Origin of the sequence: Streptomyces sp. NPDC059649, from assembly GCF_042734445.1 — a bacterium.
GTDB lineage: Bacteria > Actinomycetota > Actinomycetes > Streptomycetales > Streptomycetaceae > Streptomyces.
Map to the genome: position 1 here is coordinate 57,672 of NZ_JBHWDV010000025.1, position 57,170 is coordinate 114,841.

Consider the following 57,170-nt stretch of genomic DNA (forward strand, 5'->3'; position numbering starts at 1 on the left):
CGGACCGGGTTTTTGCCGGTCGTTCGCGGCGCTTCTTCCTGGCCGCGGATCGCGGTGATGCCCAGTGCGGAGAGGAGGTAGCTGAGTGCGTCGGCCACCACGGTGGTGACCGGCCCGAACAGGCCGATCGCCGCCCCGCCCAAGGGAGGGCCGATCGCGATGGAGCTCCAGTTCGTGGACTCGAACCGCGCGTTGGCCACGAGCAGGTCATCCGGCCGGACGAGACCTTTGAGGTAGGCGCCGCTGGCTGCGTTGAAGGCGATCTTGGCTGCGGCGACCACGGCCGAGATCACGAGCAGTTGGACGAAACTGAGCCATCCGAAGGCGTAGGCGACCGGGATCGTCGCCATGGCCGCGAACCGGGCCAGGTCCATCGTGATCATGACCGGTCGCTTGTGGCGGAACTCCACCCACGGCGCGAGGGGCACCGCGATCAGCGCGCCCACCGCGGGCCCCACCGCGGACAGCGCGGACACCTCGGCAGGGCCGGCATGCAAGACCAGTACGGCGACCAGCGGCAAGGCCCCGAACCCCAGCCCGGACCCGTACGCGCTCACCGCGTACGCCGCCCACAGCCAGCCGAACTGCCGGCCCAACGATCTCCTGCCCACCATGCTCACAGCCCCCTTGGTGCCCCACCCGAACAAACCGACGTTGACCAGTGAGAGCTAAGCGACAGACACAACGGCAGGTCAAACAACTGCCCTACCATCGATCCACAACCATTCGTTGTTCACTAAGGTGGACCGGCGTGGATCTCGAAGCAGTACGTACCTTCGTCGCCGTCGCGGAAGCGGGCCAGTTCCAGAAGGCCGCTACCGATCTGTCGATCACCCAGCAGGCTGTCTCCAAGCGCATCGCCGCGCTGGAGCGCAACCTCGGCGTGCGGTTGTTCACCCGAGCCCCCCGCGGCGCCGAGCTCACCATCGACGGGCAGGCGTTCCTGCCCCACGCGCGCGAGCTGCTGCGTGTCACCGAGCGCGCGGTCGCGTCCGTGCGCACCGGCCACCGTCCACTGCGCGTCGACATCATCGCCTCGCGCGTCGCGCCCTCGGGCCTGATGCGCGGCTTCCACCAGGCGCACCCCGAGATCGACCTCGACGTGGTGATGCTGTTCGACATCGAGACCGCCGTCGCCGCCATCCGGTCCGGTGCGATCGACGCGTCCTTCCGCGCCGTCGCCGCGCCCGGCCGGCCCCTGCCCGAGGACATCGCCTCCGTCCGGGTGCTCGACGAGCCGCACCAGCTCCTCACCGGCCCCGCCCACGCGCTGGCGGGAGCCCGGTCGGTCACCGTCGCCCACCTCGCCGGGCACCGGATCTGGATGCCCGGCCTCGTTCCCGGCACCGAGTGGGCCGCCTACTACGACGACCTCGCCGCCGAGTTCGGCCTCACCATCGAGGCGACCGGCCCCAACTTCGGCTCCGACGCGCTTCTCGACACCGTCGCCGACACCCCGGCCCTGGCCACCTTCACGACCGAGCAGACCCGCCTCGTCTGGCCCGCCGGCCACGGCCTGCGCCGCATCCCGGTGACCGACCCGACGCCCGTCTACCCGCACTCGCTCCTGTGGCACCGCGACAACCCGCACCCGGCGCTGGCCACCCTCCGCGCCCACCTCGCCGCCACAGCGGCCGGCCACGACGCCGCCGGTACCTGGGCACCGGGCTGGGTGATTCCGCACTGAACGAGCTTCGCTGAGCGGCCGACCCTGCCGGGCTGAGATCGTCTCCGGCGACGGTCCGGCGGCCGCACAGCGACTCCTACCGAGATGCCTGGAGGCCGTGCGCGCAACCAGAAATGTGTGGGTCGGCATGAGCGCGCAGCAGGAGTGCCACCCAGCTGCGGTAGGGCTTCCACCGCTCCGCGAGCCGTACGAGCCCCGGCCCACCGGCCGCCTGGTCGTCGAGGCCGTAGGCGGCGGTCATGGCGGTGTGCAGGCGGGGTTCGTGGCGGGGGAAGAGGTCGGGGTGCCCGGCACCGCGGATGAGGATGAGCTCGGCGGAGAACGGGCCGATGCCGGGAAGCTCCCGCAGGGCGGCGAGCGCCTCCTGGGCGGGCATGGCGCGCAGAGCGGCGGCGTCGAGACGGCCGACGGCTGCCGCGTCGGCGATCGCGTGCAGCCGCTGGACCTTGACCTCGGTCAGGCCGGGAAAGCTCGTGAGGGTGCGCAGGACGTGCGGGGCGGGGAAGGCGCACAGCTCGTGCCCGGCGACCCGGACACGCTGCCCGTGCCGCTGTGCGAGCAGCGTCTTGACGGCGGCGGCGTGGCTCCTGCGGACCCGGTGGCCGATGACGGCCCATGTCGCGGCCTCGTAGGGCGAGTTGAAGCACACCGGCCGCAGCCCCGGGAACTCCTCCATGAGTCCCGCCACGACGGGGTCCGCCGACGCGAGGACCGGAAAGCCGGAGCCGTCGACGTCCAGGGAGAGATTGCGGGCGACGCCGGCCGTGGCTGACTCCCAGTCGTCGCCGTCGGCGGATGCCTCGGTGCCGGGGCCGGTGGCCGGGTGGAAGGCGAGGTCGGCATGCACCGCGCCCGTGCCGGAGCCGGGCCCCTCCCGCGGTGGTTCCTGCCGCACGGCGGCGGTGACCGTGCCATGGCCGTCGTCCGAGGGAAACGCCAGGCGCAGCACCCCGTCGGCGCCCTGCCGGTAGGGGGCGGGGGTGAAGCCTTCCAGGAAGCGCAGACTCGCCGCGAGGGAGAACGGGCCTCGGGGGCTGAGGACGACGGCCTTCACGGTCAGCCTCCGTGGACGGTGAGCCGGTAGCCCTCGGGCCCGGTGAAGGAGAACGTCGGCCCGAAGGGGCTGTCCGTGAGCGGGGTGACGTCTTCCGTGCCCGCCGCCAGCAGCTGCTCGCGCAGCGCCGGGGCGTCGGTGGTGCGCAGCCACAGCGCCACACCCAGGCCAGGACGGTCGACGGTGTCGAGGTCGACGCCGGGAAGCAACTCGCGGACCGCGAACGGGATGGGGGTGGTGGCGAAGACGACCGCGTGGGCCGGTCCACCGGGGGCTCGTCGCAGTCCGAGCTTCTCCTCGAAGAACGCGGCCGCGGCCGGCACGTTCCTCACCTGCAGAGCGATGAAATCGGGGCCTTCGACGGTGGCGGTCATGGGAACTCCAAGGGGGGTCGGGTTGGTCTTCCAGAAGCTTTCAATGTCAGGACTTTGACATAGCCGAAGATAGGCACCGACCGTCAGGCATGTCAAAATGCTGACATGGAGAACCGTGCGCCCGTGCCCCCGCCCCATCCAGCCAACGACGTCACCGAGCACGTGGGATACCGGCTCAAGAGGGCCTCGGCCGCCTTGCGCGGCGCCATGGACAAGGCCCTGCGCGAACACGACCTCACCGTCCCGCAGTACTCCTGCCTGGAGCTCCTCGACGAACAGCCCGGCCTGTCCAACGCCGACCTCGCCCGGGGCACCTTCGTCACCCGGCAGTCCGCCAACGTCGTGCTGCGCGGCCTGAAGGAGGCGGGCCTGATCACCCAGGCGACCAGCACCGATCACGGCCGCGCCCTGCCCATCCACCTCACCGCGGCCGGACAGCAGCGCCTGCACGCGGCCCGCGGCGCCGTCTACGCCATCGAGGAACGCATGATCAAAAACATCCCTGCCCGACGACTGACCGCCCTCCTGGCCGACCTCGACGCCATGACCGAGGCCCTCGACACCTGACCGCTGCCCGCTCCGGTTTCTTCGCCGTAGGTGGTGCCGGGCGGTCCGTGCCGACAGACGCGTGTCGATGCCGGGCGCTGGCCAGTGGGGCACCGCTCTCGGCACAATGCCGCCGTGGAGTTACTGACTACCGCGCTTCCCGTGGGCGCCACGGTGTTCGTCGCCCTCGTGGGTTACCTCCAGTGGAGACGCAGTGAGCGGCGCCAAGCCGAGAACGAGACGGCGCGCCAGGAACTGGAGCAGGCGGAGCGACGTCGCGTCGCCCGCGGACCGTATGACCAACAGCGGCTGGAAGCCCTCCAGGAACTGCTCGGCAAACTCCGCGACCTTGAAATCCAGTCGCGGTGGAACGCGGGCGGTCAGGATCTGCGGGCCGAGGTCCCGAAGATCAACACCTTCCTGATCAAGCATGGCGAGGTGCTGGAGGACGAAGAGCGGCGGCTGGCCCAGCAGTTCCTCGAAGGGCTGACATGGATCGACCATCGCGAGGCTGAAGAGCGGCACAGGTGGGAGGAACAGCGGGAACAGGAGCTTTCCGCGCACGGCAGCGACATCGGCTCATACGAGAGCTCCTGGGAGCGGACGGGACCTTTGCCACCTCCCGATCGGGTTCATGAAGCCCAACAAGCCGTGCAGAGATGGACGTCGGCGCGGGATGCCCTGGAGGAACGGCTGCGTAAGGCCCTGCAAGGCATGTGAGCGAGCAACGTCGCATCACGAGGCCAGGTTCATGTTCGCTGGGCGGCGTTCGGCACGACGAACGACCCGGTGCCTCTCACGCGGCGCCCTCACAGTACGGCGGGGCTTGCCGCGGCACCCCTGGCAGCGGCTCTCAGCCGCCGCGGCGTACCCGGGCCGCCTTGCGGGCCTCGGCGAGCTTACGGGCCTCGATGGCCTTGCGGGACTTGCCGCCGGTGCCGCGGGAGGCGTCCTTGCTGGTGCCCAGGCCGCGGAAGGGGGCGTTGGCGTTCTTGGCCCGGGGCGCGACGGGCCCTCCGTCGAGCGGGGTCCCGGAGGGGGCCTTGGCCCCGGTGATCCGGCTCAGCTCCGCCTCGCCCGAGCGCACCTTGGTGACCGTCGGCTCTATGCCGGCCTCGGCCAGCAGCCGGCTCATCTCGCGGCGCTGGCCGGACAGCACCAGCGTCACGACGCTGCCGGACTCACCGGCCCGGGCGGTGCGGCCCGCACGGTGCAGATAGTCCTTGGGGTCGGCGGGCGGGTCGACGTTGACCACGAGGTCGAGATCGTCGACGTGCAGACCACGGGCCGCGACATTGGTCGCCACCAGGACGGTGATCTGGCCGTTCTTGAACTGCGCGAGGGTCCGTGTGCGCTGCGGTTGGGACTTGCCGCTGTGCAGGGCCGCGGCGTGCACTCCGCTGGCCCGCAGATGCCGGGTGAGCTGGTCGACCGCGTGCTTGGTGTCCAGGAACAGCAGTACGCGGCCGTCGCGGGCGGCGATCTCCGTGGTGACGGCGTACCGGTCGGGGCCGTGGACGACCAGCACGTGGTGGTCCATCGTCGTGACCGCGCCCGCGGACGGGTCGACCGAGTGGACGACGGGGTCGTGGAGGTAGCGGCGGACCAGGTGGTCGACGTCGCGGTCCAGGGTGGCCGAGAACAGCATCCGCTGGCCGTCGCGGTGCACCTGGTCGAGCACCTCGGTGACTTGCGGCAGGAAGCCCATGTCACACATCTGGTCGGCCTCGTCGAGGACGGTGATCCGCACCCGTCCCAGGCGACAGGCCCCGCGCTCGACGAGGTCGTGCAGGCGGCCAGGGGTGGCGACGACGACCTCGGCCCCGTCGCGCAGCGCAGCGGTCTGCCGGCCGATCGACATACCGCCGACGACCGTGGCCATCCGCAGCCGGAGCGCGTCGGCATACGGCGCGAGCGCCTCGGTGACCTGCTGGGCCAGCTCCCGGGTAGGCACCAGGATCAGAGCGAGGGGCTGCTTCGGCTCCGCGCGCCGCCCGGCCGTCCGTACGAGCAGCGGCAGACCGAAGGCGAGGGTCTTCCCCGATCCGGTGCGTCCTCGCCCCAGGACATCGCGTCCCGCGAGGGCGTTGGGCAGCGTGGCTGCCTGGATCGGGAAGGGCTCGCGCAGGCCGAGCTCGGTGAGCGTTCGCAGCACCTCGGCCGGCAGTTCCAGGTCGGCGAAGGAGGCGACCGGGGACATCGTCGGGGTGAGCGTCGCTGGCCGGGCGAGGTCGCCGTGCGAGGTACCGGGGCGGTCCGGGTGATTCATGAAGAGCCTTCCGCAAGGGGAACGTACCGAGGAAGGCCCGGCAGGAATGAGCAACCGACGAACAAGGGAAACCGGACGGGCAGAATCGCCAGCCGCCACGTCCGTGCAAACGTCTGAGGCTAACACACGGTGACAGTTCGACCCGGCGTTGTGGTGCTGATCGCTCCGCCTCCGTCGGTGATGCGACACAGACTGAGAGCCATTTCCGACGTGTCTGGACGATTTCCCTGGCAAGGCGTCTTCAGCAGGGAAGAGCGGTCAAGTCCCCCGGCAGTGAACCTCACGACGCACAGCTGGGTTGTGGGAGCTGGACGACGCCGGCCCGGCCGACGTGACGCGTGGGGTGCTGGACTCCGCTCATGTGCGGGCTGAAGGGGGGCGAACTCTGCTGCTACAAGCGCCTGATCCGCCGGCCCCCCACATAGGACACGACCCACGGGGAACATTCGTCCAATCCACCGGTGCGTACCGGCGGAGACAGTGGGCGCATGACTGTTTCTGACAGCGATCCCTACGTGAACGGCGGCCAGGCGACCGAGAGTTGGTCCCTGTTGCTGGACGACGGCGACATCTACGTGTGCCAGGACGGCCCCCGCGAGGCCCCCGCGCTCCTGCTCATCCACGGGTCCGCGTCCTCGACCCGCTCGTGGGACCGTTTTGTTCCGCTGCTGAGCGGATCTCACCGTGTCATCCGGCTCGATCTGCTCGGACACGGCCGGTCGGGCAAACCGGCCGACCGCAGCTACGCGATACCGGACCAGGCACGTCGGGCCGGCGTGGTACTGGACCGGCTCGGCGTCGAACACGCCGTGGTCGTCGGTCATTCCAGCGGTGGCGCGGTCGCCACCGCTCTCGCCGAAGAGCGGCCCGACCTGGTGACCGCGCTCGTGCTCATCAACACCGGGCCCAGCCTGGACGCCTTCATCGCACCGGACTCCGCCGCAGCCGGCCCCACGCAGTGGCCGCCGACCGACGAGCAGCTCCGGCGGCTCGCGAGCACGGGTTTCAGCCGCGCGGGCTACCAGGCACCGGAAGAGCTGCTGGACGAGGTGCGCGCCATGACCCACCACACGTGCACCACGACGATGCGGGCCACCCGCTCCTACCTGGAGCAGCGGGCGCTGCCGGATCGACTGCGGGTCCTGGGCAAGCCGCTATTGGTGATCTTCGGCGAGGACGACCGCAGATGGCGCTCGTCGTCCGCCTACGACTACCGCGCCGTTCCGGGCGCGCAGGTCGAGTTGCTGCCCGGCCTTGGGCACTCGCCCGTGCTCGAGGATCCGCCCCGGACCGCCGGCCCCCTGCTGGCCTTCACCGCGATCCACGCCGTACGGGTGGACTGAAGGAAAGGAGGAGTGCCGTGCGGATTCTCGTCTCCGGCGCCAGCATCGCCGGTCCCGTTCTGGCCTACTGGCTCACCAGGTACGGGTACTCCGTCACCGTCGTCGAGCGCGCGCCGGCCCTGCGCAAGACCGGCGGCCACGCGGTTGACCTGTTTCGGCCCGCGGTGGACATCTCGGAGAAAATGGGCGTGCTCCCGCGTATCGAGGAGCGGGCCACCGGCACGCACCGGATGACCGTCTACCGGGAGGGCTCACGGCGTCCCGTCCGGGCGGATCTCTCCAAGATCTTCAGCGGCGCCTCCGAGCGCCACGTGGAGATCCTGCGCGACGACCTGAGCGAGATCTACTACGACGCCGCACGCGACGACGTCGAGTACGTCTTCGGCGACTCGATCACCGCGATCTCGCCCGACGGCGAGGTGCGGTTCGAAAACGCCGCACCGCGCCGCTTCGACCTCGTCGTCGGCGCGTACGTCCTCGCCGGCGAGCTGGCCCGGGCGGGCGGTGACCACGCGCGCGCCTTCCGCGCCTACGAGCGCGTGATGGCCGAGCACGTGCGCGGCAGTCGCGAGGTCGCGCTGAGCGCGGCGAAGACCCTGATCCCCACGTCCCGCCTCGGCGTGTGGGGACTGGCCCAGGGCGCCCGCCTGATCTCCGCCCTGCCCGCGGGCCCCAGCCGCGCCCTCGTTCGCCTCACCACCAAGAGTGCGCGCCTCTACCACTCCGTGGCCCTCGACGACTATCCGCCGTCATCCGCCGCATCAGCCGTGACGCTCGAAGAGCGCTCTTGATCACGCCACGGCGTCCGGTCAGCGGGCGGCGAGGAGTTCGAGCGTGTCGATCACGCGGTTCGAGAAGCCCCACTCGTTGTCGTACCAGGCGACCACCTTGACGTGGCGGCCGTCGACGCGGGTGAGGGCCGAGTCGAAGATCGACGAGGCGGGATCGCCCGTGATGTCGGACGACACGAGCGGGTCCTCGGAGTACTCCAGGATGCCGGCGAGCGGCCCCTCGGCTGCCGCGCGGTAGGCCGCCAGCACCTCGTCACGCGTCACGTCGCGGGCGACGGTCGTGTTGAGTTCGACGATCGAGCCCACCGGCACCGGGACGCGGATCGAGTCGCCCGACAGCTTGCCGTCGAGGTTCGGCAGCACCAGGCCGATCGCCTTGGCGGCGCCGGTCGTGGTCGGCACGATATTGACCCCGGCGGCCCGGGCCCGGCGCGGGTCGCGGTGCGGACCGTCCTGCAGGTTCTGCTCCTGCGTGTAGGCGTGCACCGTCGTCATGAACCCGTGCTCGATACCGGCGAGATCGTCGAGCACCTTGGCCAGCGGCGCGAGCGCGTTGGTGGTGCAGGAGGCGTTCGAGACGATCGTGTGCACGGCCGGGTCGTAGGCGTCGGTGTTGACCCCGAACGCGAGCGTGACGTCGGCGCCGTCCGACGGGGCGCTGACGAGCACCTTGCGCGCGCCCGCGTCGAGGTGGGCGCGGGCGGCCTTGGCCGAGGTGAAGCGGCCGGTGGCTTCCAGGACGATGTCGACGCCGAGTTCGGCCCACGGCAGCTGCGCCGGTTCGCGCTCGGCCAGCACCGCGATCCGGCGGCCGTCGACGACGAGGACGTCCCCGTCAGCGGTCACCGGACGCCCGAGCCGGCCGGCCGTGCTGTCGTAGGCGAGCAGCCGGGCGAGAGTGGCGGGCTCCGTGAGGTCGTTGACGGCGACGATCTCCAGGGTGCTCTCGCGCTCCAGCAGTGCGCGCAGCACATTGCGTCCGATGCGGCCGAATCCGTTGATGGCGATGCGAGTCATGAATGATGTCCCTTCCCTTCGCCACCAGGTTCGTCCGCGGCCGGCGCCGCCGACAGTGGCGGTATCGCCATGGTTCAAAAGGATCCCGCCACACAAGGATCCCGCCACCCGGGGCCCGGCGGCGGGGTTATTCGCCCCGGGTGAAGGTGCGCCGGTACTCGCTCGGTGTGGTGCCGAGGATGCGCTGGAAGTGCAGGCGCAGGTTCGCGCCGGTGCCGAGCCCGACGTCCGATGCGATCTGTTCCACGCTGCGCTCGGAGCGTTCGAGCAGTTCGCGGGCCAGGTCGATGCGGGCGCGCATCACCCACTGCATCGGCGTGTAGCCGGTCTCCTCCACGAAGCGTCGGGAGAACGTACGCGGCGAGACCCCGGCCTGCCGCGCCAGTATGTCGAGGGTGAGGGGCTCGGCGAGCCGGTGCAGCGCCCATTCGCGCGTGGTGCCGAAGCGCTCGCCGTGCGGCTCGGGGACGCTGCGCGGCACGTACTGGGCCTGGCCGCCGCTGCGGTAGGGGGCCGCGACCAGGCGGCGGGCCGCATGGTTGGACGCGGCCACTCCGAGGTCGCCGCGCAGGATGTGCAGGCACAGGTCGATGCCGGAGGCGGCACCGGCCGACGTGAGCACGCTGCCCTCGTCGACGAACAGGACGTTCTCGTCGACCCGGATGCGCGGGTGCCTGGCCACGAGTGCCCGTGTGTAGTGCCAGTGCGTCGTGGCGCGCCTGCCGTCGAGCAGGCCCGTGGCGGCGAGCGCGAAGGCGCCCGTCGAGATGGCGGCGAGCCGCGCGCCCCGGTCGTGGGCGGCGATCAGTGCGTCGACGACGGCCTGCGGCGGGTCGTCGCGGTCCGGGAACCGGTAGCCGGGCACGAAGACGATGTCGGCCCACGCAAGCGCCTCCAGGCCGTGGGCGACGTCGTACGACAGGCCGTCGCCGCCGGTCACGGGACCGGGTGTCGCGCCGCACACCCGCACCTCGTACGGCATGCTCGCGCGGGTCGTGAAGACCTGCGCGGGAATTCCGACATCGAGTGGCTTCGCACCCTCGAGCACAAGGACGGCGACGCGATGCAAGGAGGAGGCTGGCACGGAGATGAGGCTACTTGGCTCCTGGGAAGGTAGGGCGGGGACCACTCCACCGGCTGGACCGGCTCAATGGGCTCGACCGGCACCACCGGTACGGTCCCCGCCGTCGGTCCTCAGTCGGGACACTTCTCCTTGATCTTGTATGTCATGGCCTTGGGGTAGTCGTGGCGGGCGAGCCTGATCTGGGCCAGGGTCGGTCCGGTGTTGATGGTGTCCTCCGGGTTGGCGATGCGGTCCAGCAGGGCGGCCAGCTGCCCGTGATTCTGGATCTGCTCGCCGGTCATCGGGGTCTTCTCGGATCCGAACACCTCGGCCAGGCGGTCGTAGTTCCAGGGGTGGAGGACGTTGTAGAAGTCGGCGCCGTCGGACGTCCGGCCCTTGTAATAGCAGGGGTTGACCAGCATCTGCTCGATGCCGTAGAAGCCCTCGTTGTCCAGCACGAAGATCACCGGGTTGAGCAACTGGCGGACGTGGGTGGAGAGTTCCTGGCAGGTCTCCTGGAACGATCCGTCGCCGACGAACACCAGCGGGCGCTTGTTCCGCCGCTTCCTGGCGAGGGCGATCCCGGTGGTGGCACCGACCGAGTAGCCGATGGACAGCCAGCTGTTCTGTGCGATGTACGAGGCACGCTCGGGCATCCGCAGGTTCATCGAGCCGATCAGGGCGAACGCGGCGTCCGAGATCACGGTGTAGGGGGTGGTGGCGCCGGTGCCCGAGCCCGTGGTCTGCTCCTGGAGGAACGCGCTGATGTGCTCGAAGAAGCTGTCGTAGGTCACCGGCAGGTCCCCCGGCTGGTCCGAGGAGCTGAGGCCGGACAGGTAGGCGTCCGTGCTCGCCGGTACGTCCAGGCCCTGGTCATGGGCGAGCGCGAAGGCGTCGGCGGCCAGACCGCGGTGGCCGTAGCGTTCCCGTAGGGCCTTCTCCAACTCCTCGATGAAGTGGGCCAGTTGGACGCTGGGGAAGTACCGGGCGCCGACGCTGACGCCGTCGCGCACGGCGACCGCCCAGTCGTCGCCGAGCGCCTGCTCGCCGCCGAGGTTCTTCGACGTCGACCAGGTGCCCAGGCCGATCCGGCAGCCGTGTGCCTTGAAGGTCTCGCGCACCTTGGGATCGCTGGCCTTGCCGTTGTAGACGCCGGAGAAGCCCGGGGTGTTCTCGGAGACGACGGACTTGGCACCGATGGTGGTGCAGAACGGGATCCCGGTGTTCTCCACCAGTGCGGTGAACTTTTCCTCCAGCCGCTGGCGTTCGATCTCCTCACCGGCCCACAGGATGGGGTTGCGGTGCCGGTCGATCAGTTCCACGGTGGCCTTGACCGCCGCCTGGCACATCTCGTCGTTGCGGGCGGTGTACGGGCGCACCCGGCGTTCGATCGTGCCCTTCGGTTCGGGGCAGGGCGCCTTCCAGACATCGTCCATGATCTCCAGGTAGACCGGCCGGCGCTCGGACAGGCACGCGGTGAGCGCGGTGTCGATCTGGACGGGAGCCAGCGCGGCGTTGGAGATCACCTGGGCGTCGACGGTGACCTGGCGGTAGACGTCCAGATTGCTCTCGCGGCGCTGGCTCATGTGGGAGGTGAGCAGGCCGATCGCCTGGTAGTTGAGCCACTGCTCGTAGGACGGGGCCGCGTTGATGGCGACCAGCGGTACGTTTTCGACGTAGGCGCCGCCGATGGGGTTGAGGAGGTTGAAGGAGCCGACGCTGTAGGTGACGGCGACTGCGCCGATGCCCACCTCGCCCTGGTCCGGGTCGGCGTCGGCGGCCTTGGCCCGGGCGTAGGCGTCGGCGGCGTAGCCGGCTCCCACTTCGGTGGGGGTGCCGACCCACCGCACGTCGGTGGTCTCCTGCATGATCGACAGGAAGGGGCCGAGATGGTCGCCCGGCACCCCGAACAGGTGGGTGACGCCGAGCTGTTGGAGGCGGGTGGCGAGGTAGCGGCCCACGTTCCATGAGCCGGTCTTGGTGGTCGTCATGACGTCAGAACCTCCTGCTGACGGTCGGCTGCGGCCGGTTCCATGGCGGCGAGGTCGGCCGGCCGCGGCGTCTCGTGGACCGCGATGGCGGCGGCCACGGCGGTCTCCACCGCGCCCTCGATCCAGGCGTGCTTGAGGGAGATGTGTTCGCCGGCGAAGTGGATCGGGCCCTCCGGCAGCATCGCGTCCAGATGGAAGCTGGTCATCTGGTGCGGGGTGTAGACGGCGGCCTCGCCGAAGGCGTACGGATCGCGCAGCCAGCTCTGGGTCCGGCCGTGGAAGGTGTAGAACGCCTCGATGCGGCGGCCGTGGAGGGTCTGGAGGTTGCGCAGGGCGTAGATGTAACGCTCGTCGTCGTCCATGGAGTCCCAGCGCGCCGCGTCGTCCGACCAGCTGTAACTGGCCAGGACCACGCCGCCCTCGCTGCCGGGGACGGGATGGGAGGGGTAGTACATGAAGCGGTTGGGGTTGTCGGTGGTGGAGCCGCCGCCGTAGACATGACTGGCTTCCCGGACCGGCGCCTGCTGTAGCGACCAGTTGCGGTAGTGCTTCAGCTGTGCCTCGCTGATCTGGGTGTCCGCCACCCCGCTGAGGAGGCCGAGCGGCCCGTGCGGGGCGTTGCGCAGGTGCTCCGGCATGGCCCGTGCGGCCTCGGCCTCGTCCTCGCCCTGCTGCTGGTACCACCGGTACAGGTCTTCGCCGAGCTCCCGTTTCCAGTCCTCCTCGGTGAACTCCCACCAACGGCGGGAGAATTCGAGCAGTACCTTGGTGGCCTGGTCGTAGTGGGTCTCGATGATGGCGCGGCGCTTCTTGTACGAGAACGGTGGGTTCACGCGGGTGAACCGGAGGCTGGAGAAGGGGACGGTGACGATGGCCACGTCGCCTTCCCACGTCTGCGGCGGGGCCTGGGGGTCCTGCTCGCTCACCGTGTCGATCTGCACCCGGTGCCCGGACGACCGGGTGACCCGGCTGTTGGCGCCGTCGCTCCAGGGGTCCAGATATTCCAGGCGGGTCATCCGCTGACCCATCTGGATGTTGTCCTTCAGGCCGTCCGCGAGCCGGTAGGGGAGTTTCCAACTGCCACCGTCGATCTCCCAGTAGGTGGCGTTGGGGTTGATGTCGCTGCGTCCCAGGAAGGTGTGGAAGAAGGCCAGGTGGAGGCGGGAGGTCATGTTCTCGATGGTGCCGATGGCCTCGATCGCCTCGTCGCTGAAGCCCGCGTACTCCCGGAGAAAGCGGCCCATCGAGTAGCCGTCGAAGTCCCGGATGACCCGGGCCCAGCCCTCCAGCCACTCCTCGAACGGTTTGTTCTCGCGCTCGCCGTTGGCCTTGAGCACGGAGTAGTAGTCCCGGACCGGTTCCAGGGCCTGGTGGACCAGTTGGGACACCTGGGTGCACGCCTCGCTGCCGGAGAGGTTGAAGCCCTCGTTGACGGGGCGTGGATTGAGCGCGTAGTCCCTCCTGCGGACCTGGACGCGGTTGGTGCGGATCCAGGTGCGGTTGGCCTTGTTCGGAGCCTTGAATGCGGGGCTCTCGTTCCCGTACTGCCACTTCTCGTTGTTCTTGAAGGAGTTGTAGACGACCGGGGGGACGGGCACGTTCTCGCAGCCGGTGCCCGGTTCGATGTCGACGTTGTAGAACAGCCTTCGGGACAGGCCGAGTTTGTCGATGAGGGCCAGGGTGAGCGGGTGGAAGTCCGGAATCCGCATCGCCCCGGCCTCGGCGTACTGCTTCTCGTCCCAGAACGCGGGATGCTTCGGGTCCTCGGTACGGAAGGTCTTCAGCCGGCCTCCCACCCGGTTGGCGTTGGCCTCCAGGATGGTCACCTCGTGGCCGGCGTTCTTCAGCAGGTGACCGGCGACCAGGCCGGCGATGCCGGCGCCGACGATCAGGACGCGCTTGCGCTCGGCGGCGCTGGTCGGGGGCAGACCGTTGTCGATCAGTGTCTTGAGATAGCGCAGTTTGAGGTCTTCGTCGTTCGGGCCGATCAGCAGCAGGGCACGGGCGAGCTGCCGATGGAGTTCCGAGGGAGGTTCGGGTTGGGGGCCGTGGCCGTTGCTGGACGGGGGAACGGTGGGGACGGTGAGGGGGCTGTTGTCCATGCGTCGCTTCCTACGTCAGAGGTGGGGGGTGCCGGATGAACCGGAGGGAGGGGCCCGTCAGCTTCTGGGCAGTGGATCGCCCGCGGCGGGGTGGCGGAGCGTGGTGACAGGCCGGCGTCCCGCCCTCGGCGCACTGCACGGAGCGGGACGCCGGGTGGTCCTTGTCGGACGCGGCCAGGACGTCTCCCTGGGTCTCCCGGGACATACGCAGCGGGGGGACGACGGGGAGTTGCATGACGGGCGGCTGCTCAGGGCGCACCCGGGTTGTGGTCATGCGGGAACTCCTCGTGGACGGGACACCGGGGAATCACAGTGGTAGGGCCTGGCGCGACAAACGTAGCCACGAGAAGGCATGCATACCTTTTATGAATATTCCGGACATAACGGAAAAGCTCAAACGGCATGCGCCAGTCGAGGGTCCACGCCCAGGCGGGCGTGGGCGAAGCGGAGGGGCATACCCCGACCAGCGGGATCGGCAGTCGCCCGCGGGCGTGAGGCGTTCACGCCGCCGCGAGGAGGAAGAAGGGGCCGCCGCAGCGTGCCTGGCGGGCAGCGTGCCTGGCGCGCAGCGTGCGTGGCGGGCAGGGTACTTTCTACTGAGTTCTGAGGGTGAGCCGCTTTTCGAACCAGTGGTGGGCATAGGGCTCGTCGTTGAAGGCGGGAACCTCGGTGTACCCGCTGTTGCGGTAGAGACGGGTGGCCGCTTCCAGGGCTTTGTTGGTGTCGAGCCGCACCAGATCGCTGCCGTGTCGTGCGGCGCGGTTTTCGAGTTCGGAGAGGAGCCGCCGGGCCAGGCCGAGCCCTCGGACGCGGGGGCAGACCCACAGCCGTTTGATCTCGGCGGGTGCTCCGGCGGGCAGTTTGAGGCCGGCGCAGGCCACCGGCTCACCGTGCAGCCGGGCGACGAGGAACAGACCGTGCGGCGCGCGCAGTTCACCCGGGTCGGGCAGCAGACTGTGTGCGGGGTCGAAGCCGCCCTCGAAGAGCTCCCGCAGCTCGGCGGCGTAGGACCGCAGGCAGTGCGCGGCGTCCGGGTGCTCGGGGTCGATCACTTCCAAGGACACCACCGAGGCGGTCAGCAATCGCTCGACCTCGGCCATGGCCGAGGTCAGCTGGTCCCGCTGCCGGGCATCGAGCGGGGCGAGAAGCGATGCGGCGAGCGCATCGCTGCGGTCGTCGAGAAGAGCGCGCTCCTGCCGCCCCGCCTCGGTCAGCCGCACGGTGCGTACCCGCCGGTCGCCGGGGTGGGGCTCGACGACGACGAGGCCATCGCGCTCGAGCGCCCGCAGCAGCCGGCTCACATAGCCGGAGTCGAGGCCGAGTCGAGCCCGTACGCTGCGGACGTCGTGCGTCCCCTCGTCGCCGATCTGCCAGAGCAGCCGGGCCTGCCCGTAGGGGCGTGCGCCGCCCAGATAGTGGTCGTGCAGCACTCCCACACGCTCGGCGACCGCCCGATTGAAGCGTCGTACCTGCTCTACCTGCTCTACCTGCTCTACCTGCTCCATCGTCATTCTCTGACCTTAGTCAGAGAAAGGTGACGGGCAAAGAGGTCGAGGCGAGGAGTCCCGTGCCGCGCACCCAGCTCGCATGGGCCAGCGCCCGCTCTTCGGCGAGGTGCCCGGCCGCCCCGCCGGGAGGTCGTACGCCGGGCCGCCGCCGCGCACCGTCGTTCTGTCCGGGGAATGGTCAATCATTAGGCCAATCCAAGCCGTGTGCTATTAAATCCATGTCATTGCATGGCGCGCGGGGGTCTGTATGGTTTCTTTCGAAGGTCGTCTGCGGGGTCGGGCGGCCGAGCTGGCGGAGCTGTCCCGGTTGGCGGAGTCCACACTCGCCGGCGTGGGACAGGCCGCCTTCGTGGTGGGAGAGGCCGGTCTCGGGAAGACCGCGGTACTTGAACAGGCCGCGGCGGACGCCGGACGCAGAGGCATACAGGTGCTTTCCGCGAGCGCCCCGAACCTGTCCCAACCTTGCCCGTTCGCCGTCATCTCCACCTGCTTGAGGCTGGAGGAGTCCCCCTCGGACGAACGGCGGGCGCAGGCCGCCCAGGTCCTGCGCGGCGATGCCCGCTACGGTGTGGCGGGCGCCAGGAGCGAGGCCGCGGGGGCGGATGCGGCGACGATCGGGGCGATGGTCGGGCTGGTCGAGGACCTGTGCGCGCAGCGGCCGTTGGCCCTGTTCCTCGACGATCTGCAGTGGGCCGATCCGGCGAGCCTGGCCGTGCTGCACAAGCTGGTGCGCTCGGTGCATCAATTGCCGCTTCTCGTGGTCGGCGCCCATCGGCCCGTGCCAGGAGCGGAGGGTGTCGCCCATCTGTCGCGGAGCACGATCGCCGGCAACCGCACCCTGTTGGAACTGGCCCCCCTGGACACCCCTGCGGTGGCGGCCCTGCTCGCAGACCGCTGCGGCCGGGAGGCCGGTCCCCGACTGCGGCGGATGGCCGAGGGAGCTGCCGGAAACCCGCTGTACCTCACGGAGTTGGTCGCCGCGCTGCGGCGCGAGCACGCCATCGAGGCCGGCACAACCACGGCGGAGGTCGCCGCCACCTGTGCGCTGCCGACTCTGACCGCGCTGGTCACGCACCGGCTCCGCGATCTGCGCGAGGACGTGCTGCAGATGCTGCGCATCGTCTCCGTACTGGGCGCCGGCTGCACCACCGCCGAACTCGCCGCGGTCATGGACATCCCGCTGCGCGACCTGCTGACCACCATGGCGGAGGCCGAGGCGTCCGGAATCCTCAACGACACCGGCCAGTGCCTGCGCTTCCGCCATGAGCTCATCCGGAACGCGCTGTACGACGCCGTGCCGGGTTCGGTCCGGGCCATGCTGCACACCAAAGCGGCGCAGCGGCTCGCCGAGGCCGGCGCGGCTCCGGAACGCGTTGCCGAGCACCTGCTCAACGGGGTGCCGAGCCCGAAATTCTTGATCACCTGGCTGGAAGGATCCGCCGCCCGGCTCACCACCCGGGCCCCCGCCATGGCGCTGCGGCTCCTCACCACGGCGTTGGAGATCGGCGACCCCGCGGACGCCGGCTACGGCAACCTCCGATTGCACCACGCCGTCGCGCAGCTCTCCTGCGGCCATCTCGCGGAGGCGGAGGAGAGCGCCCGTTCCGCCCTGGCCAAGACACCTGACTCCGGGCTGGAATCCGTACTGCGCTGGATCATCATCCAAGCCGCGTTCGCCCGCGGCCGACCCGACCTGGCGCTGGCGGAGGCGCGGGCCGGATACCGGAGCGCCGGTGTCCAGGCGATCGAGCGGGTCCAGTTCCAGGCGTTCAGCGCGGTGTGCCTGTTCGCGCTGGGCGACCTCGCCGAAGCCGGCGCCACGGCCTCACGCGCTCGGGCCGCCGCCGACGAGGCCGGTGACAGCTCCGCTCTGGCCAGCGCCCTGCACGTACTGGCCGCCAAGCGCTTCATCGAAACCCCCGACGCCGAAGCCGTCGAACTGGCGCGGCAGGCCTCCCGCATCACCCCCGACACGATGCACCCCGCCCAGTGGCTGGGACTGCAACTCTCCCTGGTCAACTGCTACATCGACCTCGACCTCGGGCCGGAAGCCCAGCGCACCCTCACCGCCGTACGAGGACCGGCGGAGCGCATCGGCGGGGTGTTCCTGCCCTGGCACCACCTGTCCTGCGCGCTCCTCGCGTTCCACACGGGGCGCTGGGACGACGCGCTGGCAGAGATCGAAGCGGGTCTTGACTGCGGGGACCAGGCCGCGATGAGCCGGGCGCTGCGGGCGATGGCGGCGGTGATCGCCGCACACAGAGGCCAGCGCCCCCTCGCCGAAGCGCACTTGACGGCCGTGCCGCCCGAGCTCGACAACGCGACGGTCGCCGCCTTCTACGAGTATCTGCCGATGTGCGCCGGCGCCCTGTTGGACGAGGCGCGGGGCGATGGCCGGCGCGCGTACTCCCGACTCGCCAAGGCCTTCGACGAGGGCGTCGGCCATCTGCCCGGCCAGCTGATCCTGGGCTTCCTGACCCCCGATCTGGTCCGACTCGCCCTGGCCCAGGGGGATCACGACAGCGCACGGCGCTATGCCGCCGCCGCGCAACGCCGGGCCGAGGACAGCGGTGGCCTCTACCACCTCGGTGACGCCTACCGCTGCGAAGGTCTGCTGAGCGGGGACCCCGATCTGCTCATGGAGGCGGTCCGCTGCTACCGCAACGCACCGCGGCCACTCAACGCGGCACATGCCTGCACCGATGCGGCCGAAGCGCTGGCCCGCCGAGGGCGTCTGGACGACGCCCGCGTCCTGCTCGACCAGGCGTTGGAGACGTTCACGCGGCTCGGCGCGGTCCGGGACGCGGCGCAGGCGACATCCCGGCTGCGGGCGGTCGCCGTCCGCCGTGGATCGCACCGGGCCCGAACCGGCGCACGCGACGGCTGGCAGGCACTCACGCATACGGAACGCCTGGTCGCGGAGCTCGTCGCCGAGGGGTGTTCCAACCCCGAGATCGCGGCTCGGCTGTCCATCGCCCGAAGCACGGTCAGTACCCATGTGTCCAGCATCCTCAGGAAGCTGGCGATGACCTCGCGGGTCGAGATCGCCGCCGAGGTGACCCGCCGGCAGCGGTCCGGGCGGTCGCCTTCCCAGGACTGAGCCGTTCCCCTGGGGCCGGGGCGCGCGGGCCCCACGCGTTGTTCCCCGGCTCCGTCCACGGAACCGGGGAACCGTCCGACGGCGGCGTGCCGTCAGATCATGACAGGGCGCGCGAAACGCCGGTCACCGGTTGTCGACGCACTCCTTGGCCAGGCTGTCGCTCGTGCACAGCACCAGGTTGCTGCTGAGATCGTCGGTGCCGTCGACGGCGGGGAGCGTGGCGGTTCCGTCGCCGGACCACTTGTCACCGAGGTCGTTGGTGAACGTCCACTTGCCCGTCACCGTCTTCATCAGCTGGCCCCGCATCGCCCAGCTGTAGTTGTTCGGCTTCACGGATATCTTGTTGGCGTCGCTGACGGTGTTGGTCTGGGTCCAGGAGTGCTCGTAGCGAGCGCTGATCGCGCTGCTGACCTTGACCGAGACGACCTCGATGTTGACCCCGACCTCGCTGGTGACGGTGATGGAGCTGCCCACCGTGTTGGTCTCGGACGAGGTCTGCGTCCAGGTGATGGTCCGGTCCGCCGGATCGGTGCTGTTGTTCCACACGTTGGAGCTGACCCGCTTGAGGTTCCCCACGGACGCCACGCTGTCGCCGGTGACCGTGTAGTCACAGGACTTGATGATGCTGGAACTGTTGCTGCACTGCTTGAGGGCGTACGCGGTGGCCAGATCCGACAGGGTGGGACCCGTGTAGCCGGGGCTGGGCGTCGGCCCGATGATCCACTCCTGGTTGCTGTTGCCGTGGCAGTTGGAGAGGCCGACCGTCGCGCCGTCGTTCCCGCTTCCTCCGAACACGTCCATGCACTGGTTGGTGTTGACGTTGCGGATCAGGTAGTAGCCGCCGCCGGCGTCCGAGGGCTGCAGATACCAGTTCTGCTTGGTATTGGTCTGGTCGCAGTACACCGGCTCGACGAGGTGGTTGTTGTCGGTGTTGAAGTCGAGGCACTTCTGCGTCTTGTCGTTGCGGATCAGGAAGCTCCCGTCACCGTTGGGCACGATGCTCCAGTTCGCCATCGGCCGCTTGTTGACGACGATTTCGGTCCCGTAATCGGGCGAGTCCTTCGCCAGATCCAGGGACGGCGCGAGTCCGTCTGCCTGGGGCAACCGCGGTGACAGGGACAGGCCCGCCAAGGCGGAGGTGTCCGCATGGGCGGTTCCGGTGGTCAGCGGAGACACCGACGTGGCGAGCGTGGCGAAGGCGACCGCGGCGAATGCGGCCAACGTCCGCCGCACCGGCCCGTGTGGGGTCGACTCGGTGATCATGATGGGTCTGTTCTCCTTCAAGCAGTTCTTGCCTGCCGGACCGGTTTCCGACGACCGGCCCCTGTGGCCGCAGCAACGCAGCAACCTCGTCCCGGACCGTTCCAAAAGGGAGGCGAGGAAGCACTCCGCTCCCCCTGGCGGTGGCTCGCGGCGGCGGTGTCAACGTAAGGGCCGCCACGCGCCGTTACATCCGTCAACTGACGGAGGCTTGCGGGGCGGTGCGGCGGCGGAAGGAGAGGGGCGCTCGTGACCGACGGCGGACCGGGCACTCCCCTGCCCACTGGGCCTCGTCGATCTTGACCTGAGCGACGAGGGGACCGAGGGACATCGCAACGAAGACCCGTGCTAGAAGTTTGTCGCATGTGGGTTCAGCGAGTGATCGAACTGACCGGGTGGGAGCCGCTCGGGATCTCCGTCGGCTGGGCGGCGATCGAGGGAGAGCTGGGGGTTCCGCTGCCGGCGGACTACAAGGAGCTCTACGAGGCGTTCGGCGGCGGCGTCTTCAGCGATTCCCTCTACTTTCTGGGACGCGACGAGGGCGTCTCGTTCGACTTCCTGGCCCAGTGGAGGGTCTCCCTGTCGGTCGACCAGGACAGCAAGTACGGAAACGTCTCCGCCGTCGCGCCCTATGCGATCTACGCGCCGGGCGGCAAGGGACTGGTGGAGTGGGGCTCCACCGAATGGGCCGACGAGTACTTCTGGCTGATCGATGCCGAGCGGCCGGGCGAGTACCCCATCCTCGCGCGGTCCAATGACATCGGAGCATGGCACCGGTACGACATGTCCACCTCGGAGTTCCTCTACCGCATCCTCGCCGACGCCGATTTCCAGCCGTTCGGGATGGCGCAGTACGACCTCGGCACGACGTTCGAGCCCGGCTCCACCGAACGATGAGTGACGGCTGTCGCGTCCGGAGCCGAGCTGGGAGACGCCTCCCTCAAGGGGCGGTGGCCCCACCCTCGGCCAATTGACTCGCTGCTTCGGCCAGCGCGGCGGCCAGCCGTGAGCGTGCCGTCGGGGAGTCGCGGACGTGGTGGCTGTTCTCGATGTGCAGGAACGGGACGTCATCCGCTGCGGCCGTGCGTGCCTGGACGTTGGTGGTGCCTTCCAGGCGACCGCAGTCCTGGTCCCATGCCCGGCACACCGTGAACCCGGCGGAGGACAGCAGGCGGGCCGCCGCGCGCACCCGGGGGCCCGCCTCGCCCGGCCCCGCTGACACCACCACGTCGTTGCCCGGCGAGCTGTCGTCGGCGAAGCCGTGCACCTGAATACCGGGGATCCGACGGGCGGCCAGCACGGCGCACACGGCGTTGAAGACGGAATCCTGACGGTGCGCCACATCTGCCGCGTTGCCCCGGCCCGCGTCACGGGTGGCGCCCGCCAGCACCAGGACCCCGCCGGGCGCCCGGGAGAACAGCTCCGCGCCGAGCAGTTCGGTGTCCTGGTCCGACACCGGGTGCGGCACCTGTGCGCTCCATTGCACACGCCGCCCCAGATCGACGAACACCTCGCCCCAGCCGCGGAGTTGCGCCCCCCGTCCGGTGGCCTCGGCGACCTGGGCGACCACCCGGTGCGAGCCCGCCAGACGCACGGTGCGCACCGTGTAGCCGGCCTCGGACAGCGGTCTGCGCGCCGCGTCGAGTCTGCCGTCGACGATGTCCGCGATGCCCTCGCTCACCTGCGCGCGTTCGGCGGCGTCGGGGATCCGGTACGCCTGGTCGGAGGGGAAGTGCCGGACGTACCCACGGATGTGCTCCTCCAGGTCGATCGTCGGCGCGTCGGCCGGGGGCCCGTGCGCGGCTCGGAACACGAGGGTGATGAGCGTCGCCGCAGCGCACAGGGCGAGTAGTGCGGCGACCGCGAGGGAACGCCGGTTCCGCAGCTTGCGCACATCCCGCTTCGCAGCAGTGATCAGGGTCACTGTCTCACCTGTCCTTTGGTCTCAACGCCCGGATATGTCCCGCCCTCTATAAGGGAGCAAGGAATGCTCAGGAAGGTTGATCGCCTATGCCGGCTGCCTTACCCGCCGCGCCGCAACCGAAGCCGGTGCGGCGCAAGCGCGCAGACATGCCCCTCCTCGGGGGCGTCCGACCCCCCATAGCCGCAATATCGGTGCTGCTACTCGCCGTTTCCGGAATCACCGCCCTCACCGTGGGCCGCTCCAGCGACAGCGCGGTCTCCCAGGCCGTCATCGAGTCCCAACAGCTCATGGCCGCCGACGCCGCCGGATCGCTCAGCTCCTCGCTGGAGCAGAGCTCCCACCACCTACGCGATGCCACCGCCCTGCTGGGCCTCGGTGCTGCCCACTCCCCCGACGCGGCGCTACGCGGGCTCTCCCACTCCCACGGCACGTGGCGCGGCCTCGCGGCCGTGGATCCCACCAGCGGCAAGTTACTGGCCGCACGCGGGGAGAACGTACCGTTGAGCCGGCTCCCCCAGCGGGGCGGCGCGGACGCGCTGCAGCCCCGCCTGGTCACCCTAGATTCGGGCCAGCCCCGGCTGCTGTCCTTCGCGCTGCTGGACGCAGCGGGCGGGAAACGGCAGTTGCTGATCGCCTCCGGATCCCTGCGCCTGCCGGAGCAGAAGGCGGGGCGCACCACCTTCGTCATGGACTCCGGCGGCCGGATCCTGGCCGCCGCCGGCGACCGGGCCGAGGACTCGGCGCTGCGCAAGCTCGCCGGCCGGTCGGGGCAGGCCGAGGGCGGCGCCAACGGCAGCCGCACCGAGCGCCGCGACAGCGCCCACCACGACGTCGTCGGCTACGCGCCGGTGCCCGCGGGCCCGGACGGCCAGGACTTCGGCCTGACCCTGGCCACCAGCATCCGCGTCCCTGAAGGGACCGCCGTCGCCGGCGACCGGTTCCTGGGCCTGGGCGCAGCGGCCGCGCTGCTCGCCATCTGCCTCGCCGTCACCTGGGTGCTGCGGCGCTGGGTCCAACGGCCCGTATTGCGGCTGCATGTGGCCGCCCGCCGCCTCGCCCGCGGCGATCTGCAGGACCCGGTGCCGGCGTACGGATCCGGCGAGGCGGCCCGTGTCAGCCGCTCCCTGGAATGCCTGAGACTGCAGTTGGCGGGCGCGAGCGGATGCGACGACGCGCTGAAGGCACCGAGCCGCCGCCGTACGATGCGCAACGCCACCCTGTGCTGCGCCGCGCTCGTCACGGCGTGGTCGTGCGCGCTGCCGCTGATCACCCTGGGCGAGGGCCGGGTGCCGGTGCCCGCCCCCGTCGTACACAACCAGCAGGAACGTACCGCCGACGCCTCCGACCGGGTGCGGCGTATCCTCGGCGAGGGTGTCGCCGGCCTGTCCGCGGTGGCCCGCCTGACGGGCGGTACGCCGCAGCAGATCGGCAAGGCCCTGGACACGGCGCTGCCCCGGCACAGCACATGGCGCTCGCTGTACCTGGTCGACCGTGCCGGGAACGTTCCCGAGTATGCCGGCGAAGCCCCGTACGACATGGACCACAAGTCCCTTCTGGCGAAGGTGAAGAGCGGCACGCCGGCGCTCGTGCAGCTCAACCACGACGGCAAGGTCCCGTCGTCCGCGGCCGTGGTCCCGGTGGGCGCGGGAGGCGGCCAGGCGCTGGTCGCCGAATTCCGCCCCGAGGCGCTCAGCGGCGTACTCACCCGCCCCGGCATCGGCCGTGCCTGGCTCGTCGACGCCGACGACAAGATCATCGGTTCCAACGAGAGCTTCTTCGCCTTCGACCCGCTGCCCGGCGAGGACCCCGCCGATGGACCGGCGCTCACCGCGGCGGCCGAGGTGCGCGGCGCCCACACCGTCGAGGGCCTGGGATGGCGCGTCGTCACCCGCAAGCCGATGTCCCGGCTGCCGCTGGCCTCCTACGAGACGCGGCGGCAGACAGAACTGGCCGCACTGCTCGCCTTCAGCGTGGCGGTGCTGTGCCTGGGCTGGCTGCACCTGACGGTGCTGCGCCCGTTGCACGCCCTGGAGCGCACGGCCGCGGCCCTCGCCGCCGGCGACACCTCGACCGTGCTCTACCCCCGCCACCACGACGAGGTCGGATCAATCGTCCGCAGCCTGGAGCTTGTCCGGCAGCAACTGGCGGCAGCACAGGCGGACGCCGGCGCATCGCGCGTCGCCGCGTCGCCGCGCTCCTGACTCCCGCCGGAACCCCCACTCCGCCCCCACAACTGACAAGCGAAAGACATGCTCTTCCTCTACAGCGTCTTCCTCGTCTGCTCGCTCGGGCTGCTCGTCGCCGGGATCATCGAGCAACGCAGACACTTCGCGAACCTGGCCCAGATACCCACCCGCGTGCTCGTCAACGGCATCCGCGGCAAGAGCTCCATCACCCGGCTGTGCGCCGGTGCGCTCCGCGGCGGAGGACTGGTCACGGTCGCCAAGACCACCGGCACCGCCGCCCGCTTCATCCACCCGGACGCCACCGAGGAGCCCGTCTACCGGAAGTTCGGCATTGCCAACGTTGTCGAACAGATCGGTATCGTGCGGCGGGCCGCCGCCCACCGGCCGCAGGCCCTGGTGATGGAGTGCATGGCCGTGATGCCCGCCCTCCAGGAGGTCAACCAGACCAAGCTGATCCGCTCGACCATCGGCGTACTGTGCAACGTCCGCGAGGACCACCTCGCCGAGATGGGCCCCACGCTCGACGACGTCGCCCGCTCGCTGTCCCGCTCGATGCCGGTCGGCGGAGTCTGCGTCACCGCCGAACGGGACCGGTTGCCCATCCTGCGCGAGGAAGCCGCCGCCCGGGACTGCGAGTTGATCGCTGTCGACCCCGAATCCGTCACCGACGAGGAGCTGCGCGGCTTCAACTGGTACACGTTCAAGGAGAACGTCGCCATCGCCCTCGCCGTGGCCGAGCTGCTCGGCGTGGACCGCCGGACCGCACTGCAGGGCATGTGGGACGCGCCGCCCGACCCCGGTGTGCTGTCGGTGCAGAAGTACCGCACGCCACGAGGCGGGCAGCTGAACTTCGCCAACGTCTTCGCCGCCAACGACCCGGAGTCGACGCTGATGAACGTCGGCCAGCTGCTGAGCCTCGGGGCCGTCAACCGCCCTCTGCACGTCGTCATCAACTGCCGCCCCGACCGGGTCGAGCGCAACGGCCAGATGGGCGCGATCGTGCCCGACCTGGACCCGCGGACCGTCTTCCTGATCGGCCACCCCACCAAGAGCGCAAGCGAGGGCATCCCCGGTCACTGGACGGGACGGGTCGTCGACCTCGGCGGCGACCACCGCGACCCCGACGAGCTGCTGGACGCCCTGCTCGACGAGATCGACGGTGACGCCTCGCTCGTCGCCATCGGCAACATCCACGGACAGGGCGAGCACCTGCTGGAGCGGCTGGCGCGGCTCCCCGCCGCCGACGCGCTCCCGACCGAGACCGATCCCCCCACTGGAGCCACCCCGTGACACCCGTCGCCCTCGCCCCGGAGATGGCCGCCGTCGGCATCGCCCTCGGCCTGCTGTTCTCCCTGATCTGCTATCTGACGACCAACCTCTCCCCCGGCGGCATGATCACCCCGGGCTGGCTCGCCCTCACCCTCGTCGAGGACATACGGCTGGCCGGGATGGTCGCGGGCGTCACCCTGCTCACGTACCTGTGCACCAGGCTGATGCAGAACACGATGATCCTTTACGGCAAGCGGCTCTTCGCGGCGGTCGTGATGTGCGGCGTCCTGCTGCAGGCAACGCTGTACCTGGTGCTGCAGAACCAGTTCCCGACGCTGTTCGCCCACCAGACCCTGGGCTTCATCGTGCCCGGCCTCATCGCCTACCAGCTGGTCCGGCAGCCGCCCAAGGCCACGTTGATGTCCACCGCCACCGTCACCCTCGGCGCCTACGTGGTCCTCGCCGCGGGGATGTTGCTCGGCGCTCTGCCCAGCTCCTGACGAGAGAGAGCACCCACACCCATGGCCGCACCCTCCCCCACTACCAAACGTCTGTCCGTCGCCGCCCTGGCCGTCCTCGCGGTCACCAGCACGGCGCTCACCTACCAGCTCCACCGCGTCCCCACCGGCCACGCCGACCCCGCGGCGTCCGCCCCGCTGCCGAGCCATCCCGGGCCCGGCGCCGGCTCCTACACCTACGACCGCCTGTCCGGTCCGGCCAGGACCGTTGTGCGCGACGCGAAGGGGGGTGTGGCCGCCACCTTGACCGACGGGGCGCGCACCGCCGTGCTGACCGGGCCCAGCCGCACCTTCACCGAGCCGCACACCACCAAGGCGAAAATCGTCACCGACAGCTGGGTGCGGCTGATGCCCAAACCCTGGAAAGCGGGCACGGAGAAACAGAAATGGTTCACCGACTGGTTCGCCGCATTCCACCACAGCACACGCCCTGACCTGCTCGCCGTCTCCCTGCAGTACGTCAAGGGAGCGCCGCGGAAGAAGGACCGGCAGGGGCTGCGATACGCCGGCCCCGCCACCTTCGGCCCACCCGATCCGCACGGCTCACCAGCAGGCGGCCCGCACCGCAGGCCGTCGGACTTCTACCACTACCTGGGCAGGCCCTGGACGTTCCCCGACCGGAAGAACGCCCTCCCCGACAAGTCCCGTTACGGCGCGGTGGATTCCTCCGGTTACGTACGGCTGGTCTACGGCTACCGCGGCGGCTATGCCCTCCTGGGCACCGACCGCAAGGGCCCCGGACTGCCGCGCACGACCAACGGGATCGCCTCGGTGGGCCCCGGCATCCCGGTGATCCCCCACCGCGGCGCACGCCCGTCGGAGCTGGACACCCTGCAACCCGGCGACCTCGTCTTCTTCGACACCGACCGGCGCAACGGGCCCCGCCTGGACCACATGGGCATCTACTTCGGGCTCGACACCGACGGCCACCCCCGGTTCCTCTCCAGCCGGGAGAAGAACGACGGCCCCACGTTCGGCGACACCGGCGGCAGCTCGCGCCTCGACGGCGCCGGCCTCTACGCCAACAGCCTGCGCGAGGCCAAACGCCTGTGACGGCCGGTCGACACCGGACCACCAGGGGCCGGGCACACCCCGGCCCCTGGGTCGCCGCAGCGGGTCGCCGTCCCGGCCCTGCGTGACGGGCACGGCCCAGACGCGTCATCCGGAGTCACGCACCCCACGCGACCGGATAACGGCCATCACGTCCCTGTCGCACATATTTCCGGTTCACCATCTCTGGGCACTCGGGACTATCGCTGAATCCCGCTGAGATGCCAGGAGTTCTCGTTCTGCTGGTGCCGGCGACATTCCGGTGGATAAAATATCGCGCGCTGCTTGCGATGGCGGTCGGTGAGGTCGGTGGGGGGCGAGGTGCCGTGATCGAGCTGCAAAGACACACCATGCGGGGCGGCCATGCCCGAGGCTTTGAACGCGCGTTCGCTTTTCCTGGCCTGCGTCGCTTATCACCCGCCCGCAATATCCCCAAACGAACATCACGAAGTGGTCCACGCGACAGCGGTGGGCCCTTTTTCTTTTCCGATGTGTTCGCGCCTGGGGCCACGCAGTGGACGTGCAGCGAGTAGCGGGTGCTTCGTTTCCCGACAAGAAAGTGTGGAGTGTGATGCCATGAACCGAGTCGGCAGAGACTCTCGCCGGTCGGCCTGGCGGCCTGTGGAGCCGCTGGCGCGCCTGGGGTTATCTGTTCTCTTACTGGCGGGCGGCGCCGTGGGAGCGACGGCTGTACCGGCCGCCGCTTCAACCGCCGACGGCACGCTGACGGTTGAGGTACTACGCGACTTCTTCGGTACCGGCGTGATCAACACGACGATGGACGTGCCGCAGCGGGGCATGAAGGTGCAGATCTCCGACCCCGCCGGGCACGAGATCACCGGCGTCACGGATGCCACCGGAAAGGTCGTGGTGTCGGGGTCGACCGTGCTGAGCGGCGGCCGATACCGCGTCGACGTCAGCATTCCGGCACCGTACAGCGACTATCTGCGGGCGGCGCCTGCATCGACGGCGGAAAAGAACCACTTCGACAGCTTCACCTCGTTCGTGAATGTGTCGGACGGAAAGAACGCCTCGGTGGTGACGGGGGTATGGGATCCGGCCGACTACACGCTGCCGGAGTCGCGGTACTTCGTGCCGATCCACAACGGCGCCAACGGGACCGACAAACGGGCCCTGGTGGCGTTCGAGACGAAGACCCGGGGCACGTGTCCCACCGATGTGGCATGCCCGACCACGCTGGCCACCCAGGACCAGGTGGGCACGACGTTCGGGTTGGCGTACGACAAGGACCGGAGCCGGCTGTTCCAGAGCGCGTTCGCCCGCCGGTACGCCCCGTACGGGCCGAAGGGCGCCGGCGCGATCTATACGGTGCCGGTCAGCGGCGGGGGCGCGCCGGAGCTGTTCGCGCGGGTGCCGGGCACTGCGGTGACCCCGCACGACACCGCCCACATGATCAAGGATCCCGGATTCACCGACGCCCCGGGCAAGGAGAGCATCGGCGGCCTGGCCCTGTCGGAGGACGGCTCCACGCTGTACGCGGTGAACCTGCGGACCCGCAGCCTGGTCAGCTTCGACGCGACAGGGACCACCGCCTCGCAGCCCAAGGCGACGGTGCGGATCCCGGACCCGGGGTGCGCGAGCCCCGACGACTGGCGGCCGTTCGGTCTCCAGGTCCACAACAACACGCTGTACGTCGGCGGCGTGTGCAGCGCGGAGAGCACACAGCAGCGCGCGGACCTGAAAGCCTTCGTCTCCACCTACGACGGCAAGCGGTTCACCACGGTGCTGAGCCACCCCCTCACGGACAAGCGCGGCACCGTCTTCGGTTCCGGCGACAAGGCCACCCACTGGAACCCGTGGAACACCAGCCTGGACACGTGGGACGACCGGAAGGCGGGCAACGTCTTCATCGATCCGCAGCCGGAGCTGGCCTCCCTCGCCTTCGGCCGTGACGGCTCGATGATCCTGGGTTTCCGCGACCGGTTCATGGACGTGCTCAGTTGGGGAGGGCTGGACCCCCGCCCGGGGAACGACACGGCGGAAAACGCCATGTCCGGTGGTGACCTCACCATGGTCTGCGCCACTCCCACCGGTGAATACCAGTGGGAAGGCACCGGGAGCTGCCCCAACCACGCCACCCCCGCCAACAGTGGCGGCCAGCCCGCCGATGTCGTCGAATACTTCCCGGGCGACTCCTACGCCAACGCGCACCAGGAGACCGCGCTGGGCTCGGTGGCATACATCCCGCAGCAGCAATGGGTCGTCAGCACGGAGTTCGACCCGGTCGCCGACGTCGCGACCTCAGGGACCGGGTACCACGACATCACGACCGGCCAGGGCCCGGGCAACAACCCGACCGCCAACGGGTTCCAGTTCGTCAGCCGGGAACAAGGCGGATTCGGCAAGGCCGGCGGGCTCGGTGACATCGCGTACGCGGCGGCGAACGCGCCGATCCAGATCGGCAACGTCGTGTGGTTCGACGGCGACCACAACGGGATCCAGGACCCGGGGCATGTGCTGCTGCCGGGGGCGACGATCAACCTGCTGGACGCGGACGGCAAACAGGTCGCCACGACCAGGACCGATGCCGCCGGTGAGTACTACTTCGGCGGTGTCGGCGCCGCGTACCAGCTCACACCGGGTGCGAAATACACCGTGCAGTTCGACGTGTGTACCGCGGACACCAGCAAGGTCCCTGGCCAACCCCCGGCGAGCGAACTGCGGTTCACGCTCCCGCGAGCCGGTGCCAACCGCGCGCATGACTCCAATGTGACCCCGCCGACCACCGGGCAGTCGTGCAACGGCTACGCGCCAGTCACGGCGCCGGCCAAACCGGGCGGCGTCGACCACACGATCGACGCCGGGGTATACATCCCGAAGGCCACACCGACCCCCACTCCGACGCCGAGCCCAACCCCGACGCCGAGCCCGAGCTCGCCACCGGCCTCTACGCCACCGTCACCCGCGCCGCCCGCCCACCACCCGGCCCCGTCCGGTGGGGACACGGGTTCGGGTTCGCTGGCGCACACCGGTATGTCCGGACTGCCAGAGCTGATCGCCCTGGTCGCTCTGCTGGTGAGTGCGGGTCTGGCCATCGCCTTCATGAGCCGGAAGCGTCGCGCCCAGAAACACTGAACGAACCGAACCACAGTGATCTGCCTGCCCGCGGTCCGAAGGGCGCGGTCGGGCAGATCACGTCGCGGCCGGCCCACGAGGGCCGGCCTTGGCGTCGTCCGTCACCGGACTGCCGAGTGCCGCCGCGACCGCACGGCGGCCGAGCCGTGTGGTGATCGAGAGGGGGAATCAGAAGAGTGTCAGCGTCGAGTCGCGCACGGTGCCTGAGAAACCAACAAGCTCCGCCGGGCCGTGCGGCCGACCGGCGCCGGTGGCTGCGGCCACGCTGGGCGGCAGCCGTCATCGGCACAACGGCCGTCGCGGTGGCCGCGACGGCCGCGTTCCTGATCGCCGGCGGCGGCTCCGGCCCCAGCGGCCCGCGCGCACTGACTGCGGATGAGGCGAACCGGCTGGCGATCACGCGGTTCCGCAACTACGCGGCGCACGGCCGCGCGGTGACGATCACTGTGCCGGGCACCGCCGGCGGGCTGACCGTCACCGGGTCCGTCGACTACCAAGGCAAGCTCGGTTACGGCGTGGTGCACGGCACCGGGCGCGACACCTCCAGCGACGGGCTGATCAAGTGGACGCCCACCTCGGTGTCCGTCCACCCGATGGCGAACGCCCCGGCACGCGCGCCCGCGTCGCCGCCCCGCTCGGCCTGGTACAGCCGTCCGCTGCTGTCGTCCGGCAGCGCGCTGGACAGTTCGCTGACCATCGCGCTCAAGCTCGGCAGCGACCGGCCGGACAACGCCCAACTGCTCCCGCAGAACGGCGCCGCCTGGTGGGGACGGGACCAGGTGGACGGGCATCGGGTGGACGTCATGACCGGGCCGTCCTCACCTGGCCGCTCCGGTACGGCGGGCAATGTGCGCTACTGGGTCGGCCCGGACGGCACCATGTACCGGGTCCGCGTCAGCGTGGGTTCCGAATCGCAGCCGGTGGTCATCGATTTCGACACCCAGAAGTACGTTCCGGTCAAGCCGGTACCCGGAGTCACCCCGACCCGGTAGCCGCGGTTCAAGGCGTCCGTACCCGCGCGTTCGCGGCGAGCAGGGACGCTGACGGCAGCGGGATGCCCGCCGTCTTCGGCAGGGCCGGAACGGCCGGGACGGCGGTGGCGCCCGTAGTGGTGGCGTGGGGGAACTGCGGCTGTGGCCCCGGCGCCGCGACCTCGGTGAACGGGATGCCACCGGGCGCCTTCGGCATCGCCCACCTGCCGGCCGGCGAGGTCGACCTGGCCGCAACCGGGCAGGACGCGGTGGTCGCGAGCCTCGCGGGCACCGTGGTCCGCAGATCGTTGCCGCGCAGGCAGTTGCCCCGTCCCCGCGTGGCGGTGGGGAACGTCCAGCCGACGTCGACGCGGTTGCCGGTGAACGTGTTGTCCACGACCTGGTTGCCGACCGGAGGCAGGTCGGCGGTCGCGGTGATCACCAGCCCGGCATTGCTGTTGCCGGCGATGCGGTTGCGGACGAACTGGTTGTCGCTGCCGCCGTCGATGCCGATGCCGGTGCCCCACCCGCCGTCGGCCTGCTCCGGGGTGGCCCTCTGCTGGTTGGCCGCGATCAGATTGCCGGCGATGACGGCGCCCTGCTGCGGGAGCAGCTTCTCCTGGTGGTCGGAGTCGGTGGTCAGGCCGACCCGGTTGCCGACCAGGCGGTTGCCGACCACGTACAGGTCTCCGCCGGCGTTGGTGCCTTCGTAACCGACCGCGTTGAGTTCGGCGATGTTGTCCCGCACCACGATGCGACAGGGCTTGCACTGTCCGACGTAGATTCCCGAGTCGGCCCCTCCTGAGGTGTACGAGTGCTCGATGACACCGTTCTGTGCGGAGAACGCGTAGATGCCGTACAGGCCGTTGCGGGTCGCGGTCACGTGGGAGACCAGGAACGACTTCAGGAAGGTGACACGCTCATCGCCGGTGTCGTAACCCCCGGAACGCCCCGGCAGCCCGGCGGCCGCCTTCGCCGAACCGGTGACCAGCACCCCGTTCTGGGTGTTGTTCAGCACGGTCAGGTTCTCCACGGCCACCCCGGGCGCGGTGACGACGACACCGTTGGGCTGCTGCAACCGCCCGTCGATGACGACCTTGTCCCGGGACGCGCCGCGGAGGGTGATACGAGCCGTGTCGATCTTCACCGACTCGTGGTACACGCCCGGGGCGACCAGCACCAGGTCACCGGGCCGAGCCAACGACACCGCATCCGAGATCGTCGGCGCATCGGCAGGCACACGGATCGTCACCTGCGCACCGGCCGGTCGCCGACCGCTGCCCGCTCCCCCATCGCCGCCACCGCAACCGACCACCAGTGTCAGCGTCCCCAGTACCGCCGCCAACACGCGAAGAGCTGATCGAGGCATGATCCCAGTCTGGCATGATGCGCCCAATTCCAAGCCAGAATCGGGAGGTTGACCGGCGCGCGTGAGGGGGGTGTGGCACTCTGCACACCATGCCCCGAGCCGATCACCGCCCGTCGCGCCGCGCGTTCCTCGATGTCACCGGCGCCATGGTGGCCGCCGGTCTGACCGCCGGGTGCACATCGGTCTCCGCCCAGCCCGGCCGGCACGGCCCTACCGCGGCGGCCACGCCGACGCCCGTTGCGGCGACCGGCCGGCATCAGGCAGGCATCACGCTCCCCCAGCCGGCCCAGCCCAACCTGCTGGCCCTGGTGGCCGACCTCGGTGCCACCGTGGCCGCCGGCCCGCTACTGGCCGAACTCGGCCAGACCATCCGCACCCTCACCGCCGGGACCGACCGGCGGCTGCTGGGCCTGCCGCCGGGCGACCTCACCGTGACCGTCGGCGTGGGCCCCCGACTGGTACGCACGGCCGGTGCCGCGCTGCCCGGGGCGGCCGACCTCCCGCGGTTCTCCCGCGAGCGGATCGCCCCACGGGCACGCGGCGGAGACCTGCTGCTACAGATCTGCGCCAGCGACGCGCTGCTGCTGCCGGTCGCCGCCGCCGCGCTCCTGGACCAGGCCGGTGACCGCATCCACGAACGCTGGCGGCAGTCCGCACGCCGCGGTACGAACGTGCCCCTCGGCAACGGCCTGACCGCGCCACGAAACCCCCTCGGTTTCATCGACGGCATCGTGGGCCCGCACACGGCCGCCGAACAACGACGCGACCTGTGGCTGGCCGGTCCCCCCGCGGTCGCCGGCGGCACCCTTGCCGTACTGCGGCGCATGGAACTCGACCTGCCGCGGTTCGCCGCCCTGTCCGCGGCCCAGCAGGAAGCGGTCTTCGGACGGCGCCGGGCCAGCGGCGTCCCCCTCTCCGGCGGCCCCGTCGCCTCGGGCCCGGACCTCGGCGCCAAGACGCCGGACGGACGCTACGTCGTCCCCGCGGACGCCCACGTGCGCAGGGCGAACCCCACCGTCGTCGGCGCCGGCCTCATGCTCCGCCGCTCCTACGGCACCGACGACCCCGCGCCCGGCCTGCTCTTCATCAGCTTCCAGAACGACCTGCGGACCTTCACCGCCACCCTCACCCACATGGACACCTCCGACGCGCTGCTGCCCTTCACCACCACGACCGCCAGCGCGACCTTCCTGATCCTCCCCGGCTTCGACCGACAACACCCCCTCGGTTCCCAGCTGTTCGGTTGACCACGCCGCGCCCGTCGATCTGGCCTGTTCAGGCGGCTGACCGGCGGCGGCTCGGACCAGGAGGGAGCCGACTCCCGCAACGGGCCGCTCGCTCACATCGCCGCGGTCAGGTAGTGACCAGCGCGGTCAGCCCGTAGTCCAGCTCCGCACCGTCGACGAGCATCGCCTCGATCGTGCGCGTACCGGGATCGATGTCGGCCACGATCCCGTGCCCGGCGTAACGGGGGTAGCCCGAGGCGCCGGTCTCGCCCGTCGCCTCGACCACCGCCGATCGTACGGCGGAGTCCTCCACGGAGGCACCGCCTCTGTCCTCAACATGTTCGGGGACCAACAAGATCGTGAAGCGCTGCGGCTGTGTAGTCACGCTCCGATATTCAAGCGGCAGTGGCACGAGCCGTGGGACAGGCGCGCGGCATCGAAGGGACACTTGCTGTGCTGCCTTCGGCGCGCGACTTCGACGGTCTGCCGGGCCCCGGCACGGGCCGGCCGCCGGTGAGGTACGAGAGGCGGGTGCAGTGCCAGGCTGTTGATCATCGGCAAGGTGATATCGGCAAGGTGACGCTGCCCGCCGAGGCGCCGATCGGCCCTGGTGGCGTGGTCGCCGGCATTGCCGCGCGGCCGGAGCGGGCCGGGCGGCAAGCGGCAGGGAGCCGCTCACCTGGCCTTACGCAGCAAAGGACGGCGATCGCTCCTAGCATGGATATTGCCGATGCAATGGCGTGCCATACGGGCACGTCAAGGCGGTGCCGAAGGGTGATCGACCCCGGGGGCAGGATGCCCATGCCTATGGATCAGGCCGCCGGCCCGGCGCGGACCGTCCTCCTGACGGTGGACGACGACCCGGGCGTATCGCGCGCCGTAGCTCGCGATCTGCGGCGACGTTACGGTGCCTCCTACCGGATCGTCCGCGCGGAGTCCGGCGAGTCCGCTCTCGACGCCCTGCGCGAGCTGAAACTGCGCGGCGACCCCGTCGCGGTGATCGTGGCCGACTACCGGATGCCGAACATGAACGGCATCGAGTTCCTCGAGCAGGCTCTGGACATCCACCCCGACGCCCGCCGGGTCCTGCTGACCGCGTACGCGGACACCGATGCGGCCATCGACGCGATCAACGTCGTCGACCTCGACCACTACCTCCTCAAGCCCTGGGAGCCGCCCGAGGAGAAGCTCTACCCCGTCATCGACGATCTCTTGTCGGCCTGGCGGGCCACCGACCACCGGCCGGTGACCCTCACCAAGGTCGTCGGACACCGATGGTCGGCACGTTCGTCGGCCGTACGGGAATTCCTGGCCCGCAACCAGGTCCCGTACCGGTGGTACTCGTCCGACGATCCGGAAGGCCGGCGGCTGCTGTGCGCCGCGGGCCAGGAGGGCCTGCGGCTCCCGCTGGTGATCACTCCGGACGGCACGGCCCTCGTCGAGCCCGGGGACCGGGAGCTCGCCACTCGGGTCGGCCTGGCGACGAATCCGGCGACCGACTTCTACGATCTCGTCATCATCGGAGGCGGACCAGCCGGTTTGGGTGCGGCGGTGTACGGGGCCTCCGAGGGCCTGCGGACCGTCCTCGTGGAACGCTCCGCGACCGGAGGCCAGGCGGGCCAGAGCTCGCGCATCGAGAACTACCTCGGTTTTCCGGACGGCGTGTCCGGGGCACAGCTCACCGACCGGGCCCGGCGTCAGGCGGCGAAGTTCGGTGCCGAGATACTGACCGCGCGCGAGGTCACCGGGCTGGAGATCAACGGCGCGTCGCGCATCATCCGGTTCTCGGACGGCTCCGCCGTCGCCGCGCACTCCGTGATTCTCGCGACCGGCGTGTCGTACCGGCAGCTGGATGCCCCCCACGTGGCCGAGTTGACCGGCTGCGGAGTGTTCTACGGCTCGGCCCTGACCGAAGCAGCCGCGTGCCAGGGCCATGACGTGTACATCGTGGGCGGCGCGAACTCCGCAGGCCAGGCCGCGATATACCTGGCCCGGAGCGCCAAGTCGGTCACCATACTGGTGCGTAAGCCGTCCTTGACCACGTCGATGTCGCACTACCTCATCCAGCAGGTGGACGAGACACCGACGATCTCCGTGCGCACCAACACGGTGGTCGACGCCGCCCACGGCTCGCGTCAACTGGAACGGATCACCCTGCGCGACACCACGACCGGCCACACCGAACTCGTCGACGCGCAATGGCTGTTCGTCTTCATCGGCGCGGCCCCGCTGACCGACTGGCTGGAGGGCACGGTGCTCCGGGACTCCCGCGGGTTCATCCTGACCGGCCCCGATCTGACCGCCGACGGGCGCCCGCCGGCCGGCTGGGAACTGGACCGGCCGCCCTACCACTTGGAGACCAACGTCCCGGGCGTGTTCGTGGCCGGGGACGCCCGCGCCGAGTCCGCCAAGCGGGTCGCTTCCGCAGTGGGAGAGGGAGCCATGGCGGTCATGCTCGCCCACCGTTATCTGGAGCAGTCATGAACGGCCGGCCGCTGCCGTGCAGCCAGGAGGAACTCAGCTCACTGTTCCTGTTCGAGAAGCTGGCTCCGGACCAGCTCGACCGGCTCTGCCGGGAAGGCCGCGTGGAGGAGTTCGAACCCGGGCCCGTGTACGCCGAGGGCGAGGATGCCACGTGCTTCTACGTGCTGCTCGAAGGGAGCATCGTCCTCTCGCGCCGGATCGGGGACTACGACGTGGAGATCACCCGGAGTTCCAGCCGCGGGGTGTACGCGGGAGCCTTCCAGGCGTACTTGGGCGACCGCCTGCGGCAGGTCTACAACAGCTCCCTGCGGGTCATCGAGCCCTCCCGCTTCTTCGTGCTGCCCGCGGAAACCTTCGCCGCGATCATGCGTGAGTGGTTTCCCATGGCCGTGCATCTGCTCGAAGGCCTTTTCTTCGGCGCCAAGAGCGCTCAGGAGGCCGTCGGCCAGCGAGAACGGCTGCTGGCTCTCGGGTCGTTGTCCGCCGGGCTGACCCATGAGCTGAACAACCCCGCGGCCGCTGCCGTGCGCGCAACGTCCGCGCTCCGCGAGCGGGTCGCCGGGATGCGCCACAAGCTCGGCATCATCGCGGCACGTCCGTACCGGCGGGACAGCCTGGAGACACTCATCGACGTCCAAGAGCGCACGGCCGAACGCGTCGCCAAGGCCACCGAGCTGAGCCCCTTGGAAGCCTCGGACCGGGAGGACGCCCTCTCCGACTGGCTGGACGACCACGGCATCGGGGACGGATGGCAGCTCGCGCCGACCTTCGTACAGGCCGGTCTCGACACCGACTGGCTGGACCAGGTCGCCGCGGCGGTGGACGCGGACACCCTCGAAGGTGCCGTGCGGTGGCTCAACTACACCGTGGAAACCGAGTTGTTGATGAACGAGATCGAGGAGTCGACCACCCGCGTCTCGGCCCTCGTCACCGCGGCCAAACAGTACTCGCAACTCGATCGAGCGCCCTACCAGGTCGCGAATGTGCATGAACTGCTCGACAGCACCCTGCTGATGGTCTCCGCGAAGATCGGCCCGCACGTCACCGTCGTCAAGGACTACGACCGCAGCCTGCCGAAGATCCCGGCCTATCCCAGCGAGCTCAACCAGGTATGGACGAACCTGATCGACAATGCCGTCTCGGCGATGAACAGCACGGGCGCCGACGGCACGTTGACCATCCGAACCGCGCGGGACGGCGACCATCTACTCGTCGAATTCCGCGACACCGGTCCAGGAATTCCCGCAGAGTTCCGCGATCGCGTCTTCGACCCCTTCTTCACCACCAAACCGGTGGGTGAGGGCACGGGTCTCGGCCTGGACATCTCATGGCGCATCATCGTCAACAAACACAAGGGAGACCTGCGGTTCCACTCCGTCCCCGGCGACACACGCTTCCAGGTACGCCTCCCGCTGACCTCCTCCGACCCCCATCCCCCACAGGAGCCGTCATGAGTTCTCCCGACGGAATCGACCCCTCGGTCCCACCGAGCGGAACCGGCTGCGCCGAATGCGACGCCGCCGGCGGCTGGTGGTTCCACCTGCGACGTTGCGCACAGTGCGGCCACATCGGCTGTTGCGACGACTCGCCCGCCAAGCACGCGACGGCACACTCACGGGCCACCGGGCATCCTGTGATCCGCAGCTTCGAACCGGGCGAAACCTGGTTCTACGACTACGAGACCTCGGAGATGTACGCCTCGGGCCCGCCCCTGGCCCCTCCTGAGAGCCACCCGGTCGATCAGCCCACCCCCGGCCCCGCCGGACGGGTCCCGGAGGACTGGGCCGACCGTCTCGGATAGCGGGCGTGCGTAGTTGACGTACGGAGAGGGCCACAGAGATCGATCTGTCGCGGTCAGGTGTCTTCGGGATCCAGCTCGAAGGTGAAATAGAGGCTCAGGCAGTAGGGCTCGTCCTCGTCGTGGAAGAAATCCCACGACACGTCTGCCAGGCGGATTCGATGTGCCCGCAGCCACTCATGGGCTTTCTTGAAGGCGTCCGCGGCAGTGGTGGCCGGGAACAGTTTCCTGGCCATGGGATGCACCCCGGTCTCAGCGTCCGAGTCGTCGAAACCCTTCGGAACGTCCAGGCAGAAACGGGGATCGAGCACCATGGAGTACGCCCTTTCCAGTCGGTTTACCCGTATGAGTCGACTGTGGTTGGCCTGTAAGCACGACGCCTGGTAGGACCGCCGCACACCCGGAGGGGTTGCTTCCGCCGACCATGCGGAGATGACGCGGCAGATCGGACGACCTGCGGTGAACTGGCAGCCGGCCAGCGACGGAACGTGCCTGCGACTGCGTCCCTTCGCGGCCGCGCGGCAAGCGCGTCCGCAACCCGTCAGGCGTCGAAGCGGTGGCGGGAGGTCTCGATGTGACCGAGGTACCGGTGGGTCCAGTCGCACAGTCCGTCGATCGTCACCCGCAAGGCCTGACCCGGCTCGGTGAGGGTGTACTCGACCCGCGGCGGCACGACGGGGTGCACTGTCCGCTCGATCAGACCGTTGCGCTCCAGCATGCGCAGGTTCTGGGTGAGCATCTTGTGGCTGACCCCCTCGATGGCGTTCCGCAACTCGCTGAAGCGCAGGGTGCGTTCACCAAGAGACTCGATGATCAGGAGCGCCCACTTGTTGGCCACGTCCGAAAAGATCTCCCGCGCCAGAGAGTCCGCCCGCCTGAGGTCCGCATCCTCGGACGAGCCGCTGAACTGCTTGGTCACCATCAGGTTCCCCAGTCACCAAAAAGTGCGTTCTTCCATGTCAGCCGCCACTCTCCTACGGTTCCTGAGTAACCGCAAGAGAGCGGCCCTCAAAGCAGTGGAGGTAGACAGCATGGCCATCACCTTGGTGAATCCCAACGGACTGCCGGAAATCGACGCCTACCGGCAGGTGTCGATCGCGACCGGGTCGAAGCTGGTCCACATCGCCGGGCAGGTCGCCTGGGATGCCGATGGGGTCATCGTCGGCGAGGGTGACCTCGCCGCTCAGGTCGAGCAGTGCTTGCTCAACGTCGGTACCGCCCTGGCCGAGGTAGATGCCTCCTTCGACAACGTGGCAAAACTGACCTTCTACGTCGTCGACTGGACCCCCGACAAGATGCCCCAGCTCATGGAGGGGATCACCCGGGCGGCCGCGATACTTGGGATCACTCCGGTAGCGCCGGCCACGCTGCTGGGCGTCGCGGCACTGGACGTACCCGACCACCTGGTCGAGATCGAAGCAACCGCCGTCATCGACTGAACGGGCGCTCTCCGTCCCGGGGTTGCTGGCGTACGGCGAATACAGCCAGCCGTCTTCGGCCGGGGCGGTCGTTGTTTACTACGCGGACGCGGGCGAGGTGCGGATCGCGGGATCTGCCGAGCGTTGGACATTCAGATCCGGCATCAACGGCGGATCAGGTGCCTGGACGGGGAGCTCGCAGGTGTTGACGCTGGGCCAGCTCTTCGTCGTCGACCAGGGTGAGCATGGGCTGACCCGGCGCACACATCATGGTGACGAGAAAGCGGCTCCAGGAGTCCGACCGGTTGTTCCCGTCCTGGTAGTGGATGACATCACCGCCCGGCTCCCAGAAGGTCTCCCCGGCCTTGATCACCCGTTCCGGCTCGCCTTCCAGCTCGAAGAGCATCTCGCCCTCCAGCATGTAGCCGAAAGCGGGTCCCGAGTGCCGGTGCGGAGGGGTGCCGGGGTCCCCGGGAGGGAACTCGATGAGGACGGTCATCGCCTCTGCCCCCTCCGGAACGGACGGCGGTTTCACCGACTGCAGCACAGTGAGCGCCGTCTTGCATGCTTCCGAGCGCGGTGGGCTCTCCTGGCCGTCTGCTGCCGGCTCGTCGTTCGACATGGTGAGGCCTCCCGTTGTGGGCCGGCTGGTTCAGGAGAGCCAGTCGCTGTAGTGGGTGGGGGCGATACGGGCGTCACCCTTGGCGATCAGAGCGTCGCCCCGCACTGCGGCGAACATGCCGGCGGTGTCGTCGGTGACGACCGTGCGGCCGTCGGGATGGGCGTTGAGGGTGATCCGGCCGAGTTCGTCGAGGGGGAGGACATCGGGCCCGGCGATGGCGAGGGTGCCGTTCAACGGGGCGCCGACAGCGACGTCGGCGACGGCGTCGGCGACGTCCTGGGCGGCGATCGGCTGGAGCGGAGTGGTGGGCAGGCGAACGGTGTCGCCCTCGGTGGTCCAGGACAGGACCGCGTCCATGAACTCCATGAACTGGGTGGCGCGGACGATCGAGTACGGGATCGGCCCGGCTTTGAGGAGGTCTTCCTGCAGGACCTTGGCCCGGTAGTAGTCGAGGTCGGTCACCTGGTCCGCGCCGACGATCGAAAGGATGACCACGTGGCCCACCCCGCCCTTCCGGGCGGCGGCCAGAATGTTGTCCATCGAGGTCTGGAAGAACGCTGGTGAGGCGTCGTCGAAGGTCGGAGAATTCGTCAGGTTGACGAGGACGTCGGCGTCGGCCACCGCCTCCGCCAGGCCCTGCCCGGTGATCACGTCGACGCCTGTGGACTGCGAGTGCGGCACGGCCTCGTGCCCGGCCGCGTTCAGCCTTTTCACGACCCGCGATCCGATCAGGCCGGTACCACCGATGACTGCGAGCTTCATGGGTCACCTTTCGTCGCGTCGCACAGACAGGTCATGCGTCCAGACTGCGACGGTGCGGTGCGCGGCGCACGCGGACGGTGCGCTCCTGGGCATCCCGGTGGCGTTGCGTGCAGCCGGCCGCTGTGGGCCAGGCCGGGCGGTTCCCTGGAATGCATCTGTGGAGGACGGCCAAATACAATGGGCACGTATGCCCATCATGGCTTGCACAAGGGCGGAGGCTCTGCCGACCGCCCCGCAGCCCGAGCGCAGCGCGGCGTGGCGCTCTTCGGCGCCCCGCGCTGGTCATCATGCGCTTCATCATGCGCTTCTCGGATTTCCCAGGGAGCATTCCCATGGCTGGTCGAACCGCCTCCGTCGTCCTGGAGCCCGAGGCTCAGGAGCTCGCCGACGCAACATCGCACCATCCGTTCCTGTACGAACTGGATCCCACCGCAGCGCGCAAGGTGCTCGACGACCTCCAGGCCGCGCCGGTCGACAAGCTGCCGGTCGACGAGGAGTGGGTCACCGTGCCGGCAGCCGTGGGCGATGTACGGGTACGCATCGTCAAGCCGCAAGGAGCCACCGGAACCCTGCCCGTGGTGTTGTACATGCACGGCGGTGGCTGGGTACTGGGCAATGCCGCCACTCACGACCGCCTGGTACGCGAGTTGGCGGTCGGCGCCCGTGCGGCAGTGGCCTTCGTGGAGTACACACCGTCGCCCGAGGCCCACTACCCGGTGGCCATCGAGCAGGGCTATGCCACCGCGCAGTGGCTCGTCCGCGAGGGAGCGTCCAGGGGACTGGACGCACAGCGCATGGCAGTGGCCGGGGAATCGGTCGGGGGGAACATGACCGCCGCACTCGCCCTCATGGCCAAGGAGCGCGGTGACGTCACGTTCGTACAGCAGTCGATGTACTACCCGGTCACGGACGCGGCCATGAACACCGGCTCCTACGACCAATTCGCCACCGGCTACTACCTCAGCCGCAAGCTGATGGAATGGTTCTGGGACGCCTACACCACCGACCCGGACCAACGCGCGGAGATCACCGCCTCTCCCAACCAGGCCACCATCGAGCAACTCTCCGGTCTGCCGCCCGCTCTGCTGATCGTCGACGAGGCCGACGTGCTGCGCGATGAGGGCGAGGCATACGCCGCCAAGCTCCGGGCAGCCAACGTCCCGGTGACCACGGTGCGCTACGACGGCACGGTCCACGACTTCATGCTGCTCAACTCGCTGAGTCAGTCCAAAGCCGCCCGCGGAGCCATCGACCAGGCAACGTCGTTCCTACGCAACGCACTCGGAACCGCCCAGGCCTAGGCGAGGCCTACGGTCGGGGCCTGCCCTCCCACCCACAGCCTGCTTCGGTCAGCGGGGCCTGCGGGTACGGCGCCCGACGGCCCGTCTCGTCCCGTCCCGTGCCGTCCCGGCGATCACCGGCAAGCACACCGGCGACTACCCGTTTCGGGACAGCCATCGGGCAAACAGGACAGCCATCAGGCAAAGGTGCTCGCGAGGGCAGGTCACCACCGATGCCCCCTCCGTCCTTGCCGGGCGCTCGCGGGCCGAACGGGTGACGATGGTTACGACCACATCCGACCCCATTGTCTCTGGAAGGGTGATCTGGAATGGCCTCTCCCTCCGATTCCACCTCAGGCACCGGCCGCACCGGCCCTCCGCGCCCGGAGGGCACCGAGCCCCAAGGAGCGTCCGCCACCGAAACCCTGGGCGCCCTGGCGAACGCGGGCTGGCAGATCGCGCTCACCGCGGGCGTGGCCGCCATCGCTCTGGGCGTGGTGATTCTTGCCTGGCCGAAGGGGACGCTGCAGGTCATCGGTGTGCTCTTCGGCATCTACCTGCTGCTCGTCGGGGCCTTCCAACTGGCCGCCGCGTTCGGCACGCACGTTCCCACACATCTTCGGGCACTGCATTTCCTCGCGGGAGCGGTCTCCGTCCTGCTCGGACTGATCTGCTTCCGTGGCACCTTGCAGTCGATCCTGCTGCTCGCCTTGTGGATCGGCTTCGGCTGGCTGTTGCGCGGCGTCATGGTGACGGCCACGGCGGCCTCCGCCCCGGCCATGCCGGCGCGGGGCTGGATGATGTTCTCGGGAATCATCGGCATGCTGGCGGGCATCGTGATGATCATTGCGCCGTTCGCCTCGATCGCGGCGCTCACCCTGGTGACGGGCATCATGGCCATCGTCCTCGGGGTGGTGGAGGTATACCACGCCATCAGAATGCGGGTCGAGGTCGGCCGTGCCCTTCCCGGCACTACGCCCAAGCGGCGGCGCCCCCTGTTCCACTCCACGCCCCATCCCCAACACTGATCACGACCACGACAGAGGAGGCTCCGACGCCCCGCCCGTGCGGCGTCCGTGCGGCGTCCGCCACCCTGGGCGAGCTGGAGTGCCCCTGACACCCCTCCCCCGGAACGGGAATCCTCACGGGCGCATCACGGTCGGCGGTCCCCGGCGGGTGCCGTCGGCACTCAGCGCGAGGTGATCGCATACCGCGGGTGAGCCCCATGGGCTCACCCTCGACGCCATCGGTGAAGGCCTCGTGGTCAAGCCACGCCACCCCCACCGGCGCCACGGCAGCGATCTCGCCGGTCGAGGAAGTCCAAGCGTGACGTTGGTCGGGATCGCCCGGCGGACGGCGTTGGAGAGGCGGCACAACATGGGCCACCCCTTCACGATCAACCAGCTCGCCGGCGCGATCCCGTCCCGCACCGCGCACCACAAGACAGACGCTGTCGTCGGCAGGCTGAGGGCGCGCGTCAGCCGTCACGCCGAGGGCGGTGGGGCCGGCGCGGGCGGACCAGGCCGGCGAGGTCGCCCACAGCCGCCCGTATGTGAGCCGGTTCGCGCCGGACGTTCCCGCCCGCACACCACCAGGAGAGCCGCCCGTCCGCCGCACGCGGATGCATGCCGAGGTCGTGCTCGTCGCACACGGGCCATGCCTGCCAGAGACACTCGGTGACCGTCTCCTGTGCGGCGTCGGTGATGGCCCACAGCGCGAGGACAGGGTCGTCCGCCGAGGCCGGATCCACGACGTTGCCGTGCCATTCGCCGTTGGCCAGGGCTACGTAGACGTACTCGGCCACGTTCTCGTCGTCCGAGGGAAGTCCGAGCAATTGCAGGGGTTCTTGGTCCGGCAATGTCGCCCCAAGGTCCCGATTGACGACGGCAAGAGCCTCGTCCCACAGCGGGTATTCGCCAGGCAAAACCGGACGGGGCTCAGGGAGATCGAAGAGAGCACTCATGGAGTCCATCCTGTACGACGGAACAGTCGGCGCTCACCTTGCACGACGCGGCACGTCACCAACCTTCGGCGGCGCGGCACCGCGGTGGTGGACGGCTCGGCCGGTTCACCTCAGCGCGGGCGTGGGCCGCCACGCGGGCGTCAGGCCGTGTGTTGATAGGCCGGATAGGTGAGGTAGCCGGCGTCGCCGCCCTGGTAGTACGTGGTCTCGTCGACGGGAGCGATCGGCAGGCCGAGGCGGAGGCGTTCGACGAGGTCGGGATTGGCCAGAAAGCCGCGGCCGAAACTGATCAGGTCGGCGCCCAGGCCCAGCCAGTGGTCGGCTTCCTCGCGGCCGGTCTGCTTGGGGCCCATCGGGAGGACCGGATTGACGATCAGCGTGCCGGGCCAGGCGCGGCGCAGACCCAGGAGCACCTCCTCGTCCGTGGTCATCTCCAGGTGGACGTAGGCGAGTTGGAGCGGGGCCAGTTCGGTCAGCAATGCGGTATTGAGGGCGAGTGCGTCGGTCTCCTCGACGCCCCAGAAGCCGCCCCCCGGGGAGAGGCGGATGCCCGTCCTGGCCGCGCCGATCGCGTCCACCGTCGCGGCCACGGCCTCCACGGCGAACCGGATCCGGCCCGCGATCGTGCCGCCGTAGCGGTCCGTGCGGCGGTTGGCGTTGGAGGAGAGGAACTGGGAGATCAAGTAGCCGTTGGCGCCGTGCAGTTCGACTCCGTCGAAGCCCGCGTCGATCGCGCGGCGAGCCGCCTCGGCGTACGCGTGGGCGTGCTCGGGCACCTCGGTGGTGGCCAGTGCGCGGGGCATGGGTGCGGGCTGCGGGCCGGTCGGGGTGAAGACGTCGCCCACTGCGGCGATCGCCGACGGGCCGACGGGCTGGAAGCCGGTCGTGTCGGGGTGCGAGACGCGGCCGCCGTGCATGATCTGGGCGAAGATCCGCCCGCCATTGATGTGCACGGCGTCGGTCACGGCACGCCAGGAGGCGGCCTGCTCCTCGGTGTGCAGTCCGGGCGTACCCGGGTTGGACTGCCCGACGAGGCTGGGCTGCACGCCCTCGGACACGATCAGTCCGGCCGTCGCGCGCTGCGCGTAGTACGTCGCCATGGACGGTGTGGCAAGGCCGCCGGCCGCGGCCCTGCCACGGGTCATCGGGGCCATCACCATCCGGTTGGGCAGGGTCAGTTCGCCGAATCGGTAGCTGCTGAACAACGAGGTCACGTCGGGCTCCTCCGCCTGTGCATCGCGTGCCCGGACCCCGGGCACGGCGCTACGCTAAAACCTGACATCAATGTCAGAGGCAAGCGGTGTGACGTGGTTCACCAGGGGAGGCAGTCGTGCGGATCGGCGAGCTCGCGGCGCGCACCGACGTCAGCGTCCGGTCGCTGCGCTACTACGAGGAGCAGGGGCTGCTGACCAGCAGCCGTAGCGCCAGTGGGCAGCGGCATTACACGCAGGCCGAGGTGGAGCGGGTGCGATTCATCCAACGCCTGTACGCAGCAGGTCTGTCCAGTCGGACGATTTCCGAGCTGCTGCCCTGCGTGGACACACCGAGCGAGGCCAGCTCCGACGCCGCTCTGGAGCGGATGGCGCAGGAGCGCAACAGGCTCTCCGAGTGCATCGACGAACTCGTCCAGACCCGGGCCGCGTTGGACGACCTGATGGCCACGGCCCGGGCCCATCGCGAGAGCCTGCCTGGCTGACGATGGTCGTGACGGTGTACGGGGCGACGCCGCCGGTGACGAAGGGGTCTCATGCGTGAGGTGATTGGGTGCCCGCGGGACCGGCCTGCGACCGCCCCCTGTGCCGGCCGCAGGTCGGTTCGACGGTTTCCCATCACGTACGCGGCGCTGAACATCTCGGCTTCCTCGAATTTCCAGCCTGATCCCGGTGGCTGACGGCGCCGTGGACGGCCGATGGAGGGCAAACGACAAGTGTCGACTACATCTGCCCGGCATGATCGACAGGCTGCGCCCGGCACTGCAGAGGTCCAGCGCCCTCAAGCTGCCCCCAGCGTCTGACTGGATCACGGTCCGACTCGAATCGGGTTCCGACATCGACCTGCTCGCCACGCTCGTCAGCGCCGCACTGCTCGCGACCGGGAGCCGCTCGGGAGAGGTGGGAGCGACAGGAGCGGTCCGAGCGGACCCCTGCACCCGGGCATCCACGGAAGCACCCCGTCGCCGTTCGGGCCGGCGGGCACGGCGACCCCTGAGATGGTGTCGAACGGGCAATGCGGTCAAGGGCGTTGGGGAGTAGTCGTTGGGGAGTAGTGTTGGCCCGGGCACGCCGCGGCTGGGCCGCCTCCTGGCGGAGGGCCCAGCATCACGGGGTTCTGCGCTGCGCCGCTGCACCGTCCATGGCTGCATCGCTGCACCGTCCATGCCGGATGGCTCAGGTAGTCAGGCCGGCGCTGGTCAGCCAGATGTGTTCGCAGGTCGCGGATGCCTTGTGCAGGTTCCCGTGATGAACAGGTCAGCCGTGTGGTTCCACAGTTCGCCGATCTCCGGCACGGTCAACGACAGGTCGATCGCCGTACGCATGACGAGGCCGTGCTCGTTCCACAGCTCGACCGTGCGCCGCATGGCCGCTGCGATGGCCCCTGGCGCGGCTCGTCTCTCTGCGCGGTGGCCCGGGACCGCTCCCACAGGTGCTCGACGGTGCGGGCCACGAGTTCTGAGACTCCACGTCCGAACCGCGCGAGCCCCGCTGCCGGCAGGACAGCGAAATCCACACGGCCTGGCCGGCGTTGGACTACTGCTCGATCGTCCAGCGCTGCCCGTATGGGGATGCGGCCATGCCCGTATCCCGCCCGGCTCGATCAGTGCGGCGCCGCCGCGGGCCCCGGCGCCATGTCCTGGGTACCGATGACGGAGAGCAGTTCCAGCTGCGCGGCGGCTTCGGTGCCGGGCGGGGCGGTGAACCACAAGTAGGCGCTGGCGTCCGTCCTCGCTGAACAGGCTGTTGCAGTCCACCGCGATGACACCGAGGGCCGGATGGACGATGCGCTTGCGGTCCGACCGGCGCAGGCCGACGTCATGGGTGTCCCACAGCGCGGCGAACTCGTCGCTGCGCCGCCGCAACCCGCCCACCAGAGCGTCCACGTCGGCATCCCGGCCGCGCCGGGCGGCAACGGCCCGCAGGTCGGCGACGAACACCCGGGATTGATGGGGGTGTTCGTCCGACGGGTAGAGCGCGCGGGAAGCGGGATCGGTGAACCAGCGGTGGATGAAGCTCGCCCTGGCCCCGCGCCCGGTCGGCTGCCGGCCCACGAGCGCGATGGCCGCCTCGTTCTGTACGAGGGTCTGGTGCAGGTCGGTGATGATCTGCGCGGGAGTCGCCGCGAGCCGGTCAAGGAGCGCCAGCAGCCCCGGCGTGATGTGCGCGGTCAGGCCGCCCGCGGCCGGAGGCACGGGACGCTCGGCGAGGTGGAACAGATGGTCGCGCTCGTCACCGCCGAGGCGCAGCGCACGGGCGAGGGCGGCCAGGACCTGCGCCGACGGCTGGGCGCCGCGTCCGCGCTCCAGCTCGGTGTAGTAGTCGGCCGACAGGCCCGCGAGCAGAGCCACCTCCTCCCGCCGCAGCCCGGGTACCCGGCGTCGGGGCCCGGCGGGCAGACCGACGTCGGACGGCCGGATCCGCGCACGCCGGGACGTGAGGAACGCGGCGAGTTCGGGAAGGTCCATGCCCGCATCGTTCCGCATCCGCCCCGGGCGAACCAGGGGACGGCAACCCCAGGGTGCGCACAGCCTGGCTGCCGCCCGCGGACCGGGTGAGGGTGGGAGGGCGGCGAGCGCACGACGCCGCGATCCACCGTCCGAAACCCCCGCCCCCGCAGGAGCGCACTCGATGCCGTACGCGAACTTCAAGGTCCCCGCAGGCACCCTCACCGAGAAGCAGAAGGCGCAGCTCATCACCCGCACCACCGATCTGTACGCCGAGATCTACGGCGAACGTGCCCGTGCCACCACCCTGGTGCTCGTCGAGGAGGTGCCCGACGGCGGCTGGGGCATCGGCGGCCACGTCCTGACCGCCGCCGAGATCCAGCAGCCGCCCGCCGGCTGACCGTACCTCCTCCCTCGGCGCCGGCCCGGCCCGGCGCATCCGTAGCCGGGTCGGTGACGCCAACGGCCACCGGCCACCTGCCCGCCGTCCACCCGCAGCAGCGAAAGGCAAGAGGAGATGCACCGACGCGACGTTCTGATCCGTGGCACGGCCCTGCTGGCCACCCTGGCCGCACCCGCTGTGCCGGCCCACGCCCGTCCCGGACGCCCACCGTCCGCACGGACGCTGACCTCCGGCCGTTCGGCCAGGTGGAATGTGGTGCTGGCCGAGCCAAGAGCGCGTGCAGGAGGATGATCCCCATGAGCGAAGAGCGCAAGTACGAAGCCGTCGTGGCCCGTCTGTGGCAGGAGCACCTGGAGGCGGAGTTCCCCGCCGGACTGCGCGGCGTCGACCTGGACGGCATCGACCTGGTGATGCTGGACGCGGACATCGCCGGCTGCGTGACGACGTGGCGCAACAACGGCGGGTCCCTCGATGCGAAGCGCCTCCGCACACTGCGCGACTGCATCACCGAACTCGACCAGGTCCTGCCCCTTCTCATCGACGCGGAAGAGCTCCGCTACTACAAGCGCCTGCACCGACTGGCGACGGCCACCTCACAGATCGACCCACGCCCCACCGAATGACCCGACATTGCCACGCCGCTGAGACACGCGCCGCCCTGCCTCTGGGTGGCCGACGAAGAGGCCCTGCCGTACCAGCCCCGGCGCGCACCGCCGGCCCGCGCCCGGGACCGCCTTGGCTCAGCCCAGCCCGTCCCGCACCCACCAGTACAGCCGCTCGCTCGCGGTGCCGGCCACCGCCCCGGTCACCGACCGGTACGCGGACGCCGAAGCTCCACCCGCGACCTCGACCGCGCCAGCCTCGCCGCCCACCCGGGGACAGCCGAATGACATTCCCTGCACCTACACCCAGGACGCCCCACGCACCCAGCAGCCGACCGGCCCGGATCTTCCTTCGCGGTTCTCGTTCCATGAGCCCGAACGTAGAAGCGCGAACGATCGAGAACCCGGGCCGAACGGCAACATCGGACCTTGACGATCGTCAGGGTTGACAGCTGCGGGCGCCGTCGCGGTCAGGGCGTCGTGGGAGCGGTGGCTCAGGCGGGCGGCAGCTTTCCGTGGCCGAAGAGCTTGCGCTCGTCGTGCAGGGCGAACGGCGTGGTCCTGAGGTCGACGATCTGGATGCCGAAGACCTTCAGTTGCAGCATGAGTTGGGTTTGCAGGTCGTAGCCCGCGCTGAGCGCCCACGCCGGGGCGCCGCCGCCGGTGGCCGCCGCGGCCCGCCCGGTGAGGTGGACGGACAGGTCGCCGCCGACCCCCGCGGTGTCGTAGAGGAACACCTGGGCATGTGCGCCGACGCGGGCCGTCGCGGTGGCCGCGCCCTCGACCCGGGGCGTGCCGCCCTTGGTCTGCTGCTGGGCCTCGTGGAGCGGCTGCCAGCCGTGCCCGCGGTCGTACTTCGCGCCGACGGCGAACGAGCCGGAAGTGCGCTGGTCGGCGTCGAGCACGATGCGCCCGCCGGCGGTGAAACGGTAGGTGAAGGTCACCTCGGTGCTGACCACGACGGGAACCGGACCGACCCAGAAGACGTGCCGCCCGGTGACCGCGGCCAGTGGCACCGAGACCTGCCCGGTGTCGGCGGTGCCGCGCACCTTGCCGTGCACCTGCCAGCCGTAGGAGTAGGAGCCGCCGAGCCCGATGGCCGCGCGCTCCGGCAGCAGGTTCAGTCCGCCGCGCTTGTCGTACTGGAAGATCAGCTCCGGCCGGAACGCCACCTCGCCGGAGAGCCGGGCGGGAGACTTACCGGTGGCTTCCACGCCCTTGGGCAGCGGCACGTTGACGCCCAGGCGCAGGGTGGTGAGCCCCTTCCGCGCCTCGGGCGGCAGCGCACCGCCCGTGGAGGTGGCGGCCGCGCCGGTGCCGGTGAGCCCGCTGCGCGGCGTTCCGGAGGCGGAGGCCGACGGGCTCGGCGAGGCTCCGGCGGACGCGTCGGGGCCGTCGCCGGCGGGCGTGCTCGGCTCGCCGGACGGCGTGCTCGTACCGTCGGACGGGGTGGCCGGGCCGGTGCCGGCGGAGGGGGTGCGGACGCTGACGCCGGACGACAGCGGCTTGACGGTGAGTTCGCCGGGCCGCAGTGCCGCGCGCCGGTCCACCTTCTGGTCGCCGAGCAGCTCCGGGAGCGTGGCCGGGACGGTGGTCACCCGGACCTCGCCGCCGCGGGAGCCGGTGACCTTGCCCACCTTGAACAGCGCGCCCGAAGGGGCGTGCCGGTTGGGCGCGGCGGCGATGACATCGCCCGTGCGCACGGTCTTGCCGGCGGACGGCTTGAGCACCGCCTGCTTGCGCCGGGCGTCGTAGGACGAGAGCTGTACGGAAGCCGAACGGCCGGCGCCGGCGGGCGCGTTGGACGGCTTGGCGACGACGGCGCCCTCCGGGCCGGGGGCTCCGGCACCGTCGTCCGGCGCGACGTCCGGGTCAGCAGACCCGGCGGCCCGTATACCGGCCGGGGGCGTGCCCGGGTCGTGGGAATCGGAGAGCAGGGCGTGGGTGCCGAGGGCGGCGGGGACGAGTACGCCGACCGCGGCGGCGGGCACGGCGATACGGCGCCAGGAAACGGCCATGGAATTCCTTGGGGGGTGCGGGGGTGCGGGGGTGTTGGGGAAAGCGGGCCGCCTACCGGTCCCCGATGGATCCATCCTGACGACGGCACAGAAGTCGTCCATAGATCAAACATCTGTAGGGGTTCGGGCGGCTTCCTCGTAGCATGGCGACGAATGATCGCTTTCGCCATGGGGAAAGACACCGAGTCGGGAGGGGACGGGTGGAGACTTCCACAAGGGTGCCGGGGGCCGTTGCCGCACTGCATGCCGGGCTCGACGCCCTCACCGACGAGGTCATCCACGCCCTCCGGGCCCAACTCCCCTCCTACGCGGCGGTCCCGGCGGACCAGCTCCGGCCGCGGGTGACGGTGTCGCTGCGCAACGGCCTGTCGCTGGTGCAGCGCTGGGCCGGCGAGGCGCACCGCTCACCCCAGGGCACGGTGCACGGCAGCGGCCCGGCGTACGACCTCCCGGCCGGGCACCTCGCCGAAGTGACCGCGCTGGCCCGCTCCGTGCCCGTCGAGGACATCATCTCCGCCTACCGGATCGGCTCGGACATCGTCTGGCGGCGGTTCGGCGAGGAGATGGCGGCCCGGCAGGGCACCGCCGAAGACCTGCTGCCGATCGCCGAGACGCTCCGCGCCTGGGCGGCCGCGACCACCTTGCGCATCGTCCGCGGTTGCCGCACCGACCTCCAGCGAAGAACGGTGACCGACCGTCGGCGGGCGGCGCTGGTCCGCGCACTGCTGCTCGGCGAGGCGCGGTGGTCCGAGATCGATGCCGACGGCCGGCCGCAGGACGGGGAGCTGGACGGCGCCTACGACCGGACCGCGCTGCGCCTCCCGTTCCGGGCCCGGCTGCCCGGCCCTCCCGGGCCCGACGGCCCGGCCTGTCCCCCGGCCCCCGGCCCGGCCCCGCACGGGCCCGGGCACCCCGACTCCGCCGACGGCGCCCTCGCCCACACCATCGATCTGCTGCGCCCCTGGCTCGCCCTGGACGCCTCGGGGAAGCCACTGGTCACGACGGTGGACGGGGAGGTGGCGGGGCTGCTGGCGGCGCGTCCCGAGGGGCTGTGCCGCGGTCTGGTGGTGGGGGTGGGCGCCCCGGCGCCCGCGTCCAGGCTCGCCACGGAGTTCGTCCGGGCCACCCAGGCGCTCCGCGCAGCGGTCGGCTCCGGGCTCGTCGGGGTGTTCACCCACGAGGAACTGGGGCTGCGGGCCACGGTCGTGGCGCTGCCGGCCGTGGGCGAACAGCTGGTCCGGCTGCGCCTGGCGCCGCTGGCCGAACGGGGCGAGGACGGCGCCCAGTTGGAGGAGGCCGTCGCCGCCTATCTACGGCAGGGGATGCGGCTCGAGGCCGCCGCGCGCGCCCTGTACGTCCACCCCAACACGCTGCGCAACCGGCTCCGGCGCTTCGAGGAGATCACCGGGACCAGCCTGCGCGATCCGGCCGACCTGGCGGAGGTCTGGTGGGCGCTGACCCACCGCCGGATCCACGGCCCGTCGAGCTGAGGCCGGCAACAGCCCTGACGGCGGCGGCCAATGCCGGAGCCCGAGTTGGGGAGCCCCCTGTCTGATGCCGTGTGACCTACCGCGTGTGAGTGGCTGTGGGCCGGCTGGCTGACTGGCTGGCTGGCCGGCCGGCCGGCTGACTGGTGGCTGACTGACTGGCCGGCTGACTGGCGAAGCAATCAGCTGCTGGACGGGCGTGGCGCTGCTGCGCCGGTATACCTGCTGGACCGAAGGGCGGTGAGGCCGAAGGCCAGTCCTCCGGCGATGAACCAGGGGTTCCAGAGGGCCAGCGTCCAGGCTCGCTGCCCCACGCTCACCGAGGTGGCCAGGTGCGTCGTGTCGGTCAACAGCAGCACCTCGATACCGATGCCCCGGACCAGTAGGAGGGCACTGACGCCCCACCCCAGCCACCTTGCCAGCAGAGCGGGAACACCCCGAAGCCTGGACCGGGCAAGCAGCCATGCCAGCAGGGCGCCGAGGAGGCAGAGCGCACCCACCCCCCACAAACCGGTGACGACGAACCACAGTGGGCGCTCGGTGGCCAGCGGACCGGCGGAGACGCTCAGCCACACCTCACCGCCGACCGCCCAGTAGAAATGCAACCCGGCGAACGCGGCCGCCCACCCACACGCGATGCGCCCCCACAGCATGGACAATTCCGCACCTCTTGCCTTCCGTTGGCGTCTCACAGCCGGCCCCCACGAGCGCGCCCCTGAGCGCACGGGCCATCCGCCTCCTCTGGCAACACGATGAACGCCGTGCCCTTGGTGAGGTCAATGCTGGAGCGGGGCGGCGCACCGTCGCTCTCGTCGTCCCGCCGCAGCAGTTCCACCCTCCGCTGCTCCAGCTCCACCGTCTTGTTGCCGTTCACGACCGCCGTGAATTCATCGAAGGCGATATGTGACAACGACTGTCCCGTGCGCCTGCGCAGCCACGGGATCAAGCCCAGCCCCGTGAACTTTCGCCATGCGCTCTCCACCAGGGCGAACAAGACCAGCAGAGAGGCGAACGCCGGGAACGACATCAGCACAAACGTCACGGATGATCCCTCATCGTCCTCAACACAGTTGACTGCCAGCAAGAGACGAAAGGGCCGGCGCCCTATCGCCATGGGCTCACTGTTCTGGACCCGCGGCGCGCAGGGCTCAGGCTTGCGCAGGATCCGCTTCCCCCGTGCGGCGGAGGAGCCGCCCAGGGAGATCCACCGTGTGGAGGAGTGCCGTGCCGTGGGAGCAGGCCCTGGCGCTCGCGGTTCGTTGCCCAGTGGGTGGAGGGGCTTTCAGATCTCACTTCTCGATGGCCGGTGTGAGGCGTGAGGTGATCAGGGGTCGGAGGAAGTGGCCGAGGAGGGGTGCGGTGATGATCGCGCCCAGGGCGATGCCCCAGGCGACCGGCCCTAGCGGGGTGCAGCCGAAGAACTGGCTGATACCGGGTGTCTGGATGATGGCGGCGAGGACGGCCGCGGAGCCGAGTCCGGCCACCAGGACGTTGCGGTCGGTGCCGCCGGTGGTGAGGGTCTGGGCGAGTTGGGTGCCGACGACCGCGGCGAGGGCGACGGTCGACGCGCGCCGGCCGCGGCCCGTGCGGCGGGCCGCGGTCCAGGCCAGGCCGGCGCCGAGGGCGGTGATGACGCCTCGCAGCAGCATCTCTCGGGTGAGGGCGGTGCCCAGGGAACGGTGGGGGCCTTCGGCGAGGAGGCGCTCGCCGGTCTGGCCGGACGGCTCGCGGACCGCGATGGCGAGCGAGGGCGCGAGGTCGGTGAGGAGGTTCACGAGCATGATCTGACGTGCGTTCAGCGGGGTGGTGCCGGTGAGTGCGGAGGCCAGGACGCTGAAGGTGACCTCGCCGAGGTTCCCGCCGATGAGAATGGCGAGGGCCGCACGGACGGTGGTCCACATGGCCCTGCCCTCCATGAGGGCGGAGACGATGGTCTCCAGCCGGTCGTCGGTAACGACCAGATCCGCGGCCGCGGTCGCGGCAGGGGTGCCACGGCGCCCGAGCGCGATGCCGACGTCGGCCAGTCGGATGGCGGGAGCGTCGTTGGCTCCGTCGCCGGTCATGGCCACGACTCGGCCGATGCGCTGGTAGGCCTGGACGATCCGGACCTTGTGACTGGGGCTGCAGCGAGCGATGACATCGACGGTGGGCAGCAGTTCGTCCAGCGCGTCGTCATCGAGTACGTCAATCTCCGTCCCGGTGCACACCTTGGGCTCCGCGAACTCCTCGCTGATGGCGGAGGCGATGGCGTCGGCGGTGGCGGGGTGGTCGCCGGTGAGCATCACGGTGTGCACGCCGGCCTCGCGCAGGCGTGCCGTCGCGGGCGCGGCGCTGGTGCGTACCGGGTCGCCCAGCGTGAGGAACCCGAGGAATTCCAGGCCCTGTACGGCTTCGTCGGTGAGGTCCGCACCGGACTTCATGCTGCGTTCCGCCACGGCCAGAACCCGTTGGCCGGCTGCAGCGAGTTCCTCGGCGGCTTCGGCCAGGGCTCGCCTGGCTGATGCGTCGAGAGTCACCGGCCCGTCCGGCTTCCGATGCCCCGTACATCGGCTGATGACGTTTTCGGGGGCCCCCTTGACGCTGAGCAGGACACCGCGGCCGGTGTGGCCGACGGTGGCGTGGTACGCCCTGGCCGGCTCGAAGGCGAGGGCGTCGGTGCGCCGCCAACGGGGCGCGCCGGTGCGGGTGGTGATCTTTGCCCGGTGGGCGCCGTCGACGATCGCCCGGTCGGTCTGGTGGGCCATCGGTTCGGACTGACGGGCGGGCGGTGTGGCGCGCAGTGCGGCGGCGAGGACTTCCTTGTGGGGGGTGTCGAGCTGGTCGAGGGGGACGGCGCGCTCGCCCACGCTGACGCCGGAGAGCTCCAGGGTGCCTTCGGTCAGGGTGCCGGTCTTGTCGAAACAGAGGACGTCGGCGCGGCCAAGTGCCTCGATGGTGCGGGGATTGCGTACGAGGGCGCCGCGGTCGGCCAGGCGGCGCGCGGCGGCGAGCTGGGCGGCGTTGACGAGGAAGGGCAGGCCCTCGGGTACGGAGGCGACGGCCAGGTTGACCGCCGAGGCCAGATTGTCGGTCAGCGGGCGGCCGTGCAGGAGCCCGGAGAGGGCGACCGCGACGGCGGACCCCAGGGCGATGGGCATGCTGGCGCGGGTGAGTGAGGAAAGCCGGGCCTCCACGCCGGTTTCCGGTGCGGCCTGGCGGGCGGTGGCGAGGCTGCGTCCCGCTTCCGTGGCCGAGCCGGTCGCCACGACGACGGCGACGGCCCGTCCGGCGGAGACGGTCGTGCCCTCGTAGAGCATCGAGCGGCGTCCGGTGAGGTGTGCGGCGACCACCGGTGCGGGGTCCTTGCTCACGGCCAGGGATTCCCCCGTGAGGGAGGACTCGTCGACCTCGAAGCCTTCCGCCTCCAGCAGACGGCAGTCGGCGGGCACGACATCCTCGGGCCCCAGGGAGAGGATGTCGCCGGGGACCAGATCGGCCGAGGTGACCAGCCGCTCCCGTCCCTCCCGACGCACGCAGGCACCGATGGCCGACTGGGCGAAGAGCTCAGCCAGTGCGCGCTCGGTATTCACCCGCTGGAAGCCGCCGACGAGCGCAGACACACCGGTGATGGCGGCGACCAGGCCGGCGTCGGTCCGGGAGCCCACCGCCGCGGCGAGAGCGGCGCCGGCGGCGAGGATCGGGGTCAGCGGATTGGAGAGTTCTTCGATGAAGGCGTGAGGCAGGGTCAGCTTCGTCGGCTCCCCTGCGTGCGCCTCGGCGCCGCGAGCGGTCGCTTCCTGCGCGGAAAGGCCCTCGGGGCGGGTTCGCAGCCGCTCCATGACGCGGTCGACGGGCATGAGGTGCCAGGGGATCCGGGTCACGGGCGGGGTGAGGGGGCGGCTCAGGAGCTGCCGGGCGCGCCAGGCGCCGATGCAGAACGCCACCGCCCCGGCGGTGTTGCTCACCGCGAGCACCCGCGCGGTCGCGCGCCGGGCCGGCCCCTGCAGGGCGGCGACGGCGCCGATCCCGCTGCCGCCCGCGGCCACGTGGTGGCTGTCGCGGTCGACCACTGCCGCCACCCCCACGGCGTCGACGATCAAGCCCGCTGCCTCAAGATCCGACCCCACCAGAACGTGGGCGCCCCAGGGCGTGTGCTCGTCCTCGCGGTGCACGCCGATCGCGCAGTCGGCCATGCCCAACGCGCGGCGGTCGGCGGAGACCAGCAGAACGACCGCGCCCTCGGCCTGGAGGCCACGGACCGAGTCGGCCAGGCGATCGCCCGCAGGTAAAACGGCGTCGGCGAACGGGAAGCCGGGGGCGTCCCGGTCGGACGCCACCACGACCCGCACGCCGGCCCGTCGCGCCGCCGCGGCGACGGCCTCGGCTCCCGGGGTCGACTGAGTGCCCAGCCCCGCCACCGCCTGGAGCCTGTGGCCCCGGGCCAGCCCGAGGATCTTCTCGCTGCCGCTCCGCCCCAGACGCTTCGCCGCCTTGCGACCGGTCCGTCCCTTCAGGTCCAGCTCGTCCAGCGGGCCCAGCACCCAGCCGCCGGCTCTACGGACGACCAGCGGCGTATCGGAGTCGAAGAGCGAGAACAGCCGCTCGGAGACCTGCTCCGGATCGGCGCCTTCGAGCAGTTCCAGGTCCACCGGCTCGTACCGGTCCCCCCGAAACGCTTCTTCCTCCAGGAGGATGGTGTCCACCTGTCCCAGGCGCCGCAGCGCGGTACGGTCCATCGTCACCACACCGCGCAGTGCCAGATGCCGTCCCAGAGCCGTGGCGAAGCCCTCACGCCCCGCGCCGGGTGACTTCGGCACCGAGGCCACACCGACCGCGATCGCCTTGCGGATCCCGGCGAACGGCAGGGCGGCCATACCGGCGGCGATGCCCGCAGCCATCGACCGTTCCGCATACCGGTCGGCGCCGTCCCGGGGCGATGGGCCGGCCCGGCCGGTCGTGACCGCGTCGGCCGTGGCTTCTTC

The 57,170-nt window shown here is 70.3% G+C and carries 49 protein-coding genes and 2 pseudogenes (2 of these 51 cut by a window edge); 25 read left to right on the forward strand and 26 right to left on the reverse strand.

From position 1 onward, the window contains the following. Window positions 1–614, reverse strand: partial view of an MFS transporter gene (locus tag ACFV1J_RS24155; RefSeq protein WP_385861173.1) — the 5' portion only. The gene continues 631 nt to the left of window position 1, outside the view; the window shows 614 of its 1,245 coding nt (coding positions 1–614); it begins with the start codon at window positions 612–614; the stop codon falls past the left edge of the window. Between the two features lie 137 nt (window positions 615–751). Here ACFV1J_RS24155 and ACFV1J_RS24160 point away from each other — a divergent pair, with 137 nt between their 5' ends. Continuing rightward, window positions 752–1,687 (forward strand): LysR family transcriptional regulator, encoded by a 936-nt coding sequence (locus tag ACFV1J_RS24160; RefSeq protein ID WP_385861175.1) that lies wholly within the window; start codon window positions 752–754, stop codon window positions 1,685–1,687. Between the two features lie 76 nt (window positions 1,688–1,763). Here the strand turns inward: ACFV1J_RS24160 and ACFV1J_RS24165 are convergent, their stop codons facing one another. Continuing rightward, window positions 1,764–2,741 (reverse strand): DNA-3-methyladenine glycosylase family protein, encoded by a 978-nt coding sequence (locus tag ACFV1J_RS24165; RefSeq protein ID WP_385861176.1) that lies wholly within the window; start codon window positions 2,739–2,741, stop codon window positions 1,764–1,766. Between the two features lie 2 nt (window positions 2,742–2,743). Further along, a complete protein-coding gene (locus ACFV1J_RS24170) occupies window positions 2,744–3,115 on the reverse strand; it encodes a VOC family protein (protein WP_385861178.1) in 372 nt (123 codons plus the stop codon). Window positions 3,116–3,220: 105 nt separating this feature from the next. Here ACFV1J_RS24170 and ACFV1J_RS24175 point away from each other — a divergent pair, with 105 nt between their 5' ends. Both ACFV1J_RS24175 and ACFV1J_RS24180 read left to right on the forward strand, forming a co-directional pair. Then, window positions 3,221–3,682, forward strand: coding sequence for a MarR family winged helix-turn-helix transcriptional regulator (locus ACFV1J_RS24175; protein ID WP_385861180.1), 462 nt, complete (start codon window positions 3,221–3,223; stop codon window positions 3,680–3,682). A gap of 114 nt (window positions 3,683–3,796) precedes the next feature. Continuing rightward, complete coding sequence (locus tag ACFV1J_RS24180; protein WP_385861182.1) at window positions 3,797–4,381, forward strand: hypothetical protein; 585 nt, start codon at window positions 3,797–3,799, stop codon at window positions 4,379–4,381. A 133-nt stretch (window positions 4,382–4,514) separates the two neighbouring features. Here the strand turns inward: ACFV1J_RS24180 and ACFV1J_RS24185 are convergent, their stop codons facing one another. Beyond that, window positions 4,515–5,930, reverse strand: a complete 1,416-nt coding sequence (locus tag ACFV1J_RS24185) for a DEAD/DEAH box helicase (RefSeq protein WP_385861184.1) — start codon at window positions 5,928–5,930, stop codon at window positions 4,515–4,517. Window positions 5,931–6,418: 488 nt separating this feature from the next. Between ACFV1J_RS24185 and ACFV1J_RS24190 the strand changes: the two genes are divergently transcribed. After that, window positions 6,419–7,273, forward strand: a complete 855-nt coding sequence (locus tag ACFV1J_RS24190) for an alpha/beta fold hydrolase (RefSeq protein WP_385861186.1) — start codon at window positions 6,419–6,421, stop codon at window positions 7,271–7,273. Window positions 7,274–7,290: 17 nt separating this feature from the next. Continuing rightward, window positions 7,291–8,064, forward strand: coding sequence for an FAD-dependent monooxygenase (locus ACFV1J_RS24195; protein WP_385861187.1), 774 nt, complete (start codon window positions 7,291–7,293; stop codon window positions 8,062–8,064). 18 nt (window positions 8,065–8,082) lie between these two features. Here ACFV1J_RS24195 and gap read toward each other — a convergent pair whose 3' ends face one another. The 5 genes from gap to ACFV1J_RS24220 all read right to left on the reverse strand — a co-directional run bounded on the left by gap (window position 8,083) and on the right by ACFV1J_RS24220 (window position 15,748). Continuing rightward, entirely contained in the window at window positions 8,083–9,081 is a 999-nt protein-coding gene (gene gap, locus ACFV1J_RS24200; RefSeq protein WP_385861189.1) for a type I glyceraldehyde-3-phosphate dehydrogenase, read from the reverse strand. A gap of 127 nt (window positions 9,082–9,208) precedes the next feature. After that, complete coding sequence (locus ACFV1J_RS24205; RefSeq protein WP_385861191.1) at window positions 9,209–10,165, reverse strand: GlxA family transcriptional regulator; 957 nt, start codon at window positions 10,163–10,165, stop codon at window positions 9,209–9,211. A 110-nt stretch (window positions 10,166–10,275) separates the two neighbouring features. Further along, window positions 10,276–12,135: an alpha-keto acid decarboxylase family protein gene (locus ACFV1J_RS24210; RefSeq protein ID WP_385861193.1), complete on the reverse strand. Its 1,860-nt coding sequence runs from the start codon at window positions 12,133–12,135 to the stop codon at window positions 10,276–10,278. Continuing rightward, window positions 12,132–14,237, reverse strand: a complete 2,106-nt coding sequence (locus tag ACFV1J_RS24215; RefSeq protein WP_385861195.1) for a flavin monoamine oxidase family protein — start codon at window positions 14,235–14,237, stop codon at window positions 12,132–12,134. Before ACFV1J_RS24215 ends, ACFV1J_RS24210 begins: the two co-directional genes overlap by 4 nt. Before the next feature lie 593 nt (window positions 14,238–14,830). After that, window positions 14,831–15,748 (reverse strand): GNAT family N-acetyltransferase, encoded by a 918-nt coding sequence (locus tag ACFV1J_RS24220; protein ID WP_385861196.1) that lies wholly within the window; start codon window positions 15,746–15,748, stop codon window positions 14,831–14,833. Window positions 15,749–15,992: 244 nt separating this feature from the next. Here ACFV1J_RS24220 and ACFV1J_RS24225 point away from each other — a divergent pair, with 244 nt between their 5' ends. Continuing rightward, a complete protein-coding gene (locus tag ACFV1J_RS24225) occupies window positions 15,993–18,845 on the forward strand; it encodes an AAA family ATPase (RefSeq protein WP_385861197.1) in 2,853 nt (950 codons plus the stop codon). Window positions 18,846–18,968: 123 nt separating this feature from the next. On the opposite strand, the gene ACFV1J_RS24230 is transcribed toward ACFV1J_RS24225, so the two are convergent. Beyond that, the gene (locus ACFV1J_RS24230) at window positions 18,969–20,108 is read right to left on the reverse strand and encodes an RICIN domain-containing protein (protein WP_385861198.1); all 1,140 of its coding nucleotides are present in this window, start codon (window positions 20,106–20,108) and stop codon (window positions 18,969–18,971) included. A gap of 360 nt (window positions 20,109–20,468) precedes the next feature. Here ACFV1J_RS24230 and ACFV1J_RS24235 point away from each other — a divergent pair, with 360 nt between their 5' ends. Further along, complete coding sequence (locus tag ACFV1J_RS24235; RefSeq protein WP_385861200.1) at window positions 20,469–21,002, forward strand: SMI1/KNR4 family protein; 534 nt, start codon at window positions 20,469–20,471, stop codon at window positions 21,000–21,002. 43 nt (window positions 21,003–21,045) lie between these two features. Here ACFV1J_RS24235 and ACFV1J_RS24240 read toward each other — a convergent pair whose 3' ends face one another. Next, on the reverse strand, window positions 21,046–22,029 hold the full coding sequence (locus ACFV1J_RS24240; RefSeq protein WP_385861201.1) for a hypothetical protein: 984 nt from the start codon (window positions 22,027–22,029) through the stop codon (window positions 21,046–21,048). A gap of 191 nt (window positions 22,030–22,220) precedes the next feature. On the opposite strand from ACFV1J_RS24240, the gene ACFV1J_RS24245 reads away from it, so the two are divergent. From ACFV1J_RS24245 to ACFV1J_RS24270, 6 genes are all read left to right on the forward strand, one after another. Beyond that, entirely contained in the window at window positions 22,221–24,230 is a 2,010-nt protein-coding gene (locus tag ACFV1J_RS24245; protein WP_385861203.1) for a HAMP domain-containing protein, read from the forward strand. 48 nt (window positions 24,231–24,278) lie between these two features. Next, window positions 24,279–25,505: a poly-gamma-glutamate synthase PgsB gene (pgsB, locus tag ACFV1J_RS24250; RefSeq protein ID WP_385861206.1), complete on the forward strand. Its 1,227-nt coding sequence runs from the start codon at window positions 24,279–24,281 to the stop codon at window positions 25,503–25,505. After that, window positions 25,502–25,984, forward strand: a complete 483-nt coding sequence (locus ACFV1J_RS24255; RefSeq protein WP_385861208.1) for a poly-gamma-glutamate biosynthesis protein PgsC/CapC — start codon at window positions 25,502–25,504, stop codon at window positions 25,982–25,984. The genes pgsB and ACFV1J_RS24255 overlap by 4 nt, the downstream gene beginning before the upstream one ends. A gap of 21 nt (window positions 25,985–26,005) precedes the next feature. After that, window positions 26,006–27,055: an NlpC/P60 family protein gene (locus ACFV1J_RS24260; RefSeq protein ID WP_385861210.1), complete on the forward strand. Its 1,050-nt coding sequence runs from the start codon at window positions 26,006–26,008 to the stop codon at window positions 27,053–27,055. A 672-nt stretch (window positions 27,056–27,727) separates the two neighbouring features. Beyond that, window positions 27,728–30,148 carry an SdrD B-like domain-containing protein gene (locus ACFV1J_RS24265; RefSeq protein ID WP_385861275.1) on the forward strand — a complete coding sequence of 807 codons (2,421 nt, stop codon included), beginning with the start codon at window positions 27,728–27,730 and terminating at the stop codon, window positions 30,146–30,148. Between the two features lie 302 nt (window positions 30,149–30,450). Beyond that, a complete protein-coding gene (locus ACFV1J_RS24270; RefSeq protein WP_385861212.1) occupies window positions 30,451–31,140 on the forward strand; it encodes a hypothetical protein in 690 nt (229 codons plus the stop codon). 7 nt (window positions 31,141–31,147) lie between these two features. On the opposite strand, the gene ACFV1J_RS24275 is transcribed toward ACFV1J_RS24270, so the two are convergent. Continuing rightward, a complete protein-coding gene (locus ACFV1J_RS24275) occupies window positions 31,148–32,359 on the reverse strand; it encodes a nitrous oxide reductase family maturation protein NosD (protein ID WP_385861214.1) in 1,212 nt (403 codons plus the stop codon). Between the two features lie 218 nt (window positions 32,360–32,577). On the opposite strand from ACFV1J_RS24275, the gene ACFV1J_RS24280 reads away from it, so the two are divergent. Beyond that, a complete protein-coding gene (locus ACFV1J_RS24280) occupies window positions 32,578–33,735 on the forward strand; it encodes a Dyp-type peroxidase (protein WP_385861216.1) in 1,158 nt (385 codons plus the stop codon). A gap of 106 nt (window positions 33,736–33,841) precedes the next feature. Here ACFV1J_RS24280 and ACFV1J_RS24285 read toward each other — a convergent pair whose 3' ends face one another. Next, a complete protein-coding gene (locus tag ACFV1J_RS24285) occupies window positions 33,842–34,099 on the reverse strand; it encodes a hypothetical protein (protein WP_385861217.1) in 258 nt (85 codons plus the stop codon). A gap of 422 nt (window positions 34,100–34,521) precedes the next feature. Between ACFV1J_RS24285 and ACFV1J_RS24290 the strand changes: the two genes are divergently transcribed. From ACFV1J_RS24290 to ACFV1J_RS24300, 3 genes are read left to right on the forward strand one after another with little or no spacing between them, the layout of a single operon-like run. Next, entirely contained in the window at window positions 34,522–36,198 is a 1,677-nt protein-coding gene (locus ACFV1J_RS24290; protein WP_385861277.1) for an FAD-dependent oxidoreductase, read from the forward strand. Then, window positions 36,195–37,652: an ATP-binding protein gene (locus ACFV1J_RS24295; RefSeq protein ID WP_385861218.1), complete on the forward strand. Its 1,458-nt coding sequence runs from the start codon at window positions 36,195–36,197 to the stop codon at window positions 37,650–37,652. The genes ACFV1J_RS24290 and ACFV1J_RS24295 overlap by 4 nt, the downstream gene beginning before the upstream one ends. After that, window positions 37,649–37,999 (forward strand): UBP-type zinc finger domain-containing protein, encoded by a 351-nt coding sequence (locus ACFV1J_RS24300; protein WP_385861223.1) that lies wholly within the window; start codon window positions 37,649–37,651, stop codon window positions 37,997–37,999. Before ACFV1J_RS24295 ends, ACFV1J_RS24300 begins: the two co-directional genes overlap by 4 nt. Window positions 38,000–38,052: 53 nt before the next feature. Here ACFV1J_RS24300 and ACFV1J_RS24305 read toward each other — a convergent pair whose 3' ends face one another. Together ACFV1J_RS24305 and ACFV1J_RS24310 are read right to left on the reverse strand one after the other, a co-directional pair. Further along, window positions 38,053–38,310, reverse strand: a complete 258-nt coding sequence (locus ACFV1J_RS24305) for a hypothetical protein (RefSeq protein ID WP_385861225.1) — start codon at window positions 38,308–38,310, stop codon at window positions 38,053–38,055. 227 nt (window positions 38,311–38,537) lie between these two features. After that, window positions 38,538–38,918, reverse strand: a complete 381-nt coding sequence (locus tag ACFV1J_RS24310; protein WP_385861227.1) for a winged helix-turn-helix transcriptional regulator — start codon at window positions 38,916–38,918, stop codon at window positions 38,538–38,540. Window positions 38,919–39,027: 109 nt separating this feature from the next. On the opposite strand from ACFV1J_RS24310, the gene ACFV1J_RS24315 reads away from it, so the two are divergent. Continuing rightward, window positions 39,028–39,435: a RidA family protein gene (locus tag ACFV1J_RS24315; RefSeq protein WP_385861229.1), complete on the forward strand. Its 408-nt coding sequence runs from the start codon at window positions 39,028–39,030 to the stop codon at window positions 39,433–39,435. Window positions 39,436–39,589: 154 nt separating this feature from the next. On the opposite strand, the gene ACFV1J_RS24320 is transcribed toward ACFV1J_RS24315, so the two are convergent. Together ACFV1J_RS24320 and ACFV1J_RS24325 are read right to left on the reverse strand one after the other, a co-directional pair. After that, entirely contained in the window at window positions 39,590–40,036 is a 447-nt protein-coding gene (locus ACFV1J_RS24320) for a cupin domain-containing protein (protein WP_385861231.1), read from the reverse strand. A 30-nt stretch (window positions 40,037–40,066) separates the two neighbouring features. Next, entirely contained in the window at window positions 40,067–40,798 is a 732-nt protein-coding gene (locus tag ACFV1J_RS24325) for an SDR family oxidoreductase (RefSeq protein ID WP_385861233.1), read from the reverse strand. 332 nt (window positions 40,799–41,130) lie between these two features. Between ACFV1J_RS24325 and ACFV1J_RS24330 the strand changes: the two genes are divergently transcribed. Beyond that, window positions 41,131–42,099 (forward strand): alpha/beta hydrolase, encoded by a 969-nt coding sequence (locus tag ACFV1J_RS24330; RefSeq protein ID WP_385861235.1) that lies wholly within the window; start codon window positions 41,131–41,133, stop codon window positions 42,097–42,099. A gap of 308 nt (window positions 42,100–42,407) precedes the next feature. After that, window positions 42,408–43,106 (forward strand): HdeD family acid-resistance protein, encoded by a 699-nt coding sequence (locus tag ACFV1J_RS24335; RefSeq protein ID WP_385861237.1) that lies wholly within the window; start codon window positions 42,408–42,410, stop codon window positions 43,104–43,106. Window positions 43,107–43,555: 449 nt separating this feature from the next. Here the strand turns inward: ACFV1J_RS24335 and ACFV1J_RS24340 are convergent, their stop codons facing one another. Together ACFV1J_RS24340 and ACFV1J_RS24345 are read right to left on the reverse strand one after the other, a co-directional pair. After that, complete coding sequence (locus ACFV1J_RS24340) at window positions 43,556–44,041, reverse strand: hypothetical protein (RefSeq protein ID WP_385861239.1); 486 nt, start codon at window positions 44,039–44,041, stop codon at window positions 43,556–43,558. A gap of 140 nt (window positions 44,042–44,181) precedes the next feature. Further along, complete coding sequence (locus ACFV1J_RS24345) at window positions 44,182–45,255, reverse strand: alkene reductase (protein WP_385861242.1); 1,074 nt, start codon at window positions 45,253–45,255, stop codon at window positions 44,182–44,184. Window positions 45,256–45,371: 116 nt separating this feature from the next. Here ACFV1J_RS24345 and ACFV1J_RS24350 point away from each other — a divergent pair, with 116 nt between their 5' ends. Continuing rightward, window positions 45,372–45,737: a MerR family transcriptional regulator gene (locus ACFV1J_RS24350; protein ID WP_385861244.1), complete on the forward strand. Its 366-nt coding sequence runs from the start codon at window positions 45,372–45,374 to the stop codon at window positions 45,735–45,737. Window positions 45,738–45,990: 253 nt separating this feature from the next. Continuing rightward, complete coding sequence (locus ACFV1J_RS24355) at window positions 45,991–46,293, forward strand: luciferase family protein (RefSeq protein ID WP_385861246.1); 303 nt, start codon at window positions 45,991–45,993, stop codon at window positions 46,291–46,293. Between the two features lie 135 nt (window positions 46,294–46,428). On the opposite strand, the pseudogene ACFV1J_RS24360 reads toward ACFV1J_RS24355, so the two are convergent. Beyond that, window positions 46,429–46,717, reverse strand: a pseudogene (locus tag ACFV1J_RS24360) (TetR/AcrR family transcriptional regulator); the annotation flags it as partial. Between the two features lie 138 nt (window positions 46,718–46,855). Continuing rightward, window positions 46,856–47,720, reverse strand: a pseudogene (locus ACFV1J_RS24365) (helix-turn-helix domain-containing protein). 163 nt (window positions 47,721–47,883) lie between these two features. Between ACFV1J_RS24365 and ACFV1J_RS24370 the strand changes: the two are divergent. Together ACFV1J_RS24370 and ACFV1J_RS24375 are read left to right on the forward strand one after the other, a co-directional pair. After that, window positions 47,884–48,099, forward strand: a complete 216-nt coding sequence (locus ACFV1J_RS24370; protein ID WP_385861248.1) for a 4-oxalocrotonate tautomerase family protein — start codon at window positions 47,884–47,886, stop codon at window positions 48,097–48,099. Window positions 48,100–48,398: 299 nt separating this feature from the next. Beyond that, on the forward strand, window positions 48,399–48,725 hold the full coding sequence (locus ACFV1J_RS24375) for a hypothetical protein (protein WP_385861249.1): 327 nt from the start codon (window positions 48,399–48,401) through the stop codon (window positions 48,723–48,725). 117 nt (window positions 48,726–48,842) lie between these two features. On the opposite strand, the gene ACFV1J_RS24380 is transcribed toward ACFV1J_RS24375, so the two are convergent. Together ACFV1J_RS24380 and ACFV1J_RS24385 are read right to left on the reverse strand one after the other, a co-directional pair. Continuing rightward, the gene (locus ACFV1J_RS24380) at window positions 48,843–48,995 is read right to left on the reverse strand and encodes a hypothetical protein (RefSeq protein WP_385861250.1); all 153 of its coding nucleotides are present in this window, start codon (window positions 48,993–48,995) and stop codon (window positions 48,843–48,845) included. A gap of 203 nt (window positions 48,996–49,198) precedes the next feature. Then, entirely contained in the window at window positions 49,199–50,722 is a 1,524-nt protein-coding gene (locus tag ACFV1J_RS24385) for a hypothetical protein (protein WP_385861251.1), read from the reverse strand. Window positions 50,723–50,922: 200 nt separating this feature from the next. On the opposite strand from ACFV1J_RS24385, the gene ACFV1J_RS24390 reads away from it, so the two are divergent. Beyond that, on the forward strand, window positions 50,923–52,212 hold the full coding sequence (locus ACFV1J_RS24390; protein WP_385861252.1) for a PucR family transcriptional regulator: 1,290 nt from the start codon (window positions 50,923–50,925) through the stop codon (window positions 52,210–52,212). 179 nt (window positions 52,213–52,391) lie between these two features. Here ACFV1J_RS24390 and ACFV1J_RS24395 read toward each other — a convergent pair whose 3' ends face one another. The 3 genes from ACFV1J_RS24395 to ACFV1J_RS24405 form a co-directional block, all read right to left on the reverse strand. Further along, window positions 52,392–52,862 (reverse strand): DUF3995 domain-containing protein, encoded by a 471-nt coding sequence (locus ACFV1J_RS24395; RefSeq protein WP_385861279.1) that lies wholly within the window; start codon window positions 52,860–52,862, stop codon window positions 52,392–52,394. Window positions 52,863–52,897: 35 nt separating this feature from the next. Next, complete coding sequence (locus ACFV1J_RS24400; protein WP_385861254.1) at window positions 52,898–53,251, reverse strand: DUF6191 domain-containing protein; 354 nt, start codon at window positions 53,249–53,251, stop codon at window positions 52,898–52,900. 247 nt (window positions 53,252–53,498) lie between these two features. After that, window positions 53,499–57,170: the 3' portion of an HAD-IC family P-type ATPase gene (locus ACFV1J_RS24405; RefSeq protein ID WP_385861255.1), read on the reverse strand. The gene runs 762 nt beyond the window's last position; 3,672 of the gene's 4,434 nt are visible here — the last part of the coding sequence; its start codon lies off the right edge, out of view; it ends in the stop codon at window positions 53,499–53,501.

Excerpts from the sequence above, each read along its gene's own strand:
- ACFV1J_RS24170 (WP_385861178.1), bottom strand. The coding sequence starts at position 3,115 with ATGACCGCCACCGTCGAAGGCCCCGATTTCATCGCTCTGCAGGTGAGG.
- ACFV1J_RS24175 (WP_385861180.1), top strand. The coding sequence starts at position 3,221 with ATGGAGAACCGTGCGCCCGTGCCCCCGCCCCATCCAGCCAACGACGTC.
- ACFV1J_RS24185 (WP_385861184.1), bottom strand. The coding sequence starts at position 5,930 with ATGAATCACCCGGACCGCCCCGGTACCTCGCACGGCGACCTCGCCCGG.
- ACFV1J_RS24190 (WP_385861186.1), top strand. The coding sequence starts at position 6,419 with ATGACTGTTTCTGACAGCGATCCCTACGTGAACGGCGGCCAGGCGACC.
- gap (WP_385861189.1), bottom strand. The coding sequence starts at position 9,081 with ATGACTCGCATCGCCATCAACGGATTCGGCCGCATCGGACGCAATGTG.
- ACFV1J_RS24210 (WP_385861193.1), bottom strand. The coding sequence starts at position 12,135 with ATGACGACCACCAAGACCGGCTCATGGAACGTGGGCCGCTACCTCGCC.
- ACFV1J_RS24215 (WP_385861195.1), bottom strand. The coding sequence starts at position 14,237 with ATGGACAACAGCCCCCTCACCGTCCCCACCGTTCCCCCGTCCAGCAAC.
- ACFV1J_RS24220 (WP_385861196.1), bottom strand. The coding sequence starts at position 15,748 with ATGACGATGGAGCAGGTAGAGCAGGTAGAGCAGGTAGAGCAGGTACGA.
- ACFV1J_RS24225 (WP_385861197.1), top strand. The coding sequence starts at position 15,993 with ATGGTTTCTTTCGAAGGTCGTCTGCGGGGTCGGGCGGCCGAGCTGGCG.
- ACFV1J_RS24230 (WP_385861198.1), bottom strand. The coding sequence starts at position 20,108 with ATGATCACCGAGTCGACCCCACACGGGCCGGTGCGGCGGACGTTGGCC.
- ACFV1J_RS24235 (WP_385861200.1), top strand. The coding sequence starts at position 20,469 with ATGTGGGTTCAGCGAGTGATCGAACTGACCGGGTGGGAGCCGCTCGGG.
- pgsB (WP_385861206.1), top strand. The coding sequence starts at position 24,279 with ATGCTCTTCCTCTACAGCGTCTTCCTCGTCTGCTCGCTCGGGCTGCTC.
- ACFV1J_RS24260 (WP_385861210.1), top strand. The coding sequence starts at position 26,006 with ATGGCCGCACCCTCCCCCACTACCAAACGTCTGTCCGTCGCCGCCCTG.
- ACFV1J_RS24280 (WP_385861216.1), top strand. The coding sequence starts at position 32,578 with ATGCCCCGAGCCGATCACCGCCCGTCGCGCCGCGCGTTCCTCGATGTC.
- ACFV1J_RS24290 (WP_385861277.1), top strand. The coding sequence starts at position 34,522 with ATGGATCAGGCCGCCGGCCCGGCGCGGACCGTCCTCCTGACGGTGGAC.
- ACFV1J_RS24295 (WP_385861218.1), top strand. The coding sequence starts at position 36,195 with ATGAACGGCCGGCCGCTGCCGTGCAGCCAGGAGGAACTCAGCTCACTG.
- ACFV1J_RS24300 (WP_385861223.1), top strand. The coding sequence starts at position 37,649 with ATGAGTTCTCCCGACGGAATCGACCCCTCGGTCCCACCGAGCGGAACC.
- ACFV1J_RS24305 (WP_385861225.1), bottom strand. The coding sequence starts at position 38,310 with ATGGTGCTCGATCCCCGTTTCTGCCTGGACGTTCCGAAGGGTTTCGAC.
- ACFV1J_RS24310 (WP_385861227.1), bottom strand. The coding sequence starts at position 38,918 with ATGGTGACCAAGCAGTTCAGCGGCTCGTCCGAGGATGCGGACCTCAGG.
- ACFV1J_RS24315 (WP_385861229.1), top strand. The coding sequence starts at position 39,028 with ATGGCCATCACCTTGGTGAATCCCAACGGACTGCCGGAAATCGACGCC.
- ACFV1J_RS24320 (WP_385861231.1), bottom strand. The coding sequence starts at position 40,036 with ATGTCGAACGACGAGCCGGCAGCAGACGGCCAGGAGAGCCCACCGCGC.
- ACFV1J_RS24325 (WP_385861233.1), bottom strand. The coding sequence starts at position 40,798 with ATGAAGCTCGCAGTCATCGGTGGTACCGGCCTGATCGGATCGCGGGTC.
- ACFV1J_RS24330 (WP_385861235.1), top strand. The coding sequence starts at position 41,131 with ATGGCTGGTCGAACCGCCTCCGTCGTCCTGGAGCCCGAGGCTCAGGAG.
- ACFV1J_RS24335 (WP_385861237.1), top strand. The coding sequence starts at position 42,408 with ATGGCCTCTCCCTCCGATTCCACCTCAGGCACCGGCCGCACCGGCCCT.
- ACFV1J_RS24340 (WP_385861239.1), bottom strand. The coding sequence starts at position 44,041 with ATGAGTGCTCTCTTCGATCTCCCTGAGCCCCGTCCGGTTTTGCCTGGC.
- ACFV1J_RS24355 (WP_385861246.1), top strand. The coding sequence starts at position 45,991 with ATGATCGACAGGCTGCGCCCGGCACTGCAGAGGTCCAGCGCCCTCAAG.
- ACFV1J_RS24370 (WP_385861248.1), top strand. The coding sequence starts at position 47,884 with ATGCCGTACGCGAACTTCAAGGTCCCCGCAGGCACCCTCACCGAGAAG.
- ACFV1J_RS24375 (WP_385861249.1), top strand. The coding sequence starts at position 48,399 with ATGAGCGAAGAGCGCAAGTACGAAGCCGTCGTGGCCCGTCTGTGGCAG.
- ACFV1J_RS24380 (WP_385861250.1), bottom strand. The coding sequence starts at position 48,995 with ATGTCATTCGGCTGTCCCCGGGTGGGCGGCGAGGCTGGCGCGGTCGAG.
- ACFV1J_RS24385 (WP_385861251.1), bottom strand. The coding sequence starts at position 50,722 with ATGGCCGTTTCCTGGCGCCGTATCGCCGTGCCCGCCGCCGCGGTCGGC.
- ACFV1J_RS24395 (WP_385861279.1), bottom strand. The coding sequence starts at position 52,862 with ATGCTGTGGGGGCGCATCGCGTGTGGGTGGGCGGCCGCGTTCGCCGGG.